The sequence below is a fragment of the Shewanella sp. genome, from assembly GCF_047975355.1.
GTDB lineage: Bacteria > Pseudomonadota > Gammaproteobacteria > Enterobacterales > Shewanellaceae > Shewanella.
In genome coordinates, this window is record NZ_JBKEDJ010000064.1 from 1 (window position 1) to 57,671 (window position 57,671).

Below are 57,671 nucleotides of genomic sequence, written 5' to 3' on the forward strand. Positions count from 1 at the left end.
AAAGGCGAGTGTTATGCGTATTACCACAGCTTATTATCCCTATCTGTAGCCGCAATGGCATAGATAGGCACACTCGCCTGACCTTCCATTGTGGCCATATCCCCAACGATCCGCAGATTGCGCCACGATCACAATACAGGTACATCACGTACCCTTTAATTCCCAATATCACGCGCCACTCTGCACAGCTCCTCAATAAAGCACTCATCTGACACAGTTGAGCCATTAATAAAGACGTTTGAGCGTAAAGTTATGACACAAAATAAATTTTTCGGCAGTTTGCTACTGATTGCAGGCACCACCATCGGCGCGGGCATGCTCGCACTTCCTATCGCCTCAGCAGGACTCGGTTTTGGTGTATCGAGCCTGATTATGTTGCTCCTCTGGGCGCTGATGGCCTACACCGCCCTGCTGATGGTTGAAATCCACCAATTTGCCCCGAGCGATGCGAGCCTGAACCACTTAGCCCGCACACTTTTGGGCGCTAAGGGCCAAGTGATTGCCAGTGTTGCCCTGATGTTTTTACTCTACGCCCTGTGCGCCGCCTATATCGCGGGTGGCGGCGAGCAAGTCAATCAAAAGCTCAATGCTTGGTTAGGATTAAATCTGCCGCCACAGGCGGGCGCCGTGTTATTTACCCTGTTAATCGGCACCATAGTCGGCTTAGGCACCCATTGTGTCGATTTGATCAATCGCGTGCTCTTTAGTTTGAAAATCATTGCGTTAATCCTAATGCTGGCCCTATTACTGCCACAGGTTGAAGGTACACATTTACTCGAGTTGCCACTGGAACAAGGGCTTATCGTGTCGGCCATTCCAGTGATTTTTACCTCCTTTGGTTTTCATGGCTCGATTCCGTCCGTGGTGCGCTACTTAGGCGTTGAGGTAAAAAGCCTGCGTAAAATCATGCTGCTCGGCTCGGCATTACCGCTACTGATTTACCTGCTGTGGCAACTGGGCAGTCAAGGCGTACTCAGTCAAAGCCAACAGATGACGAATCAGAGTCTTTCAGGCTTTATCAATCAGTTAGCCAGTGTACTGCACAGCCAATACTTAAGATCTGCCATCAGTGTGTTTGCCGATCTGGCGCTGGCAACCTCCTTTTTAGGGGTGAGCCTAGGCCTGTTTGACTTTATAGCGGCGAATTTAAGGCAGCAGGATAATGCCGCGGGTCGCAGTGTTACCGCCGCCATTACCTTCGTGCCACCTCTGGGTTTTGCCCTCTTCTACCCGCAGGGATTTATTACCGCCCTCGGCTATGCGGCGATCGCCCTCGTGATCCTCGCAATTTTTTTACCCGTGGCCATGGTGTGGGTACAAAGACAAACGCGCGATAAGGCAAACCTGCCTCAGGGTTACCGCGTCGCGGGGGGGAAGTTTGGTTTACTTTTGGCTATGCTCTGCGGAGTGGCCGTGATTGGCGCTCAGCTCTTAGGATAAGCAGCGCGGATAAACAATCGCGATAACGCTATTTTACCTTAAGCCGTATAAGTGCCTGTAAAATCAAGATGAATAATGACAGGCACTGAGTCTTACTTCGCGCAAGGTTGCCAAGTTCTTTATTAGTCAGCCAGCGGCTTGAGTGTTAAACTGCCGCTAATCCCACTTGCCGTTCAGCATAGGCAGGCCCAAATCGCCTCACGCTCCCACGGGGAACAATAGCCAGGCGCTGATGATAAGGATGACAGTAGAACCCCATGGTTAACACGCCGACATCGCCAAATCAGGAGACTGCCGAGCACGCGCATCAGGCGATGCCTCAAGAGGCGACTGCGGCCGCAGCGCCATATTCGTCGGCGCCTCGCCGCGGTTCTACACTCAAAAAGCGCTTAAAACAAAGTCTGATTGCCACCACTGTGGCCGGCCTGTTAGCTGGCGCGGCGCTAACCATTTGGATCGTCAACAGCCAAACCGAAGCCCTGATCCTGCGTGTCGCAAATTATGCATTAAGTGGCATGGACGGTGAGCTTAGCGATATTCGTTTAGGTCCCATGGGTTTAGAACGTTGGCAAATTCGCTCTGCGAGTCTACGCGTACATGACTCGCATTTAGTAATAAATAATCTTGATATTCAGCTTGAACTCAACTGGCCCAAGAGCCTTGAAGAACTGAAGCAACTTGTCCAAGTAGAGAGTTTGACTCAAAAAATCAAGCGCATTAGCACGGGCGAGATAGACGTTGAACTCGGTGCATCACTGCTGGAGCGAAGCCCCACCATCGCCGACGAACAAACACCGGCGCTGGCGTTAAATATCAAATCCTTACCCTTAATTGATATAGGTAAAACCACGCTCAGATTAGCGCCGCAAGCTGAGCTTCCCCCCTATCAACTGGTGATGGATAAACTCAGCCTTAACCGTCAAAGTGAATTAACCACGGCATTTAGTAGCCCCGTGGGTGAGCCGTTAGCCCAGTTTGCCGCGACGCTTGGCAACGAACAATGGCGCTTGAAGAGCGAGCTTAATATCGCACCGCTACTGGAAAACCTGCATCAAATTTGCCTGCGCCAAACCCAAGGGAGCATCCTCAGCCAATTAACCCTGTGGGATCTACAATGGCAGCAACTTGGAATAGGATTAACTGGGCAGCTGAGTTCTGAGAGTGCAATGACTCTCGCCACAGGCGAAATCACAAGCCGCCACAGCATTCAGCAGTCCAGCATCAGCTTAAGCCATTTTGCCGACTTAACGCTCGCGCCGCAGCCGGCTTTGGGATTTGAGCTTAGTGGATCACTTGCCTCACTCAATCTCACCCTTGAGCCCTTTAGCCTTGCGCTTACGCCAAATGCAGCACAGCACACGCAGCTATTAGCAGCACTTAATCAGTCTCTGCAATTGAGCGATGAAAACTCTCAAGCGCTCCTTACCCTGCTCTCGGGGCTGAAAAGCACCGAGGCGCCCGTGGGCCTTGCCTTTTCAATGACAACGCCGCTGCACTATCCGCTGACATCTCAAGCGAGCACCCATAAACCAATAGCGCTGCCCGCATTCGAGTTAACCACCCTAGGCAGTAAACTTGAGACACGTATTCACTTACAAGAGACCCAGTTAACGCCCACGCCAGATGCTTGGAATGTCGAGAGCCGCTGGCAGCTCGCGCTTGAACAAACGACCCAGCTGTCGCTGCGGGACCTCTGGCACGCAGCCCCGCAGGATCTCAGTTGGGGCGCGGGAATGCTACAAACGGCGGGTCAGGTTAGCGTTGCTCAGTCGGCTCAAGGACTGAATTGGCAAGTCAGCACAGCGCCAGTGACGAGTATTCCAAGTGACTCAAGCGACACTCTGCAATTTGCGCTGGAAGACGTGCAGCTACAACAAACAGCGCAAGCCGCCGAGCATCAAACGAAACAGACGCAGTTAAGCCTTAGCAGTATTCAGCTCAACGCCAAGGCCCCCATGACCGCAAGTGCAACCCTGTTAGCGACTAAGGATACGACTGGCGCGCAATCGAGCGAGTTTGCCTTCAAACTGCCGCCGCTCTCACTCGCCTTGTCGCAGCTGCGCGTGAGCCAAGCGGTAGACAATTTTGCGAACAACAGCGCGGCGACTACAATACAGAGCAGTCGCAACGATATTAGCCTCAAGGCGTTCTCACTTGAGACATCAAAGCCGATGACGCTCGATTACTCCTCGCTGCAATCCATTGAAAATACTATCCAATCGAGTCAGTTGAGTAATCAAGTGAACTGGCAAGCGCAGCAACTCTTGATTGAAAAACAGCTCAGCGCCAAAGGCCGAACACGAAAGCAGACTGTCCTTAAACTGGATAATTTAACGCTCGCGCAGACATTAAACTGGCAAAACCAACGCCTTCACGGCCATGAACAGTGGCAAGTCGGCACGGTTGCGCTACAAAGTGACCATCAATTACAGTTCGCCGCGCCTCACAAGCCTCTGCTGTTAACGGGCCAGTGGGTTGTCGATACCAGCATGACAGAGGCTTTGTCTTTGCTGAATCAAACCCAGCCCTTGCCCGCTGAGTTAAATGTGACCGGTCATAACCAATTACAGGCACAATTTAAGCTGACACATGAGCCAGAGCAGACCCAATTTGCGATGCAAATTACCCAGTCGATGACAGAGATGGAAGGTTTTTATCAAGACACGACCTTTGAAGGCGGGAAATTACAGGCCCAATGCGAGTTCACCTGGGGGCAATCCTATAAGTCGCCGCAAGCACCAGGCTATTTCAGCAGTTTAAGCCGACTGAACTGCCCGCAGACCGTGATGACTTTTAACTTGTTCGATCCCGGCTTCCCCTTGACCGATATCGAAGTGGAGGCCGATATTGTCCTCGCCAAGGATGCAGAGAAGCTGCCCGACAATTGGCTGCAACAACTCACGGGCTTAAGTGATACCGACGTGTCGATGACCGCCAAGGGCAAAGTATTGAGCGGCCAGTTTTTATTGCCTGACTTTAATTTAAAATTGCAGGATAAATCCCACGCCTATCTATTATTGCAGGGCATGAACCTTGAGGAAGTGCTGCGCATTCAGCCGCAAATTGGTATCTATGCCGATGGTATTTTCGATGGTGTGTTACCCGTGGATTTGGTCGATGGCAAAGTCTCGATCAGCGGTGGCCAACTGGCTGCCCGTGCGCCCGGCGGCCTCATCGCCATTTCAGGTAATCCGGCGGTCGATCAAATGCGCCAATCGCAACCTTATCTCGATTTTGTATTTTCGGCGCTAGAACATTTAGAATACAGCCAATTATCCAGTAGCTTCGATATGAATCAAACTGGCGATGCCAACTTATTAGTGGAAGTCAAAGGCCGCAGCCGAGGGATTGAACGCCCCATCCACTTGAATTACTCTCATGAAGAGAACATGCTGCAATTATTCAGGAGTCTTCAGATTGGTAACGATCTGCAGGACAGAATCGAAAAATCCGTGAAGTAACAAGGAAACCTCAGTGAAGATCATTCAATTACAGCAAGTGAGTTTAGGTACATTGCTGCTACTGGCGGCATTGCAAGGCTGTGCGCCAACGGTAAAGATTGAGCCACCTGATAAACCGATTGTGATTAATCTCAATGTGAAAATTGAACACGAGATAAAAATCAAAGTAGATAAGGAGCTAGATCAGCTTCTATCAGATGATAAGTTGTTCTAATCACGAAGAATTGAGGAATATACAATGAAATCAATGCCACTCAAAACCCTGCTACAAAAGCCAACATTACTGCTGTTGCTCGGCCTGAGTTTATTCAGCTTAAATGCCTTTGCCATGTCATTGCAGGAAGCCAAATCCCAAGGTTACTTAGGTGAGCAGCTCAATGGCTATTTGGGTCTAGTGCAAAATAATAGCGAGGCCAAGGCCGTGATGGACGATGTGAACAACAAACGCCGCGCCCATTACGAAACCATCGCTAAAAAGAACAATATCTCCGCCGCCGATGTGGCCAAACTTGCCGGTGAAAAAGCCATCGCCGCCACAGATAAAGGCAACTATGTGCAAAACGCCCAAGGAAAATGGGTTAAAAAGTAGAGATTTAGCACAGCTAAGCGACTAAGCACTGACAAAAACGCCTGCAATTGCAGGCGTTATTGTCTCTATCATTGATTACGGAATGAAAAACGTACCTGTTTTATGCTGAAGCTGTACGCCCATATCGCATCCATTGCAGCATTAGGCATTGTTAGCTATCAGAGCAGCCAGCAAGCACAGTCTTTGATGCCTGTAATAAGGTTTGCTCAATCCAATCCCGAAAGTATGAAATACGTGAGTAATGTTCAATCACGCCATACTTGCCCTCTTCCCAATTAGTTGACTCGGCATTTTGCCATGAGCTGACACCGATAAGACAAACTGAATCGGCCGAGACGAGATACGCGGGGCCACCCGAATCTCCTGGGCCACTTATCCCCTCCAATGGTAAGGCATTCGTGTCGCGGTCAAAGATAAATTGCAGCCATTGCTCCTGCACCCCGACCACGGCATTGTGTGCCGCGCGTAATTGTTTGTCGGCCCCCACAACGCCCACCAGCCCATTACCATAATCGCCACGTCCGACGAAGATGGCGATTTTGCCCGTCTCGGTTGAGGCATGATTTAATTTAGCGAGTGTTGCGTCTTCAATGGGAGAAGCCAATTGAACCAAGGCAATATCGTAGGGAAAGTGCCTTTCTTTCCAAAGAGGATGTTTTATCACCTCTTTAATCAGGTAAAAATGCGTTTTAAATTGCACTTTACTGCCTGTCCTTAGCTCATTGGCCACGTGCGCCGCCGTCACAATCCATTGCTTACCGATAAGGCTACCAGTGCCAAGCACGATTTCATCGCCTTTATAAAGCCCTAAAAAGGTGACCGTCGAATTATCGCTTTGCGCCGCCGCTTGATATTCAGTGTCAGCCACATCATGCCGAATAATCATGGCATTGGCGGTGCTGGATATAGCCAGTAACAGTACAAACATCCATTTCATGTTGAACTCCCTATTCTTTTGTAGATTAATTCGCCACTATTAAGTTAACAGCATATTAAGCCGTGACATTAGTTAATATTAAGTAGAATTAGCTGCGGCTAAACCTATCGCATTAAATAGATGGTTTTAACCCTATATCAGCACAGACTTCGGCTAACATTTTCGCCGTCAGTCCTGCGGGGCTAATTGCCGCTGCAGAGTGATACGCATTATGTCCCTATGCCATTTAGATGGTGTTCGTGAGCGTATTACTTCAATCAACATGCCCACGCTAAGCGATGACTGCTGAGTTATTACGGCAAAGCTTTTATTTCTGAGCGATTACGACCTCTTTATTCCAACTCAGCTATTGCACAGCGCTATTCCAATTGGCGAGAACTTACCAGCTTTTTCTCGTTTGATATATAGCCGCAAGATTCAAATAATTCAGGCGCAATAGATCAACACTGAATATTGCTCTACATAGTAATTTATCCGTAGAGAATAAAAAGAGCAGTGAACTTGATGTTCACCGCGCTTTTTAATGCTTAACTATGGGGTTTAATTCTGGGGGGTTAACGCTAGGTTGTGTTATTTAAAATACAAGCTATGGAATTTAAGGTGTTCTTCAATAAAGCTCGCAATAAAATAATAGCTATGGTCGTACCCCGCCTGCATACGCAAATCTAAGGGATAGCCTTTCGCTTTGGCGATATCAGTGAGCGTTTGCGGCATCAGTTGCGCCTCTAAAAAGCTGTCGGCGTCACCTTGGTCGACTAATACGGGCACTTCGTTAATCGCCAGTTTTAGCAACTCACAGGCATCGTATTGGCGCCAGTGCTCGCGATTCTCGCCCAAATACTCGGTAAAAGCTTTAATCCCCCAAGGCGCGTTGCTTGGATTACTGATAGGACTAAAGGCCGAGATTGAACTGTATCTGTGGGGATTGGTTAACCCTATCACTAATGCGCCGTGCCCGCCCATCGAATGGCCAGAGATAGCGCGCTGCCCTGTTACGGGGAAATTGGCTTCAATCAGCGCAGGCAGTTCATGCACTATATAGTCGTACATTTTATAGTGACGATTCCAAGGCGCTCTGGTCGCGTTTAAATAAAACCCCGCGCCAAGACCTAAGTCATAGGCTTTATCCGGCGCATCGGCAACATCATCGCCACGAGGACTCGTATCGGGGGCGACGATAGCCATTCCCAACTGAGCCGCAATACGCTGCGCGCCCGCCTTCTGCATAAAGTTTTCGTCGGTACAGGTGAGACCCGATAGCCAATACAACACAGGCACAGGTTTGTTGGCCGCCTCGGGTGGCAGGTAAATCGCAAAGCGCATCTCGCAATTCAGCGCCTGAGATTGATGGCGATACTGTTTGTGCCAACCACCAAAACTCTTGTTACAGCTGATATTTTCTATGGTCATTTCAATCCCTTTCCTGTTCACTTTCAGCGTTTAGCTTGCCGTTCAAGACCCTATCACAAGCTTAAAACGCACAAGCAGCAGATAAGCCGTTAGCGGTTATCTGCTGCTGTGATGGCAAACTGAGCGCTTATTTATCGAAATGGATCACGCTGCGAATGCTCTTGCCTTCATGCATCAAGTCGAAGGCTTCGTTGACTTGCTCAAGTCCCATAGTGTGGGTGATAAAGTCATCGAGCTTAAACTCACCTGCTAGGTATTGTTCAACGATTTTAGGTAATTGCGAGCGTCCTTTCACACCACCGAAGGCAGAACCGCGCCATACGCGGCCCGTCACCAGTTGGAATGGACGGGTAGAAATCTCCTGCCCTGCGCCCGCAACACCAATGATCACTGACTCGCCCCAGCCCTTGTGGCAACACTCGAGCGCGCTGCGCATCACATTGACATTACCGATACATTCGAAGGAGTAATCCACGCCGCCATCGGTCATTTCGACAATCACTTCTTGAATAGGTTTGTCGAAATGTTTCGGATTAATACAATCGGTTGCCCCTAATTTACGGGCAAGTTCGAATTTGGATTCATTGATATCGATGGCAATGATCCGGCTAGCTTTGGCCATGGTCGCACCAATAATGGCCGAAAGACCGATACCGCCAAGGCCAAAAATCGCCACGGTCGCGCCTTCTTCCACTTTAGCAGTGTTCATCACGGCACCCATACCTGTCGTCACACCACAACCTAGCAGACAGATCTCTTCTAATGGCGCAGTTTTATTGACCTTAGCCAATGAAATTTCAGGTAATACAGTGTATTCAGAGAAGGTAGAACAGCCCATGTAATGGAAAATTGGCTGGCCGTCTTTATAGAAACGCGTGGTGCCATCTGGCATTAAACCTTTGCCTTGAGTTGCACGGATCTTCTGGCACAGGTTTGTTTTACCCGATAAACAGAATTTACATTCGCCACACTCAGGCGTGTAGAGAGGGATCACATGGTCACCCACCTGCACGCTGGTCACGCCTTCGCCCACTTGCTCGACAATACCACCGCCCTCATGGCCGAGGATCGCAGGGAACACGCCTTCTGGATCGTCACCACTTAAGGTAAACGCATCGGTATGGCATACCCCAGTCGCCACGATGCGAACTAACACTTCGCCGGCTTTAGGTAACATCACATCGACTTCTTCAATCTTGAGCGGCTGTCCCGGCCCCCAGGCCACGGCGGCCTTTGACTTGATAAACTGTGGTTTTTCGTTCGACATGCTTGCCTTTCCTTCTCTTAATCAATGGGCTTATCGATTTACGGCTTATCCTAGCCCGACTCGCTTGTAAGCATAGATTGGGGCGAACGGATAAGCTTAAAATAGTGTGCAGTAATGCAGTCACTAGATTGTATTTATTTCCTGAGGATTGATAATCTAGCATCTTGGCAATTCATTTTTACCAAGGAGTAACAATGTACCTTTGGGATGGCATATCAGAATTTGTGGCTGTGGCCGAAGCCGAGAACTTTACCTTGGCGGCGCAGCGCCTCAATGTGTCCACCGCCCACGTGAGTCGGCAAATCGGCGCGCTGGAAAATCGCCTCGGCACTAAGCTGTTTTACCGTACGACTCGCAAGGTATCCCTCACCGAAGAAGGCACTATTTATTATCGCCATTGCCGCCAATTACAGACAGGACTCGAGGAGGCCGAACGGGCTATTACCGATCTAAAGGGCTCGCCCCAAGGATTGGTGAAACTCACCGCGCCAGTGGCCTACGGCGAAAAATTTATCATGCCGTTACTCAATGATTTTATGGTGCAGTATCCCAGTGTGGAATTTAATGTTGACTTGACCAATAGAACCTTAGACTTGATTGAAGGCGGCTATGATTTGGCCATTCGCCTTGGCAAACTCGCCGACTCCAGCCTGATGGCCAAACCCTTGAGTAGCCGCACCCATTATGTGGCCGCCTCACCCTGCTACGTTGAAAAATACGGTGAACCCCATACGCTTTCGGAGTTAAATCAACATAATTGCCTGATCGGGAATCACAATTACTGGCGCTTTATCGAAAATGGCCGCGAGCGCAATATCAAGGTACGCGGCAACCTTATCTGCAACAGCGGTTACGCCCTGCGCGATGCAGCGTTAAAGGGCATTGGGATAGTGCAACTCCCTGATTATTATATTGAGGAAGATATTCATGCAGGTCAACTCATCTCCTTCCTCGACGCCCACCGCGAAGCTAAAGAAGGCATTTGGGCACTCTACCCCCAGAATCGTCACCTGAGCGCCAAAGTGCGGGTATTCGTGGATTATCTGGCGGAAAAACTGGCGACGGTGAATGAATAGCGACTAATCCATTGCAGAGACCCCGAGTCACAAATCACCATTTGGGTACTAATAACGTAGCTAGAGCTTGACGGGTTACTCGCTATTTAGCGCCAGTTTTCCCTCAGGGTGTAATACAACATCCCTAACGCAAGGGCCTGATTACCAAACCATTCATTCAATGGGATCCGGATATGACGCATCGCGGCGAAGAGATCGAACTCTCGCATTTGACCATCGATCGCCTGCCCCATGATCTCGGCCATAATATGGGACGTCGCCACCCCATGGCCCGAATATCCCTGACAATAGAAGATATTCGGCGCTATCTTGCCCAGTTGGGGAATACGGTTAATCACGATCCCCGCCATGCCTGCCCAAGCAAATTCAATGTCGACGCCCTTTAATTGGGGGAAAGTGCGTTCAATCGCCGGACGCAGCTCGGCGGCAACGTTTTTAGGATCGCGACCGCTGTAATTGGTGCCACCGCCAAACATCAAACGGTTATCAGCGGTTAAGCGATAATAATCCAGCACAAAGCGGCAATCATACACGGCTAAATCCTGCGGATTGAGTTGCTTAGCCAGCTCTGGCGACAATTTGGCCGTCGCGCAATTACCAAGGGAGGCGGGAAATAACATGCCCCGCAACTGAGGTCGGCCCAATTTATGGTAGGCATTACCGGCGATAAGCACACTGTTTGCCTTCACCCTACCCTTTGGCGTGACTACAGTTGCCAGCTCTCCTTGCTGAATATCCAGCACCTGTGAATGTTCAAAAATTTTAGCGCCCAAGGAGGCCGCAGCTCGCGCTTCACCAAGACATAAATTCACCGAATGCAGATGCATATTACGCCGATTAACCAACCCGCCGTGATACAAGGGCGAAGCTAAATAGGCGGGCATCTCCTGCGCAGGCACTAAGGTCATAAACTCACCCATGCCACGACGATTGGCTTCATCGAACATTTGCTGTAACTCGCCCAGATGTGCGGGGCGATACGCCGTCTGGATATGGCCAAATTTTAAATCACAATCAATGCCATACTTCGCCACTCTGTTTTTGATAATATCGTGGCCGCGCCAGCGCAGATCCCACACATAATCCTCGGCCTCCTGACCAAGCTGACGCCGCAATTGCTTGGTCATGGCGGCATCGCCAGATAGGCTTCCGGTTACTTGGCCACCATTGCGGCCTGTCGCGCCCCAGGCAATTTTATTTGCCTCTAATAATGCGACCTTGTAGCCTTTTTCAGACAATTCCACAGCAGTCGCCACACCGGTAAATCCGCAGCCAATAATGGCCACATCGACCCGAACATCGCCTTCAAGTTCTGGATAATCAGACTCTTGCTTGATGGTGGCATTGTAATATGAGGCGCAGCGTTTGGCAGACATAGGGCTCCTTTGAACAGATCTGAGTTTTTTGTTTTATATTTTTTACATTTGTTCAGAATTTTTGAGTATATCGAAGCTAATATCTGGGTCAACATAAGATTGTGGGAACGGAATGAAACTCAACCCGTGCGGCCATCCAGAATCGTGCTTATCAATAGAATTCACCGCCGCATTGGCTTAAGCTACAGACCATTACAACCACGAGGGCTGACTGATACAACGCAATATCTGTAGAACAAACATTTTGCCTGCCCCTCGCAAGGACAAATTTAGGACATACCATGTTTCAGGATTTCCAAACACCGCCTAGCTTGCTGCCTTTTTCTCAAGCCTGTGAAAATAACAAAGCGCCCATACTCGCCGTGCTACAAACCGCCTTTGCCAACGCCAAACAGGTGCTTGAAATTGGCAGCGGCACCGGACAACACGCGGTCTACTTTGCCGAAAATCTGCCTCAGCTTTTTTGGCAAACCAGCGATCAAACCGATTACCTTGAAGGCATTAGCGCAAGATGCTGCCAACAAGGGCATCAAAAAGGCATCAACAACCTCGGCTTGCCCTTCGCACTCGATGTCACACAACCTTGGCCCATCAATGACCCCCGTATCGACGCCGTGTTTAGCGCCAATACCCTGCATATTATGAGTCAAACCATGGTTGAAGCCTTCTTTACTGGCTTGGGCCAATATTTGCCACAACTCAAGACCCTCTGTATTTACGGTCCTTTTAACTACCAAGGTCAGTTTACTAGCGACAGCAATCGTCAATTCGATCAGTATTTAAAACAAAGAGATAGTGAGAGTGGTATTCGGGACATAGAATGGATTATTCAGCTCGCCCAAGCGCAAGGCATCACACTGATTGCAGATACCGCCATGCCCGCCAATAATCGGCTACTGCATTTTTCAAAACACGCCACTGACTGATACTAAGTAAAACGCTAACTTAATCATGTAGTTAACCTGTGCTGACTGACTAGCAAGCCAATTTAACACTCAGTCCCATTTGCGAATAGAACAATGCTCGCTATAATTACTGTATTTATATACAGTAATTATATTGCTATGCGTGTTTACCCTATTATTCCTTGGCCCGCTCACGCGGGAATTAGCGGCTTTGAAAGCCCAGCAGCAGAATATACTCAGCTTGGATTGTGTCTTGATGATTTACTCGTATTGCACCCCAGTGCAACACGGCTTTGCATCGCTCAAGGCGACTCGATGAAAGGTGTCGGCATATTCGATGGCGATCTGCTGATCATCGATCGCCATATCAAGCCTCACACAGGGTGTGTGATTTATGGCCAACTCAATGGTGAGTTCATCTGCAAAATCTATGATGAAAAACAGAGAATGCTGCTCTCTTCCCATGAAAACTGCCAAGCCATAGTGATACACGATTACGATGATTTTTGCGTTGAAGGGGTCGTGATCCGAACCTTGAGGCAGCATTTCTATCTCAATGATTTTATTAATATTGCTTCAGACTATTCTGAACTTAGGACAAACCTGGATGATCTATTGGTGTTACACCCTTGCGCAACCTGGTTTGGTGTCGCCCAAGGGAACTCCATGCAAGATGAAGGGATATATGATGGAGATGTATTAATTATTGACCGACAAGTTAACGCATTACAGGGAGCCGTTATCGTTGCCCAGCTCAATGGCGAGTTTATCTGCAAAATTTTTGATAAAAAACACAGGATGTTACTGTCTGCTAATCCGCAATACCATGCCGTGCCGATACGAGATTGCGACACTTTTAGCGTTGAAGGAATTGTTATTCGCTCGATTAGAATGCATTTTAAATCTTCATTACAGGGCTTATGGTCATGTACGCCTTAGTCGATGCCAACTCGTTTTATTGCTCCGCTGAGCAAGTGTTCCGCCCCGATTGGCGCGGCAAACCGATTATCGTTCTAAGCAATAACGATGGCTGTATCGTGGCAGCCAACCGTCAGGCCAGAGAACTCGGCATCCCCAAATTTGCGCCGTATTTTCATGTCAAAGAACAATGCGCCAAACTGGGGGTAATTGTGTGTTCTAGCAACTACGAGCTCTATGCCGATTTGTCGGCAAAAATGATGGGAATCATCGGCCGCTTCGCTCCCGACCAACATATTTACTCCATTGATGAATCATTTTTATCCTTCAAGCACTGCCACACCAGCATCCCCTGCTTAAAAACACACGGCCTGCGCATCCGCCAAACCGTTTGGAAAGAAGCTCGCATACCCGTTTGCGTTGGCATAGGTGCAACACTCACATTGGCTAAAATCGCTAATCATGCCGCTAAAAAATTACCCGGCTATCATGGTGTTTGCCTGATAGATAATGAACCTCAACGAATTGAAATTCTAAAACAACTCTTAGTCAGTGATGTATGGGGAATTGGGCGCCGCCTGAGCAAAAAACTGGTGAGTATGGGGATTCACACCGCTTACGATCTGGCACAAATGCCAACAGGCCTTGCTCGCAAGCAATTCAGCATAGAGATAGAGCGAACCGTCCGAGAACTTAATGGCACAGCCTGTAAACAATGGGATCACACGCGGGCAGATAAACAACAGATATTTTCCACTCGCTCCGTGGGTGAGCGCATCATGGATTTTGAGGCGTTACTACAAGCATTGAGCAAACACGTTGGGATTGCAGCGGCAAAAGCCAGAGCACAGGGCTCATGTTGCAAATCGATGCTAATTTTTGCCAATAACTCCCCTTACAATGAACAACCCGTTGGTTTTAAATCCCTTATCCATTTCCCCACTGCAACCAATTGCACCATTGAGATGACGCAAGCAGCGTCTTTAGCAGCACCAAGATTATTTCGACCAGGAGTTAAGTACTACAAGATAGGAGTAGGTCTGATAAATCTTGAACAAAATAAATATCAACAACTCGATTTGTTCAATTTATCTAAAACTAAACCCACACTAATGCAGGCATTTGATGGAATAAATGCCCGTTATGGGCGAGATACCTTATTTTTAGCCGCACAAGGCATAGAACAGAAATGGGCAATGCGCCGTGCATTACTCACACCACAATACACCACGCTGTGGGGTGGCATACCTAGAGTAAAATGCTAGTCATCAAGGCAAAAATTGCATTTTCCCAAATTCGTCCCAAAGCAAAAACGGGAATCAGTAACTTACTGATTCCCGTTCTTTAAATTTGGCGAGAGAGGGAGTCGAACCCTCGAATCACATCCTTTTCTAACAAACCCTAAAAAATCATAGTGTTGTGCACCTTGATTTTTCAGATTGTACTACGTTTTTGTACCACTTGAAACACTATAGGAGCACGACTGACAAGTCGACTCCTTCAAAAATATCACATCTCTGAACTCTGAACTCGATTTGACAGATGAAACAACTTAGACACAGCCCAACAAGACAGTCTACCGCTGACCACTAAAACAGACATTGTTATTCTCTACAAAGCTAAGCTGAATGCTCTGCTTTAGATGGTTTCTGAATACTATCGAGCTATTCAGTCCTTCATCAAATAAGACACTTTGAACTTGTTTTGACACTGCTGACCAACATCATTTTTGTTTTTGCATTCAACAATATACTCATCGCCAAGCTTTCTTCCTGCGTCAAATATTCTTTTGTTCACCGTGCCACATACACCACACATTACACTGGCAGAGTAATCAGGATTAATTATTTCTGAGTGCACCACTTCCTTTGGATATATTTCTGTCACTTTTAGTACTGTATTTGACATTGTCTTTCCTAATTATGAATAGACCCGGTTCTACATGCCCCTGCAACTCAACAGAGATAAAAAAACTACCATAACGGTAGTTTTTACTAAACGATTTCTTTATTTTTTCGAGGATTTACTGGGCTTGAGATCCGGAGTATTACCTGGAGTAGTTTTGTTATCACGTCTACGTTGATCTGGCTTCCCTGTTGACTCAGCGATTGGTTTTGGACCTGGTTTTAGAGCCATGATAATTATCCTTAAATGTTTAAGAGGAAATCCCTCGAAAGTGAATATAACTTTAACATGCGGACAAAACAATATATGCATTTATATTACTGAGAATGCGATTTAACTTCTATCCCACATGGGATTTTTCATTGAAAATCATGCAATAATGACCTTAACAATTCTCACCTTCTGTCTACGGATAGTTGGTAACAGGTAAATTAACAATCAACAGAGGATTAATTTAGTGAAAGCTTATAGAAAATTATCCAATATTATTGAACATCACCCTATCGTATCTATTCTTACCTTATTACTACTTTTAATTGTTAGTAGCGCTATTTACCTGTCTCTTAAGGGGATTAGATTCAAAATCCCCGATGAGACAGTACAGATATCGATGACATTTAATGATAGTCAAGAACTTGTAGAATCAGAAATTATTCCTGAAGAAACGGATAAAACACGAGTTTTAACATTCACCGAGGCCTTCTACTTCTGTCTGGTAACCTTCTCTTCTGTTGGTTATGGTGACATAGTTCCTGTTGATGAGGCAGGCCGTACATTTTGTTCATGGCTAATACTAATGAGTCAATTCTTTATTTATGCTCTACTCCCAATCGTGACAGCAGGCATAATCGACTTAAATAGAAAAAAACGTCAGCATCTGTTAGATACAACCACATCATAAGATACACACTAGGGATACTGCCCCGTTAACACATAGACAGCAGATCTATAAGACGGATCTGCTGAAATTTCTTTTTGGACAATATCTCTATCTCTGCTGTCACATAGTGCTTTACTAATTAAATGCTCAGCTAATACCTCACTGCTACTATGAAGAGAAGCAAATATTCCCTTAATTTGCGGTAAGGTTTTTCCTGCGTATTGCAGTTGACGGATTGCTTTGCTTCCCCAGTACCCCCCCTGATATTTCAAAATACCCTCAATAAGCACCCAATCTTCCTGCAACTCATTAGGTGCTTTACTCTTACAGAATGTGGCAACTTGCTCCCACATATAAATCTGTTGGTATCGCTCTACGATATCATCAATTGAAGCCAAGACTTGTGCTGATAATGTCGTCCCTGCAAAGACAAAAAGTAAAGCTAAGATACTGGGTTTACGCATGTTTGCTCCTAAAAAAAGCCATCAATAGAATCTGATGGCCTTGTCGATTAGTTACTTAGAGTGTTGTTATCTGATTGTTCGGCTTTCCCCTGCTCTTCTGCCATCCACTCTAACCTTAGCTGAAGCTGCCAAATTGCTATCCCTGAAAGAAGGCAGAGTAAGAACCCAACCAACCCCGCTCCTGAAGTGGCTATCTTGAAGATATTTCCATCGTGATAACTGAGGATTGAGAACATCAAAATGACACCATAAATCAACAGATATGCGGCTCCACCAATCCCTGTTTTGAGGAGCAGTTTTTTCTCACGATAGTTAGCTTCATTATCTGATGGTGCTTTTTGAGCATCCTCCTTCAACCAATCCAATCTTTCCGAGAGATACCACATCCCTATATAGCCCACACCCATCACCACAACGGAGATAGTCCCTTGGAGTGTTAGTGACATCTTGAGGATGAAATAGTCCAAAGAGCCGCCAATCGAATCCTCAAGAGCAACCAGTGATAAGGCACTCAAGATTGTTAGGGCTATCAATATCACAAAGTACATCTCTAAGCGGTTTTTCTGTTTCTTATTCATAACTAATCCTTAGATGTTAATTGTTTTGCTATCCGTTGAACGCTGGACAAGCTGATATTCAACCTCTTAGCCACTTCTGGCTTAGGCAAACCTTCCGCAAGCAATGGGGCAGCTTCTTTCGCCTTAGTGATTGCAGTGGGTTTACGTCCTTTATATTTTCCCCGCTGTTTTGCGAGAGCTATCCCTTCCGCTTGCCGCTCTAGCATCAGCTCTCGCTCAAATGTTGCGATGGCACCAACCATAGTCAGCATGAGCTTGCCTGTTGGGGTTGCTGTATCTATGCCTAGATTCTGGATTTGTAGTGAAACCTGTTTCTTAGCTAAGAACTCAGCTATCTCCAACAAGTGACGAGTGTTACGAGCAAGCCTGTCTAGCTTAGTGACAATCACAATGTCACCCTCTCTGACAAACTCGAGCATGAGTTGCAGTTGCGGACGGTCATCCTTTGCACCACTTACCTTTTCTTGGAACACTTTGTCGCAGCTCATCAATGCCTTTAGCTGGGCATCAAGGCTTTGTCCCGTGGTCGAGACTCGGGCATATCCTATCTCTGCCATGTATGACTCCTGTTCAATAGAGCAAGGTATACTGACCAAGCCCTTCAAAAGGTCGAAAACAACCCATGTGACATGGTTTATGAGTCAATCCTCAACGTGTCACATGGGCTTGGTTTATTGGTTATTAATACAAGGAGTTACTCAGCTTCTTGATCTGAGTCACTTCCCTTGTTTTCCCATTGTTCTTCGTCTGCTAAATACCGCTCGACAAAGGCTTGAATGAGGATTGGCACTATGGTCAGTAGTGCGGCTTTAGCGACCTTCTTGAGTAACTCGCTAATGTTGTTTCTCCTGTAGGGTTGGCATTCAGGCAGCCGAAAGCTCACCACATGAACCCATGTAGTGATTTTCTAGTTAGTGCTGAATGGTGTGGTGGGATCAGTCCCAACTGATGGTTATCTGATAGAGATCATCAACCACATAACTTCTGAAGTTGGCTTCCCATAACCGATAAAGACCACTGAAATGGCTTAGCGGGTGATATCCAACATAAGCCTGATACCCTGAACCCTCTGAGAAGTTGAAGTCGATATCCTTTTCGAGTTCAGGGAAGTAGCGTCCTTGGTAGGCAAAGTCCGTGATATAGCAAACTTGCCACATGCTGGTGGCCTGTGAGTATTCCAAGCGGATTTCGACTGGGTGAAAGCCACCAGCATCGGCAGAGTAACTAGGGTCACGAAAGTTAATCGTCACACCGTTACTCACAATAGGCGGTAAATTCTTGAGGAGTAACCGCCGAATGATTTGCGTCAAACTTAGCGTCATCGGCAATAAACTTCTGGCGGCCTTGAGATCGATTTGAATTGTTGTGGTCATATCCAGCCTCTCTTAGCAAAAGACACCACTTCATGATGGCCAATCACTAGATGATCTAAGGCTGGTACATCAATAGTTGCTAAAGCTGACTTTAAACGCTCTGTAATGCGTTTATCGGCCTGTGATGGTTCAGGTATGCCAGAGGGATGGTTATGGGCAAATATCGCAGCAGCAGCGTTTCTATGAAGGACCAATTTTACCACCTCTCGTGGATAAACTGAGGCGGCATCAATGGTGCCAAAGAACAGCTCTTCATAGGCTATCAAACGGTGCTGACTATCAAGCAATAGTACTGCAAAGACCTCCCGTTCATAGGCAACCATCCTTAGCCTAAGATAGTCCTTAACAATTTGTGGCGAAGTAAATACCTCATGATTAACTCCGAGGCTATAGCGAGTTTCCAAGATAGCTATCGCCTCCCGGATAACAGAGTCTTGCTCATTATCATGAAGGGGATTGTTGAGTGTTCGAATAGACATATTCTCTCCTGTGTATTTGATTTACATCAGGTTTCTTATGCCTTAGTTCATGGTGAAAAATGACGGTATAAGGGAATTGAAACGGTTACCCACCGATTAAAATAGAAATATGGGGGTGACATATTATGCCCCACTTAACTTCCATAGGAGAAAAACATGAACAGCGAAAAAGTACTATCGTACCCAGTATTACTTGTTGAAGGCCGCTTTACCCCCGAAACCAGAGAGCATCAGATTCGAGAAGCCATCAAGAATAACGGCACCTTCTTTTCAGTCGAGATAGTTCCTGATAAACGTGGCACCAATCAGAAGATGATGCACCTTCAAGGAGAAGTGGCAATGGGAAACGGTGTCTTTAGGGAACCAGAGGCGATCAGGGCGTTTCTAATTGCGCAAGGTTTTATCCCCGAGTCTATCTCAATCACTAAGGGCGGCAATCTCTATGCGACTCATCCTAGAGAACATCTGCCGTATATGCACTGGATTGTCAGGCTGTTAGTCCATTTTCAGACTTTTGGGGAGTGGCTTGCGGTTAAGTACTGGTATGGCGATTACCCTGACAAATAAGCAGACATCACCCAGTAGACTCACCTATTTAACCATTAGGTGAGTCTGTCAAACTCAATCAGACCATTAGCTATTTTTCAAAGATAACCATTCAAGTCCCTGCCCCGCAAAGACAAATAATCTGTCACTATAGCCTTGAGAGATCACACTGCGGATTATTTCAGGGTCAATATTCAGGTAATCATGTACTAATGCATTACGAAGACCGATCACTTTACGCCAGCCACCCAACTCATCGGCTGGTTGTGCTCCTCGTTGACACAGGATCTCAAATGCTTGGTAAGCATCCTGCGGACTATGCCCTGCAAGAGCCTTAGCCCAATGTTTCGCAATGCCAATACAGGCTTCAATAGATACTTGTAGCGTCCGCTCTGCTGCACGATATTCAAGATTCGATAAGGGACGCTGAGTGAGTAATTGACGCAATTCCTCAAGCTCGGCTTGATACCGGCTAAGGCTTACACGCAATGATGTGATATAGGCATTATCAGACATAGGACAGCAGTTCCCTTATAGGCTCTGAGCAAAGTAATCGAGTTCCATTTGCGACATAATGCGAGACTCTTCTTGCATTCTTCGACCTTCATCTCGACTAAAGATAAGTTTGTTGGCGTTAATGATACCAAAGGCCAGAGGGATAGGTGCAAGATTGATATCGACAACGGACAACTTTCCTTCGGGTAACCCCAATGCCCTTTGCCAATCCATAGCAAGTAGCTCAGCTCTAATACGTGTATCAAGCACACTCTCAGCCTTTACGGGATCAAATGCGACAGCCAAATCCCAATCGCTATGCTCGCTAGCATTACCTTTAGCCTGCGAACCATACAGCCACAATACCTCCACCTCAGGATGGCTTGCTGCTAAAGCTCTTAGTTGATGCAAATGCTGGCTCTGTTCGATCGTCATGAGGTTGGCTGCTAGATAGTCCTGTTGTAAGTGTACCAATCCTGAGTCGGAGTGAACAGGTCAGATTTAGTAACACTCTCCCCTAACCTTTTGTCCATGTTCAATAATCTCCCCGCCGATTTCGCTGCCGATTTTCCTCAACACCCATTCCCACAAAACAAAGCAATCTTGCCCCATATGATTGATTTATAGAATTATTATGCTGATTTCTATTTGATTTCATAAAAAATACTAAAGGAAAAGTAAGCAGAAATACTTTAGCCAGTCTGCTGATTTATTGGCAGAGGATGGAGCTTAGGGGAATCGATGGTGTGAACGATGGTGATAACGAGAAAAAACTAAAAATTTCATAAAGATAACAATTAATTCCAAATTGAAATTTACTAATAGTTAATCATGAAAATATATCATGCAAATGATTGTCCGCAATAATTCGCCACTATCTCGAATTTGTCATTTTCTTGGGAAATCTAGGTGATTAGCTCACCAAAAGAAACACTAAATTATAGATATGGGTGTGACACATTATGTCATCCAGAGGAGATCCAAGTGCGAAACCAAGATATCAGCGAAGACAACATTATCCATTCCACTAGCAGTCATCAGGTTCAATATCGACTGCCCTTTGAACTGTTCAATGATCAGTTTGGGCAAACCGTTTATGAGATCAGCAGAATGCCGATTATCGATGGCTACTTGTTAGGCGGAGAAGTGAGTCTTGCGAGTGCTTTGGTAAGACGTTGCGGTTACTCATTGAGAACGGCAAGAAGACATATTCGACGCTTGGAACAATCGGGACTGATTACAAGCACACCTCAAAGAACACTTGCAGGTTTGCAAGCTGCTCATCTTTATAGGCGGATATTTAGCTAAAGATGAGGGAATGCTTTGACAGGGCGTAACAAAAGAAAACCCTGCCAAAGCTGAGCTTTACCAATAACCATGTGGCCAAGCAATAGACTAACTCAATTTCATATATATTTTAGTCTGCGGCGGTCACTCTTTAACAGGAGATATGCTATGCATATGCCGAATATTTACGCAACACAAAATCAAGCCGCAACATCTAAACGTATCGACTTTGCGGAAGTAAAGAGCCAATTCTTTCTACCAGAGGTAATTTCAGCCGCTCTTGGCACCAGCTACAAGTCATGCGGGGGGATAGACCGCTATCAGCTTGATCCTGACGAATGCCCATTCTGTGGGCATAAAGGATGCTTTAAGCTACATTGCGAAGAAAGCGAAAATGAACATTACTTCTGTTATTCATGTGGTGTTCGTGGTGATATTTTTAATTTTCTGGTTCATTTCGATCAGGCAAAGCATTCTAGAGATGCTGCTATAAAGCTCATTAATGGTGAGCTCGATGGAGTCACTATTTTACCAGCTCCAAGGGCAAATAGGACCAAAGTTGAAGCAGAGAGAATAGAACTCACTGCTGAGCAATTTGCTCGTCGTCAAGCACTGTACCTTGCAGCTTGGGAGTATTACTTTGAGCAAATGATAGATGGTGAGAGTACACCACTCCAGTCACTTATGGATAAGCGAAAACTAAGCCAAAACGTGCTAATTGACTATGAAGTGGGTTACTCACGGGGAGCTCTTTGGCGTTATTTAATTGATAGTGAATTCACCCTTGAGGAAATGTACGCATCAGGGCTCGTTAAGGAAAGTCCACAATCTCCATATGATTTCTTTCCTAAAGGCGTCTATATCTTCCCTCATTATGATGAAACGGGAGCGATTTGCCGCTTCACCTTTAAAGACCCTGAGAAAAAAGTAGCTTACCAGCTCTCGAAGCTATTTTGGCTTAACAATATCCAGTTTTATGGACAGCATACGATGAATCGCCAAGGTACAGTTGCTGTTGTTGAGGGTGAATTTGACTTACTTGCTCTTATGGATCATGGATGGCAAGGTCCGGCAATCGCAACAAACGGACAAATTAGCCAAGCACAATTGGCGTGGATTAAGGAAAATCTACATGACAGAAATGTAGTGACCTTCTTCGACAGTGACCCTGCGGGTGATAAGTATCGGGAGAAGCTCGTTCAACTGGGTTTACCTGCACTTGTCCAAGTCACCTTACCAGAAGGTCAAGGTAAGGATATTGATGATTATTTACGGCAAGACAACGCCCTTTCTATTGAGGTATTGGTAGAACAATACGGTGTTGTAGCCGCACAAGCGTCGATAGAGACAACTTCAGAACCGATGCAGGATGAAAGCCTTGCTAGCCACCAGCAAACTGACGAGTCAGAGCAGCTCAATTCATCCTATTATGATGTATTTGATGAAGATACGCTAAATGACGTTGGTAACGCAGATAGGCTGGCAGAAGTAGCTGACGGAAAATTAGTCTATGTGCCAGAACTCAACTGTCTGTACATGTTTGATGAGCAGTGTTGGAGGCCTATAGGTGATAAAGAATTGGCACTGGCTCGATGTATTGGAGAGGGAATTATTGCTCAAGCGAATCGTATGCTAGAAGATCCCGCGACGCTTAAGGACAAAACGAAGCGGCAACAAGCAGATAAGTTATTAGCGTTTGGTAGACAGTCACTCAATCGCAAAAAACTTGCCGATATGTTGGAGATCTTCAAGTCTAGCAACTTGATTTCGGCAAAAGCCTTCGATGCAGACAAAATGCTAATGGGGATTAACAACGGTGTGCTCGACCTCGCAACCGGAAAACTGCTTGCTGCAAATAAGGAGATGTATATCAGCCGTTGTAGTGATATCAACTACAAGCCTGATGTCAATTGCCCACGTTGGCTTCAGTTTATCGATGAGATCACCTGTGGTGATGTCGAATACGCTAAGTTTTTGCAGCGAATGGTAGGCTATATCCTAACCGGACGGACTGATGAGCAAGTTTTATTCTTCCTCTACGGTCATGGCTGTAATGGTAAGAGTACCTTTATGAATATCATTCAGCGGATAATGGGAAGCTATTACCATCAGATAAGCAGCGATGTCTTACTTCAATCGAATAACAGTGGTAAAGGCCCTAACCCATCCCTAGCCAAGTTAAATGGTAGCCGTCTAGTGGTGGCCAATGAGTTGCCTGAGGGTTCTCGAATGGACGAGAACTTAGTAAAGTCGATGACAGGTAGTGATGTGATTGTTGCCCGTCAGTTGTATGCCAAGGTAGAGCTTGAATATATACCCATGTTTAAGCTCATCATGGTCGGCAACCATAAGCCCGTCATTCGCGATACCAGCCCCGGCATGTGGCGACGGATGATTTTACTGCCCTTTAACGCTAGTTTCAGCCAGCAGCAAATGGACCCGCAATTAATGGATAAGCTGTATGCGGAGCTATCAGGTATCCTCAATTGGGCACTTGAAGGTGTTCAGATGTGGCTAAAGGATGGCATTAAGGCATCTATCCCTAACTCAATTAAGTCTGGGATTGCGGAATATCGCCATGAGTCAGACTTACTTGCGATGTTCTTAGAGGAATGTACGAGCAAAGGTGATTTTGTGTATACCGATGAGCTTTACGATGCCTTTAGGAAGTGGGCTGAACGGGATGGCGACTGGAAAATGACTCGCAATATCATGACCAAACGGCTGGTGGAGAAAGGCTTTGAGAAAGGCCGTCACAATAGCAAAGCCATGATTAAGGGGATTAAGTTGAAGTCTGCGTTTGATGATATCCCAGAGCAAATACCACAAGCTAGCATGGGGATGAGGCATGCCACACCTACAAACCCAAACTCCGAGTATAGCGTTTAGGTATCGGATAACAAAAAACGTAAAGAGAGGCTTTAAGCCTCTCTTTTGCTATCAATCACATCATAAAACTGGCTAAGTATTTACGCGAGATAAACCGTATTAGGGCAACATAACAGAGTGCAATAGATTACATGTCTGCCAACTTTTGGAATGTTTTAGGGTGAGTCCTTAGTACTAATTTTGTTTCTGAATTAATGATTTGTCGCCCAAGATCACCTGACAAATCAAGTTGCTTGGTCGCCTTGATCTTAGGCCTTGTTACCAGCTGAACACCGTAATCCTTTAATTTTTCATTCATAATCAAATTGTTACAAAATTAACCTATCGTGCAGGACAATCAAATAACAGTTGATGCATTCTAGCACTTACTTTTTAAGAAAATTAGCACGTTTACGCATTGCGCCATTTTTACGATATGTGTATTATTACGTAAACATATAACTTTACGTAAGGTGAAATTATGGAATTCAGATACCCTACTGCTGTAGCAGAAACAAATGCACGTGCACTAACCTACTTAACAAAACACTTAACCGACCGTCACAAAGGTGAAGAAACATTTTACAACTTGATTCAACAGTTAGGTAATGCGGTTGATACATACCCTAAATGGCATCCGATTTTAGCGATCCCATTAGGCCAGTCTACTAATCCTGACTTATATTTATCTGAGTTATATAAAGGGATTGATCATACCGTACAATTTGTTAAGGGCTTTGTAACATGCCCATACTCTGAAGCCAAGGCTGATGAGCTTGTAGAGTTCGCAAATAGCTTAACAGGTCTTAATGCATATCGCTTACAAGAACGACTGTACAGTGACGATGCCTATCCTGTAGTGATCACTGCATCTAATGTTGAGCTTGAAGCAGATGGCACAATACGAAGTCGTGATAGTCTAAAATGGAGTTTACAATACTTAGCCAAAAACGCTCTCAACTCAGAAGTAGCAGAAACATGGTGGAACATGAGGATGTCTCTGCTTGGTGACCCACATGGTTCTCGTTCATCAGTCTTGGTCAATCAACACACTGGAGGACACATTAGGAAGATTTTAGAAGTACTGAATGATAGTGGGGTTTATGGACCAATTAAAGAGTGGTCCTTAGAAATGCTATCGTCTAAAAAAAGAAAACTATTGAGTGAAACCCTCATAAAAGCAGCTTTGAATAGTTTCAATAAAACTGATATGTCCTTCGAATTTGAACTTAGAGGTGAAACCTGTAAGGCGAATATTAACGATACTTGGAACGATGGTTCAGAGTTTTCGATTCAAATTATGATTGGCGAATATGATTTATGTGTAAGTGGTTTCTATTATCCAGAGAAAGATCTCATTCAATCTACAGATCCGAATGGTAAACGTGCATTGGCAGAGAAGTTCATATAAATTCAATAAAGTACTAGCTGAATTAGTCTGAGCTACTACAACGAAGTTGTACTGGCTCTTTCCTGCTCAATAATTTTTCGTATTGTGATCACGAGATCATGCTCAACTGTGTTTGAGTCATATTCTGGCGTTATCCTGTATAGGGGAATATTGTACTTATTAAAGATGTCATTTTTTAATTGGTCACGCATTCTATCTTCTGCACTCATGTGATACTCTCGGCTATCGCATTCAAAAAAGTACTTAGGACGAAGAGTTATCGGGTCATAAATCACAAAATCAATTAGACCTGTCATCCAAAGATTACGATGATTATTTTGCATGTTTTCAAGAACTGACTCGGGGAAAACGTTCTTAATTGAGGCATTAATAAACACATAGTCCATCGGAAAAACTTTCTTCAGGGCCCCATAAAACACATATTCGAGTTCACTTCGCACAGCAGTTAATAGAAGATCCCAGCGTGGGATTTTGCTTTTCTTCTTGCTAATTTTTTGCTCCCGCCTAACATCTGGTGGAACATCATCAATTTTAGAAATATCACTACCCTTTGTACCAACCTTCTTCTCCATCCTTAATGTTCTGATTTTATTCATAAAGTCTTTACCAGCATCAGTTACCATTGCCGCATTAACACATTTTATTGTCTCAATATCAGAGTCTTCACTGACTGATTTGAAAAGTATAGATTCGGCGAACTCACATGCCTCGCTTGAGATTGTCATATGAGGATGTTTTGCTAGTGCCAAGAACTGTAAAGCATAATTGTGATTGTTTACCTGATTATCACCATAAATAGACTTATATTCGAAATTTATGGCCTGACATACAAGCAACCAACGGTTAGCGTCCTTTGACCATATTTCCTTTCGAAACATCACATCGATTAACTTGAAAATATCTTTCGCTCGGCTATGGTTCAAATTTCTAATTGTTTGTAGAAACAACTGTATAGTATCTTGCTCAGTAGGGTTAGACATTAAAATGACCTTATGAAATTTTAATATCAAAATCCTAGTGCCAAGCCGAAGTTTATTCAACACCCCAAAATGTAATTAAATACATAATTTCAGGAATTCCACTTAGGTATCACTATAACAGGCATCTTATCTATCTCCTGATGTAACTCTGTGTATCTACCATAGTTACGCCCCGTATTCCCCGCATTTGAGTGCCCTGTTATCGCATTTTGGACATCCTCACGCATGACCTTTCTGGCTTCGGTGATAAAGCGATGGCGGAATGCATGTAGCGGTTTTAGGGCGTCAAAATGCTCAATATCGAGTGTCATAAAGGCGTCTTTCAGATAACGTGCGACTGCGAGGTGATACTTAGCCTTTTTGTTGGCCTTGAGTATTGGGAATAATCGCCCATCTGCTGGCAAGGTATTCAGGTAATCCAGTAACCCTAACTGAATGAGAGCCTGACAAATTGGCACTCTTCTAGACTCCCCCGTTTTAACGGATTGGTCATCGCGTAGCTCCTGAATATGGAAATACCATCGCTCGCTATTATCGCTATCTTGCTTGATATCTTTCACGTAAAGCTGAGCAATCTCCTCTGCCCTTGCTCCTGTATAGGCCAGAATAACAGGCAACCAGTAAAGGGCTTCACCATATCTTGCCTTTTGAGCATTGGTACGTTGCCTAAAGAGTGGCAGGGAGAAAATCTTTGTCAGTTCAGCATTTGAGTAGCCCGGATCTCTAATCACCCTCACCGTTTCTTTACCGGGCGACACTTGATGGCAAGGATTCTTCGGCAAAATGTCTAACTTGACAGCCTGTTGGAAATACCCCGAAACCAGCTTAAGTTCCTTATCAGCAGTATTGATGCTCACACGAGCCAAGCCTCGTTTATCCGCGATATCGATTTGCTTGCTGAAGGGTAATGCTCGTATCTCTTGGCTTGGTTTACTCGGACAGCGAATAATCCAATTGAAGAATTTACGCATATCTAGCTTTTGGATTTCACCAATAGGCTTATCGGCAAAAAACTCTATCAGTCGCTCACAAGGGCGATTGCGGTCACCTTGCCATGATCTGAAGGCAACTTCTGAACTCAGAGCCTTCTTCTGATTATTCACCCAGTCAATCAACTGCGAAACGCTAGAAGATACGGATAATTCAGCTTCCTTTTGTTTGCTTGGAGCTGTACTGCTGGTGGTCATAGCCGTAACTATTAAACCTAAATCCTTAAGCTGCTGTAACGCACCACTGCTCGGATCTGTAGGTTCGATATTCGTATCAGGTAAGGTCGGCTCAAAGCCTCGGTTTAGCTCTCGCCGAATGAGTTCTTGTTTACGCCTATCGAGTTGCTCATGATCGATAGCGGAATTACAGAGCTTGATACAAGCTTTTGCTAATTGTATTGCGAGATATAGTCTTAATGAATGGTCATAGAGTGAGTATTGAGAAAGCTCAAGGGCTTCATCAACGAATGCACTCATATGCCGCACAAAGCGTTGTTCTTCTGTTTGTTGGCGGCTTGTTCCATTAGCCTCATGGAGCACTTCTAGCGGCTCGCTGAACCACTCAGTCATGCCTGAAAGTCCTTCGGGAGTCTCGAGCAAATATCTTGCTTGAATGTCTGCTTGAGTTAGCCGTCCATGTTCATGAGCCACCCAATAACTGACAATAGCATCTAATTGAGCGGAAGATATTTTCTGCTCGTTCTCTTGATTGTCGAAACGAGACTGAGCACGAGCAATCGCAGACTCGAACTCCGCAATCACACCAGCAGCCCTTGTTTTGGCTTCATAGGCATTCTTAGTCTCTAGGCTTCGCTTAAGCTCAACTTTACCATCAAGAAAAGGGCGTAAATGCTTAGGAATAACCTTGCGGATTTTCCAGATTCCAGACTTTGGATCACTGTATGGTTGAATCATAAATGCCATCGTTTTGTACCACCCTTTTGTACCACCTTAAGGTGCCAAAGGTTGGTAAGCCATTGGATGAAGCAACTATAATTCAATAGGTTATTGTTAGAAAAGAAAAAACCCGACCATGTGATCGGGTTCTTAGAATGTGGCGGTGAGAGAGGGAGTCGAACCCTCGATACGTTTCCGTATACACACTTTCCAGGCGTGCTCCTTAGGCCACTCGGACATCTCACCAGATTGTTGTGATTAGTTTTACGTGTTAATCATTCACGCTCTAACGATTTAATCAGCTTTACTCGTAAGCTTTCATCGTTAACGGAGCGGTACTGTACGCAAAAGCCTGTAGGTGGTCAAGTAAAAAAGAGTTGATTTCAGGCGGTTGAACAATTGCTAAACAAACCGCCTGATAAATTGGGATTTATATCCGACTTTCGCCGTTAATTGACGTGAAACTTGTTCACTTCCTTGGACATAAGATCCGCATCGTAGGTCAGTGCTTTGGTCAATTCCCTTAATTCATCGGAGATCCTTTGGGTATTGAGATAGATTTCACTGATCTTTAATGCATTGCGATTCACATCCTCAGACACAGCGGATTGTTCATGGGTTGCAGTGGCAATTTGCTCATTCATGCGGTCGATAATATCCACTTGCTCCACAATGCGTTTAAGCTCGATCCCCGCCTGTTCGGCTTCGCGCACACTGTTATTCGCCTGCGCCAGCCCACGCTCCATCGCTTTAACGGCTATGCTGGCCCCTGATTTGAGTCTGTCTGTCATATTCTTAATATCAGACGTCGAGGTTTGTGAACGCTGTGCGAGACTTCTCACCTCATCGGCCACCACGGCAAAACCTCGTCCCATCTCGCCAGCCCTTGCGGCTTCAATCGCCGCATTCAGGGCGAGTAAATTGGTTTGTTCGGCAATACCGCTGATCACATCGAGCACTACGACGATACCGTGGATTTCGCGGTCAAGCTCATTGATGGCTTTGGAGGCTCCATCAATATCATCGGCCAACGCCTTAATCGCGGCGCTAGTTCGACCCACTTCGATATTACCAGCTTTAGCTTCGTGATTAGCTGTGGTTGAGGCTTCCGATGCATTAACGGCATTGCTGGCGATTTCTGCCACCGTGGCACTCATTTCTGTCATCGCCGAAGCCACCTGCTCGGCCTCGCTGTGCCCTGCCATCACGTCTTGCTCCATGGCATGGGTGCACACATCCATTTGTTCTACCGCTTGCTGTAACTTGCTAGCACTGGCACGAACTTGAAGGATCACATTCTCGAAATCATTCATCATGTCATTGAAAGCAAAGGCTAGTTCGCCAAATTCATCCGAACTGTTTTGGGTTAAACGCACACTGAGATCGTAATGTTTTCTGGCCTGTGTCACTGTTGAATACACATGATGAACACTGTCGTGCAAGTAACGGATCACCGATAGGCTTAGTAACAACACTACGACTAACACCACTGTTAAGGTCACAAGCACAAAGAACATATGCTCGTTGGCTGTATAGAGTCTGTCTGTCGTGGTTTTGACAAGATCGGTAGAAACCTGTTGCTCAAAATCCCGTAAGCGATCGATTCGCGCCGTGGATTTTGCAAACCAGTCTTCTGGATTTTGTTGTTGAATTTTTTGATTATCTTGGTCAATAGCTATTTGTCTTAGCGCTTCAACCTCTTTGACTTCATTGCCATTTTGCAGTTGATGAATGCCATCCACTAAATTGGGCGTTGCCAAGGCCAGAAAACGTTCAAGATAAGTATTTTGCTCTGAGACTAAAGTAATAAACTTGGCATAGACCTTAGGTTTGAAACCTGTTTGGCCAAAGGTAGAACTGAGTACAGCACGTTCAATCCCCGCGCGCTCCTTCATTTGTAAATACGAACTGAATGCCGCGGCCTTGATGGCAATTTCTTGGTTGGCACCCGCCTTTGCCGTTTCATCGACTATGGCTAATAACTCTTTATTAAGGTTGGTATAATAGGCCACTTCTTCGGCCACACTGATGGATAAACTATCGATTTGTGAACGGATCCCCAAAAGGCGGCCAAGCTGAGCGTTGATCTCCCGTAACTTGGGCGCGAACACCTCGGGTAACTCGTTGTTTGAAATAAAATCTTGGAATTGTTTTAACTGTGAATCAGTCAATTGTCTTTGACTGGGAATTTTTCCGGCAAAAGCTTTACCCGCAGAGCCGATAAAGCCGGCGCTCATGCCGCGCTCTTTTTGTAACTCATGTACCAAATTACTGTTTGTCACCGCCAATTCACTCAGCTGTACGATAAGCTTCAGTTCTTGTCGATATTCATATTTTTCAATGAGAAACAAAGCTCCGTACAGAAAGCACGCAAATAACGGAGGTAACACAACCATAAGTAACTTTTGTTTGAGGCTAAGGTTACCAATCCATTGCCATTTCATAGCGATATCCTTATTAGATGGAGTTAGAAGGTAAGACAAATAAGGTATAGCATAGGATTAAGACGATAACGACCATTTTGCGTTAATTTTGTGAACGCTAAACACCTAAAAAACAGATGCTTGCATTCGTTCACTGGGCAAAACAGCCTGCAATATCGGATGAGAAGATACTTAAGGGAAACAAAAAGAAATAATGCCTTGAGTGGAATGATAATAAAGCATAACAAGGGAGGAGCTAACTCCTCCCAAAATTGAAAAATTAGCTAAAGAGTTGTGGGAATAACCCTTTAATCCCAGCGGCAATCACCTCGATTCCGATTGAGAGCATTAATAGTCCCATAAGACGGGTAATAACGTTAATACCTGTTTTACCGAGAATTTTATAGATGATTGATGCCATTCTAAACAAGGCAAAACTCACCAAGCCAAAAATAATCACGGTAATAAACATCGCCACAAAATTGGAGAAGGAATTATGCTCAGCGGCAAACACGATGACCGAGCTAATCGCACCAGGGCCTGCCATTAACGGCAAGGCTAACGGCACCACAGCCACTGATTCCATAGCCGAAGATTCACGGTCTTCCTCTTGGTTGCGTTTTACTTCACCCAATTTCCCCTGCAACATCGACATCGCAATAATCGCGATCAGCGTGCCGCCAGCAATCCTAAAGGCCGAGAGTGATATGCTGAACATATTCAAAATATGTTGTCCCGCCACTATGGTCACAAGCAGGATCACCACCACCGCAAAGTTAGCCACTTTACCCGTATGGTTACGCTCGGCTTCGGTTTGATGACTGGTTAAGCTCACAAACACTGGCAACAAACCAATGGGGTTGATAATGGCAACCAGGCCAAGAAAAAATTTAACGTAAAGTGTTAACTCCAAGTTGCAGTCCTTATTGAGCGTGTCACGCCAATTTCATCAAACTAACCGTAAGGGCAAGTATAGTAGCTTAACCGCAGATGACTGAAAAATGAGATTTTTGAGGTTAAATCACAAGTTTGAGTAATAACTGCTGGCAATCCTTGGCGGATTTTAAGCCAAAGAGGGTAAAACAGATCATAGTTATTGTATTTTTATTACATAAGAGCGCCAAACTGATTGGACGATCACACTTTCACCTCGGCTTTAGGTGTAATTTTTCACCATAAAGAAGATTTAGCGAATCGCGCATTCCCTAAATCTTTTAGGAGTCTTAATCATGACAGTAACCAATGCTCAAGAACTGGATCTCATGGTCGAGCGCGTCGCCAAAGCGCAAGCCGAATATGCCAGTTTTAGCCAAGCCCAAGTCGATGCGATTTTTCGCGCCGCCGCACTGGCCGCCGCCGATGCGCGCATATCGCTTGCGAAAATGGCCGCCGCCGAAACCCGGATGGGGGTCATTGAAGACAAAGTAATTAAAAACCACTTTGCCTCCGAGTACATTTACAACAAGTACAAAGATGAAAAGACCTGCGGAATTTTATCCGAGGACCCCACCTTCGGTACTATCACTATCGCCGAGCCCGTGGGCATTATCTGTGGGATTGTCCCCACCACAAATCCCACCTCTACCGCCATCTTCAAAGCATTAATCAGTCTTAAAACCCGCAATGCAATTATTTTCTCCCCTCACCCAAGGGCAAAAGTGTCAACCACCACAGCGGCCAAACTGGTGCTAGATGCCGCCATTGCCGCCGGTGCGCCCAAGGACATTATCGGTTGGATTGATGAGCCCAGTGTGGCACTTTCCAACCAATTGATGACCCACCCTAAAGTGAACCTTATCCTCGCCACTGGTGGCCCTAGTATGGTGAAAGCCGCCTACTCTTCGGGTAAACCCGCGATTGGTGTGGGCGCGGGTAACACACCGATTGTTATCGATGAAACCGCCGACATAAAACGCGCGGTCAGCTCGATTCTGATGTCCAAAACCTTTGATAACGGGGTGGTGTGCGCATCCGAACAAGCGGTGATTGTAGTCGATAGCATTTACGAGCAAGTGAAAGAACGCTTTGCGACCCACGGCGGTTATTTCTTAAATGCAGCACAAACCGCTGCGATGCAACAAGTCATCCTTAAAAATGGCGGCTTAAATGCCGATATCGTCGGCCAAAGCGCCGCGACCATAGCGCAAATGGCGGGAATTGAAGTCCACCACACGACTAAGGTCTTGGTTGGTGAAGTCACCGATATCACTGAGGCAGAAGCTTTTGCCCACGAAAAACTCTCGCCTTTACTCGGCATGTACCGCGCCGCAGATTTCAATGACGCTGTCGATAAGGCCGAAGCCTTGGTTGCCTTAGGCGGGATTGGCCACACATCAGGCTTATATACAGACCAAGATACCCAAACCGAACGGGTCAAAACCTTTGGTTTTAGAATGAAAACCGCGCGTATTTTAATCAACACTCCTGCATCACAAGGCGGGATTGGCGATCTGTATAACTTTAAACTCGCTCCCTCACTCACCTTAGGTTGTGGCTCTTGGGGTGGAAATTCGATTTCCGAAAACGTCGGCCCAAGTCATTTAATCAATAAGAAAACCGTCGCTAAGAGGGCTGAAAACATGCTGTGGCACAAGCTTCCTTCATCTATCTACTTCCGCCGCGGCAGCTTACCTATTGCGCTTGAAGAACTGAGTGATAAAAAACGTGCCCTCGTTGTAACCGACAGATTCCTGTTTAACCAAGGTTATTGCGACGAAACCTTAAAGATTTTAAAAGCCCAGGGCTTAGAGACCGAAGTGTTTTACGAGGTAGAAGCCGATCCCACACTGGCCACCGTGCGCCAAGGCGCCAAAGTCGCTAATAGCTTTAAACCCGATGTGATTATTGCCTTAGGCGGTGGCTCACCCATGGATGCGGCCAAGATTATTTGGGTGATGTACGAGCATCCCGATGTCGACTTTGCCGATTTAGCCCTACGTTTTATGGATATCCGTAAACGTATTTATAAATTCCCTAAAATGGGCGTCAAAGCCACAATGGTGGCGATCCCCACAACATCCGGTACCGGCTCTGAGGTTACCCCGTTTGCCGTGGTGACCGATGAGCAAACCGGTAAAAAATATCCTATTGCCGACTATCAACTCACCCCGAACATGGCGATTGTTGACCCGAATCTGGTGATGGATATGCCCAAATCTTTAACCGCCTTCGGCGGAATCGATGCGATAACCCACGCGCTTGAAGCCTATGTCAGCGTGATGGCAAATGAGTACAGCGATGGTCAAGCCCTGCAAGCACTCGACCTATTATGCAAATATTTACCCGATGCCTATCAGCTTGGAGCAGCATCCCCCATCGCCCGTGAAAAAGTGCACAATGGCGCCACTATAGCCGGTATCGCCTTTGCCAACGCCTTCCTAGGGATCTGTCACTCCATGGCCCATAAACTGGGCGCCGAGTTCCACTTAGCCCATGGACTGGCCAATGCGCTACTCATTAGTAACGTGATCCGCTTTAATGCGACCGACTTACCCACTAAGCAAGCCGCATTCAGCCAATACGACAGGCCTAAAGCACTGTGTCGTTACGCGGCCATTGCCGATCATTTAGCCTTAGGTGGAAATTCAGATGCGGAAAAAGTCGAGAAATTGCTGGAAAAAATCGAGCAACTCAAGAAGACGCTGGGCATTCCAGCATCTATCCAAGAAGCAGGAGTTAACGAAGCCGACTTCCTCACCAAATTAGATGAGCTTGCCGAGGACGCCTTCGATGACCAATGTACAGGGGCGAACCCTCGCTATCCATTGATTAGCGAGCTAAAACAGCTACTGCTAGACAGCTTCTATGGCCGCCCTTTTACCGAGCAATAATGTTTCGAGTAGGAAGTGAACTTAACTGAACTGGGCTTTGTTTACTCAATGAAATAAGTAAACAAAGCCCTTTAATCAGCAAAACATCAACAAGCAGATAACTTTGTTGTCATATTCGGCTAGATTAACTTATTCCAGGTTTTAGAATCGAATAAGCTTTCTATATACCTCCTATTTTAATCCCTAAAACCTAGCCTTAAATTAGTTCCTTAGCTGCTCTCTAATGTACTGTGATTATGCTAGCCATAAGAGCTGTTGCACTTTTATTGAACCCATACAAATCTCCTCCTAAACATCGAGACGACCGAGTATGGATTAATCTACTATTTGGGTTTAAAACGAAGTCTGGCCGTGTTAACGCTGTTAATGGAAATTAACTCAATGATGTCAGTTTGAAAGGATGAGTTCGACTCATTAAAGTACTAAGGACAGTTTGGGTTAGAATATTGTGGGTAAACAAAAGAAAATAACTGTTGACTACTTTTAGCAAATAGCTCGGTATACAAATTGTGACGGTCGAGTATTCGCTAGACCATCACCTATGCAGCGACAACATGACGTTGTACCCTTAATGGGTGTAAACGATTATGCATCACCTTAATGGTTTCGAATTGCGTCATTGTTTTAGCACCGGATAAAACGCATTCTGGCGATAATAACATCACCAAAGCGGACTGCAGGGTGTTTTCAACCACTAAGACCAATGAGCGTTGTTTTTGACATTTAAGCTCAAAGACTTTACCCACATCGCTATATACGCATACATCGCTACAATCAAAAAACCAAGATTTTGGCATTTGTGGTGTCAGCATAAAATGCGCTGCAGTTGCATTAAGGGCAATTTGCACTATAGCTGCATCGGTAAGTGTTAAGGTTTTAGGCAACTTGTCGAGTAAGCTCATATAGAATTTGGCGTGCGAAATATTAAATTCCATGCTCGATAAGGCATCAGGAATTAATGATTTTGCTTTATAAGCCGTCAGAAATTCTATCTCGGAACCTAACGAAACGCCTAATACACCATACGTATCGTTATATTTCCAGTGCCAATCCTTTTGTGGCAATAATAACATAACGTTTACCTACTATTTGAACACTCGCACATCATAGTAGATATTTTATTCAATATCAAAATAAAAATAATAAAATACAAATTAGTTAACAATTACTTAGTGGATCTATTTAAAGATCTTAACTGCGATCCTATGATCGTTTTAGATCGCAGTTAAGATAAATGATCGTGCTTTAGATCCCTATAGAGATCTAATGATCATTATTTTAAGCGGTAAGCTTCAACAATTTCTTTAATTAACTTTGGACCTTGGTAAATAAAACCTGAGTAAATCTGCACCATAGTCGAACCCGCATCAAATTTCGCCAAGGCATCTTCAGCGCTATTAATACCACCAACCCCAATAATTGGGATCTGGCCATTTAAACAAGCTGCTAATTGTTTAATCACTTTGGTTGAAAGTTCAGTTAATGGTTTACCACTTAAACCGCCACTTTCATTAGCATTGGCAAGTCCGCTCACGCCGTCTCGGGTTAAGGTAGTGTTGGTAGCAATAGCGCCATCAAACTTGTTTTTAATCAAAGCTTGAGCAATATTTTCAATTTCTTCAATGGTTAAATCGGGCGCAATTTTAAGGGCAATTGGCACATATTTTTTATGTTTCTCGGCTAGCTCAAGTTGCTTGGTTTTTAATGCGCTTAATAATTCGTCTAATAGATCGCCATATTGCAGCGATCGTAATCCTGGCGTATTAGGTGATGAAATATTCACCGCAATATAAGCTGCATAGGGATACACTTTATCCATACAGATCAAATAATCGTCTTTGCCCTGCTCTACCGGCGTGTCTTTATTTTTACCAATATTGACCCCAACCATGATATCGGTTTTCTTGGCGATCAAATTTTTGACTAGATTATCGACGCCTTTGTTATTAAAGCCCATGCGATTAATGATCGCCTTCGCGGGTTTTAATCTAAACAAGCGCGGTAAATCATTACCGGGTTGTGGCCTTGGGGTCACAGTACCCACTTCCACATGACCAAATCCCATCGCATGAAAGGCATCGATCGATTCGCCATCCTTATCCATCCCCGCAGCAAGACCCACTGGGTTTGGAAAAGTCAGTCCCATGCAGCTGACGGGCGCCGGCGCAATATTCTGGGCATAAAACGCATTCAGAGGACTATTACCTGTCATTCTCAGGCTGCCAATGGCTAAATTATGCGCTCGCTCAGGATCCATCTGAAACATGACTTTCTGTGCGATTTTATAAAACATGTATTTTCCTCGACCTAAAAAAAGCCCCGGCGATCGCCAGGGCTTCTGATTGTTATAAAAGTTTACTTTTGGCCTTCGCAATGAAGGATCAGAAGGTTAAGTTCACGTAGGGCGACAGAGAACTTAGCAAACTCATGGCTTTGCGATGATTTGAAATCAGCGAGCATATGGAACCATCTTTCTAGTAGGGCTTGATTGGTATCAATCCACTGAGAAATAACGCTCTGAGCGTCACAGGTTGCACTACAGGTTCTTAAGACCACTGACGTCAACGCACGTTGTTGCCAATCCAACTCTTCCCTAAAGGCGGCACGAGCCAGTGCTTGCCAATGGTTTGCCACAGGCTGTGCACTGATCTGCTCTAGGAACCAGTGCAGCTCAACGCGGGCACCGAGTTTGAAATACGTCTCGGCAACGAGCTCAACTGTTTTCTCTTCGGCCTGCGCAATCTGCGCGATATCTAGGGCCGAGAACAGTGTGCTCATGTTTGCAACGACGGTAGCCACATCATGAGGAACATTCTCTTTAACAAGAGCGTTGATCTCAGCTTGGATTCCCGCCGCTTCTTCTTCTACCAAGTAGGAATGAACATTGGCTTTGATTTGTTCAAATACAGGTTTAAAGAAGGCAACTGTTTGCTCGATGCTCCAAGTACGGTTGCGGTGACGCAGGAACCAGCGGCAGGCACGGCGCATGTTGCGACGTAACTGATGCAGCATTTCGCCCTGAACCACAGCAGGTACAATACCGTTTAAGTCAGTGATCGCTTTAGTTAATTCAGCTAAACCAAACACTTCGCGAGCCATAGTGTAACAAATTGCCGCATCGGCAACTGAGGCACCAGTCTCATCTTGCATACGTTGAACAAAGTTCAGCCCCATATCATTGACCAATTCGTTGGCCAGTGACGTGGCAATGATCTCACCGCGCAGTGGATGCGTCACCATTCTGTGGCTGTACAGTTCCTGAAGCTTTTTCGGGAAGTATGCAATAAGCAGTTGGCTCAGCAATGTATCTTCGGTGATTTCTTGAGTCAGTAACTGCTCTTTCAACACCATCTTAGCGTATGCCACCAGTACCGATAGCTCAGGACGCGTTAATGCGCGGCCATTGGCTAAACGTTCTGCCAGCTCTTCTTCCGATGGTAAGAATTCTAAGGCGCGATCTAACTTGCCTTCTTTTTCCAGATACTGGATAAAGCGAATTTGCTCTTTTAACTGCTCAGCACCACGGACTTGGGTTACTGAAATCGTACGAGTTTGGTCTTTACAATCCTGCAGTACGATTTGACCAACTTCTTCGGTCATCTCTTCTAGTAAACGGTTACGTTGCTTGAGTGTCAGTTCACCCTCAGCCACTAACGCGTTTAATAGGATCTTGATGTTAACTTCGTTGTCAGAACAGTCCACACCACCCACGTTATCGACGAAGTCAGTGTTAATACGGCCGCCGTTGGCCGCGTATTCGATACGACCTAACTGAGTACAACCTAAGTTACCACCCTCGCCCACGATCTTGGCGCGCAGTTCGCGACCATTGACACGCAGTGCATCGTTAGCGCGGTCACCAACTTCGGCGTGAGTCTCGCGTGATGACTTAACGTAAGTCCCGATACCACCATTCCAAATCAGATCCACTGGCATTTTCAGCAGTTCTTTCATTAGCTCAGTCGGTGTCATCGACGTCTTTTCCGTTTCCAGCATTTGCTTCATTTCAGCAGACAATGGAATCGACTTAGATGAACGCAGGAAGATACCACCGCCCTTAGAAATCAGCTTGCTGTTGTAGTCTTCCCAGGTTGAACGTGGCAGCGCGAATAAACGGGCACGTTCTTCATAGCTGGCAGCTGTATCTGGATTCGGGTCGATAAAGATATGCATGTGGTTGAACGCAGCTACAAGTTTTGTGTGCTTAGACAACAACATACCGTTACCGAATACGTCACCCGCCATGTCACCAATACCTAAACAGGTAAAGTCAGTGGTTTGACAATCGATACCCACTTCGCGGAAGTGACGCTTAACCGATTCCCAGCCACCTCTGGCCGTGATACCCATTTTCTTATGGTCGTAACCGTTACTACCACCCGATGCGAACGCATCGCCTAACCAGAAGTTGTATTCTTGAGAAATGGCGTTAGCGATATCCGAGAAAGTAGCAGTACCTTTGTCCGCCGCGACCACTAAATATGGATCATCTTCATCGTGACGGACCACATCAACAGGGTGAACGATTTCGCCATTCACGATGTTATCGGTAATATCGAGCAGTGCACGGATAAAGATGCGGTAACATTCTTGACCTTCGGTGAAGAAAGCTTCACGACCGCCTTCAGTTGGCAGTTGTTTACAAACGAAACCACCTTTCGCGCCCACAGGCACAATTACGGTGTTTTTCACTTGTTGTGCTTTTACCAGGCCAAGTACTTCGGTACGGAAGTCTTCACGACGGTCAGACCAACGCAGGCCACCACGAGCCACTTTACCGTAGCGTAAATGCACGCCTTCAACACGTGGCGAGTAAACGAAAATTTCGAATTTCGGCAGCGGACGCGGCATTTCAGGAATTAACGAAGGCATGAATTTAAACGAGATATAACTCTTAGATTCGCCTTTGGCATCCAATTGGTAGAAGTTGGTTCGCAGCGTTGCATTAATCAGATCGAGGTAACGACGGATAATACGGTCATCATCTAGGCTCGATACTTCGTCTAAACGTAGGTTGATCTGCTCCATAAACTTGCCCAGAGTACGGGTCTTCAGTTTTGGATTGAACTTACGGATAAACATTTTCACCAACAAATCAGCGATTTGTGGGTAACGGCCGAAGGTTTCTTCGATGTAAGCTTGGCTGAATGTCGCATCGATTTGACGCATGTACTTAGCGTAAGCACGCAGTACTGACACTTCACGGCCAGTTAAACCTGACGCCAGAATGATGCGGTTAAAACCGTCATCTTCTAATTTCTTTTGCCACACTTGAGAGAGTGCAGTTTGGAATCTGTCTTGGCTGTCGGCGATATTGTCGGTATTAGTGACTTTAACCGTCATTAAGAAGTCTAAGATCCAGAAGGTAGAACCGTCTGAGGTCGTCACTTCATAGGGACGCTCGTTGATCACGCGCAGACCAAAGTTTTCCAACATCGGCAGTACGTCAGAAAGATGGATGGGCTCATCTTTATGGAACAGTTTTAAACGCACTTTGTTATCGTTCAACGCAGCTTCCTGCGGTTGATAGAACAACATGCCTAACTTGTGATCGTCATCCAAGGCTTCAAGCTGTTGCATATCCACAACCGCAGAGCTTGGTAATACGTCTTCTTTATAGCTTTGTTCGAAGGCGTTAGCGTAACGCTTCAGCAGATGAGTACCGGCTTCTTCACCTAAGGCAGTGTTTAGTGCGGTGCTTAACTTATCTTCCCAAGAACGTGCCGCTTCAATTAAATTGTTTTCAATGGCAGCCACATCTACATCCATATTATTGTTATCAACTTTGACAATGTAGTGAGTACGGGCCAGGGTTGACTCGGAGAAATACGTCGTAAACTCTACATCTTCTTTGCTGTTGAAATGCTGAGCCAGAATACGCTGGGTATCTTGGCGAAGTTTAGTGTTGTAACGATCTTTTGAAACGTACACTAAACAGGATAAGAAACGACCGAAACCATCTTTGCGAACAAAGAGTTTCAGTTTGTCCCTGTCTTGCATCTCGAGCACGCCGTGCGCCGTGTGGGCTAAATCTTCCACATTGGCTTGGATTAGCTCATCGCGCGGCAGGTTTTCGAGAATGTTCAGCAGGGCTTTATAGTCGTGAGAACGTGGCGTTAAACCTGAACGGTCTAACACGCGCTGGACTTTTTCGTTCAGTAGTGGAATTTCACGTGGGCTGCGGTTATACACGTTTGAGGCGTATAAACCGATGAATCTGTCTTCACCAACCACATTGCCTTTCTTGTCGAAGCGTTTGATACCGATATAGTCAACATAGGCAGGACGGTGCACACGGCTCTTGGCGCTGCTCTTTGTTAGGATCAGTAAACTGTCGTCTAAGGCTTCTTTACGAGCACTGTCAGAGAAGCTTGATAATAACAAACCTTGCTCTGGCTGAGTCTTATGGTGTTTGTTCATTAAGCCTAAGCTAGAAGCCATATTCGGCACTAGCTCAACGTCACCTTCAACACGTTTTAAATCGTATTGACGGTAACCCAGTAAGGTAAAGTGATGATTATTAAGATAAGTTAAGAAGTTAATCGCTTCTTCTAACTCTTGCTTCTCACCGGGGAATGGACGCTTAGGTAATTCTTTAATTGTCTCACTCAGCTTAGCTGACATCGCGCTCCAGTCGTTGACTGACGCGGCCACATCACCCAGCACAGATTGGATTTCGCGCTCAAGGGCTTTGATATCCACACTGCTGCTTTGACGGTCGATTTCAATCAGGAAAACGGCAACGTGTTCGGTGCTATCAGGGCTTTGATTCAGATAAGTCACTTTGGTGACGTCCTGCGCTGAGCGCTCAATCGCCAGCGGAGTGTGTAACATCATGTGAGCCGTAATACCCATACGATTCAATGCCATACCAACTGAATCTACCAGGAATGGCATGTCAGGTTGGATAACTTCGATGATCGAATGGGTAGATTGCCAGCCGTGTTTAGACTGACTAGGATTGAATACTCTGAGGTGAGTCTCCCCTTTCGGGGTTTTGTTTAGTGCATTCCATAAACTGAGAACCGCACCATACAGGTCGCTGTCGTTACGCGCATTGAGGTCGTCTTTCGACATGTGGGCATAAAGGCAGGTCGCGAACTGTTCAACTTGCTTGGCTTGTGAATTAGGGACTTTAGCGTGAATTAAACTGACTACATTTTCAAGTAGTACTGAAGGCATTGCATCTTTCAAGGCCATGTTGCTGTTTCCTTAAGCGTCTATGGCAGCGCTTTTTTTCATTATTTGGATGCTTCGGCTTAACGATCTCAGAAAATTAGTGTGATCCAGATCGTCGCGCGAAGTTTATTACTAAATCCTCTGTATTTCGAGGAAAATTTTAGTGGTACATCCTCTGTAAATCCAGCCACAGCGTAAAGATGCGATAACAGGTGAGCAAAAAATCAAAAAAACAGCGTTTATATTCAAAGACAATGGGGAGTCAAAAACTCCCCATTGTTTGTAACTACTTAGTCTGCCGCCAGAATACTGCTGCCAGCGCTGGCAGGATAATTATGGCGCCCAACATATTTACCACAAACATGAAGGTGAGCAGAATTCCCATGTCCATTTGGAACTTGAGCGCCGAGAAAAACCAAGTGCTCACCCCAATCGCCAACGTCAGGCCAGTGAATATCACCGCACTGCCCCGCTCGACTAATGCCTCATAGTAAGCTTGTTGTACTGGCATACCGTTTGAGAGCTTAGTCGACATAGTCGATAGGATATAAATACCGTAGTCAACACCGATACCTACCCCGAGAGCGATAACGGGTAAGGTACTAACAGCTAAGCCAATATTGAGCTGAGTCATCAGAGCCTGTGCTAGAGTTGATACTACGTAGAGTGGAATAATCACCGCCACGGTCGCCTTAAATGACTTAAAGCTGATAAGGCAAAGCACAAATACCGCGCCATACACATAGATCATCATAGGTAATTGGGCTTCAGCTACCGCTTCGTTGGTCGCAGCCATCACCCCCACAGGGCCTGATGCCAGCTTAAATTGCAGCTTGTCATTGTCCATTTTGGCCGCGACCGCTTTCACCTTAGCGACCACTGTCTCTATGGTTTCCGCTTTATGATCCTGCATAAATAAATACACAGGCATCACCGAACAATCACCATTTAGCAGACCTGAAGTCGTTGGGATCTGACCAATCGCCTGCACTAAACTGGCGGTGGTACGGGGCAGTACTTCCCATCTTGGGTTGCCTTCGTTAAAGCCTGCATTCACTTTTTTTGCCACAGAAGCCAAGCTGACTGTCGATTCAACGCCAGGGGTATTACGTACTAACCATTCAAACTCATCAATTTGCGTCAGCACATCGTGATAAGTACAAGCCTCGGGACTCGCTTCAACGATCACTGTCATCACATCCGTGGTGATAGAGAAGTGATCCGTAATGAAAAAAGTGTCCAAGTTATAGCGTGAATCTTGGTGTAATGCCGGTGCGCCACCCTGCAGATCGCCAATTTTCATCTTGTTAGCTTGTTGCAGACCCGCAAAATACAAGATGACTGTTGCAGCAATCACCACTATTGCGTATTTGGGCGTGGCAAATTTGGCAAGGTAACGCCAAATCGCCTCGGCACGTACTTCATCCGAGGTCGGTTCACCCTGCGGCGCCACTTTAAGTTCGGTATAGGAAATCACTAAGGGCAAGAGGATAAGGTTAGTGAAGATAATTACGCCCACCCCGAGGGATGCTGAAATCGCCAGCTCACGAATAATACCGATATCAATGGATAACAGCGTGATAAAACCGACCGTATCGGAGAGCAGCGCCACACCACCTGGCACCAGTAAGCTGCGAAACGCAGAAGCCGATGCCGCCTTAGTGGTTTGTCCGTCCATCACCCGGCGTCTGACCGCGTTTATCATCTGCACCCCGTGACTCACCCCGATAGCAAAGACGAGGAATGGCACCAAAATTGACATGGGATCTAAGCCAAAACCGATGACCGTCAGTAAACCGAGCTGCCAGATAACCGCCGTTAAGCTACAAACTAATGGCAATAGGGTCAGGATAAGTGACTTTGAAAACAGATAGACCATCACTGCCGTGATCAAAATAGCAATAACAAAGAACAGTAATACACCTTTGGCGCCGTCTGCCACGTCACCCGCCATTTTAGCAAAACCTATGATATGGATTTTCACCTTATCGGTTTCATACTTACCGCGTAATTCCTTCTCTAGCTGAGCGGCAAAGGCAATAGTATCTAAGGGTTTGCCCGTTTGTGGATCAAAGTCCATCAGCTGGGCCGACACCATAGCGGCACTATAATCGTTGGCGATCAAACGCCCCACAATGCCCGCTTTTTCGATGTTATCGCGTACCGTATTTAAGCCTGTTGCAGTGGTCGTAAAATCGGCGGGGATCACAGGACCACCCGCGAAACCATCTTCCACGACTTCGGTAAAACGGGTCGAAGGTGAAAATAAGGATTTCACCTGCGAGCGGTCAACACCGGGAATAAAAAACAGCTGATCGTGAACATTTTTAAGGGTATCGAAAAAGTTAGGGTTAAAAATATTGCCGCTGGTGTCTTCCACCGCCACCATAATGCTATTCGCGCCACCAAAATCTTTTTGATGTTTGAGGTAGGTTTTCATATAGCTATGATTAAGCGGAATATTTTTAATGAATGCCGCATCCATTTTTAATTGGCTGGCTTGGTATCCCAAAAAAAACGTCAGCAAAATAAAAATGCTCACCACCCAAGCACGGTTGCGGAATAAAAATGACTCAAATCCGTTGACCAGTTTTTCTAACATCTTATCGGCCCTGTTATTGTAGTTTTATAATTTATGGCTTCAGTGTGAGTAGCCCTTGGCTACCCGATAACCACACATTCCCTTGGTTATCTTTGGCAATCGAAACTAAGTTCTCCCCCTGGCGACGCGTGACAATACTCGCACTATCATCCTGATTTAGCTGAATAACAACGCCAGCATTCCCCACAAGGTACAGGCTAGTGTCTGAGCTCGCCAAGGCGCCATTGATGGATGATTGCACGGGCATCTCGATCTCATCCCATTGGCCAAGGCTCAAATCTGCCTTAAATACGTGTCCCCTTAGTCCCATCACATAGACCGCATCCTGTAATTGAATCGCATTGAACATAGAGCCGTCATAATCAAACCCAGTTCGGGTGAAGGTTTGGCCCTTATCGGCCGACACCGCCACAAGACCCAGCTCCCCCACCAGTAACAAGCGACCATCCTCAAGCACTATCATCCGATTGAAATGCGGCAATAACGAAGCGCGCTCGGCCAGATAGGCGGCTTGATCGCTGTTTTTTAATTCAGCCAGATAGGATACGTCTTCTTCAGCCAGCAACTCCTCGTGGAATTCTTCTGTCCAGGTCGCGCCGCCATCATGGGTACGATAAAATAACCCGTAAGCCCCTATCGCCATGCCTTCTTGATCATTAAGAAACAACACATCGAGGAACGGCTTTTCAATTTCACTCGACTGCATTTGTAATGACCACGTTTGACCTCCATCTTGGGTATGTAAGATAGTGGCATCGTGGCCTACTGCCCAACCGAGTTTTTCATTTAAAAAGAACACTTTTGTCAGTTGTGCCGAGGTCGGTGTTGGCACTTGTTGCCATTTGTCGTTCAGCACTAACACGTGGCCACGCTCACCCACTGCGACCAGATGCTGGCCCGCATGGGCAATATCTAACACTAAAGAAGACGCCGCTAAGGGCTGGATTTGCGGAAAAGTCTCAGACACCGCAGAAAACGAAGGGGAAGAAAATAAACAACCAACACTAATTGCAGCGGCGCATTGAAGGATGCGAAACGACATACAAACTTCCTTAAACTAATGAGGGGCGCTTAGCGCCCCTTTATACCGTGGCGGATTAACGAATACCTTCACGACGCAGCGCATCTGGGGTGAAATTAGCTTCACTCAGTTTGGCATCGAAGTTATACATACCGCTCTGGTTGTCTAACCCCATGGCTAAATAACGACGGGACTGCAGATCGTGGAATACTTCTAAGGTGTCCCACTGTGTTGGGACTTCGTAGTAGTTCAAGCCATGGGCAACCGCCACACGGTAGAGTTCATCACGGTTGTCATACAGATCGGCAATCGACACTTGCCATGAGTCTTCGTCAAGATACATCACACGCGTTTTATAGATGTGTCGCATACCGTCTTTCAAGGTCGCCTTCACTTCCCATACGCGGTGTTTTTCCCAACGAACAAACTCAGGATTGATATGACCGGGTTTTAAAATCTGGTCATATTTCAGCTTATCTGAGTGCAACTTGTAGTCGTTGTAAGGAATATAGATTTCTTTCTTGCCTACAAGCTCCCAGTTATAACGCACGGGTGAACCGTTAAACATGTCGAAATCGTCCGTAGTACGCAGACCATCGGATACTGTACCCGGTGTATCGAACGCGACGTTTGGCGCTTTACGAACGCGGCGCTGACCCGTGTTATAGGTCCATGCCTGGCGTGGCAGCGCCTCTTGGTCCATGGTTTCTTTAACCAGCAGCGCAGTACCCGCTAAACGGGCTGGCTGAGTCACCACTTGCTTAAAGTAGAACAACGTGTTGCTCGCCTTTAACTGATCAAGGGTGATTTCAGGGCGAGAATATTCGAAACGAATTTCTTCAGCGGTTTCCACTAAGCTGTAGCTGCCATCAGCCGTAGGTGCCGCTTGGCTACGGGAGGTTTCCACATCCACTCCACGGAAGCGCAGGATATGGTTCCAAATAGCTTCTAACCCATTGGCAGGAATGGGGAATGGGATACCAATCGAGGCACCAGAAATACCATTACCCTGCGCAACCAATTCAGCGCGAGTCGCGTTGGCTTTAGTCGCATCGTAGACAAATTGTGGCACTGATGCGCTACGACGCGTTTTGTACACATTCATCTTGTATGTGTCAGGGTAAAGCTCAAACAGTTTCATCTGGCCTGGGGTCAAGAAATCCTTGTATTGGGCTTTGTTCGCATTGGTAATGGTGAATTCAATTTTATCCTCTGGGAAAGGATCGGGGTGATGCATCCCCTTAGTATACCCAGCAACAGGCTTAGTAATACCGCCATCCCAAGCGGGAATAGAGCCATCGGCATTGCCGGCTTTTTCTGCGCCTAATGGCGTTAATTCGTTACCCAATTTAGCGGCGTCGGCTTCAGATACCTTTGCCATAGCTACGGGTGCTACAAGGGCCATCATCACGGCGCTTGCCAATATCGACAGTTTCTTCATTGTTATAATCCTTTAGATCGAATACTTGATATTGAAAGAAATATAATCACGATCTGACATCGCGTTGGTTGTTCCTACTCCGCCAAAGAAGTTGTTGTAGGATAAGTCTGCGCCCCAACGGTTTTGGTATTCAAAATTAACACCCATGGCAACTGACTTACGTCCTTCGGTAAAGAGGAACATAGGATCCGGCGTAATACCGTCAACATCGTGTGAGAAAATCAACCGTGGCGACATGTTCACGCCCGCAAACAAGTTGTTAAAATCCGCTTTGGCCACCAGACGGTATCCCCACGCGAAATCCGTTGGGAATGGATTGGTTTCTGGACCATTGTGCAACGCTTGGATGATGCCAGGCATATCTGGATTACCGCCAGAACGTGCGGTACCTGGGCCATTGAGGCGCAGTTCATCAAAACCAGGCATATCGTGGATCCATACCCCACCGACTTCAGCCAACATCGTCAGGTTATCCAATCCCAAGGTAGGGCCGAATAAATGGGTGAAGGTGACTTGCGCCTGGGTAGTATCGAGGCGGATAAAACCGTCAACGGTTTCGCCAGGCTTTACGCCATCAATTTGTGAAATACCATCAAAATCAGGGCGAATACCCGCGTTGGCTAACTGCTGTGGCATACCCGCAAACAGCAGTTCTACGTCATCGATTTGCAATGGTTCATCTTGACGGTGAGCAATTTCGGCGCCGACAGAGGTATCACCCAGTGAAGTGTTAAAACTGAAGCCATAGAGTTTAATATCTTCAGGATAAACAATTTGCGCCTTAGAGAAGCTCTTTAAGCTGAGCAGCAATTCACGGTTAATATCACCCGCGTTTTGGCCGAGTACCGCAAGGTCCGACAACAGTGCACCGGTGCTAAAGTCTGCGGCTGTACCGCTTATCAACGGACGGCGGCTGTGATAGTTCATAAAGTAGAAACCAAACTCGGTATCGCCTAACTCAGGGGCGTAATAACCTAGCTTGATACCATATTGGCCATCATTGCTTGGTGCCTGCTCATCTTGCACTAAGGTCACTTTAGTTGGATAAGCCAGTGCCATGGCGACCAGTTGCTGCGTTGGAATAGTTTGACCACTGGCGATCATGCCAGCAAGCTTCTGATATTCCTGCGTCAAGAAGTCTAAATTAATGTCAGGGTTGGCGTTAAAGCCTAATTGCGCATTCTGGTTATAACCACCGTAACCGGCGAAATCGTTGGTCGCAAAAATGGAGCCGGGAGTTGGGATCCAAACAGGTTCCCAATCATATTGATAGAAACCTTCTACCGATAAGTTTTCAGTGATCCCCAATGAGGCCCACACCATACCCTGAGGACGGAAGGCTTCTTTGAGTTCTGCACCAGGTGCGTTCAGAATGTTCAAATCGACGGGGTTGATTTCACCAATACCGTGGGCGATCAGCGTACTTTCCCCCCAAGAAACGACTTGATTACCAACACGGATAGAAAGCGGATTAGCACCATCGTTTAAATCAAAATTGGCGTATACGAAGGCATCCAACAGGCGGATGTCCTTACATTGCACTTCAGAAGCCTTATTGTCGCGGCAAGGATCGTATTCTTTCCCAGTTAGCGGGTCATTGTAGTCGTAGTTACCATCGTTTAGCTTACGATCGTAAAAATACATGCCACGAACGAACAGGCCATAGTTCTCATACTTTAGGGATAACTCGTGCAAACCTTTAACGATTTCGGATGTAGTATCACCTTGAGAATAAAGCAAATTACTTAAATCGTTGTTGCTAGAATAAGAACCTGGTTGCGCCCAAATCTCAGCAGAAGTATATTTGGTATTGCCAAATGCAGTGTAATTTGACCAATCAAATTGTGGCTGGTTTACCTTACCAATTTGTCCATCCCAATCGCGCTCACCCACACGCCAACTGGCACCAGCAGTCCAAGTCGAGTCAAAAGTCCCTTCTATCTCCCCCCAATCGAACGCAACCGCATTAGCATTCGACACCATCAATAAACTCAATGCCGACGCCACCCCCAAAGCAAGCGCCGACTTGTTAAAACTTTTTTTAACAATTTTCATTTTAGCTCTCCGTACCCTGCTGGATTCTTTGTTCTTGGAATTACAACCAACATCTTGTTAGCTCACAGGTAACATCATTGTTACAGCAATTAATCCCCATGAGCAAGGCACAGTTAGAGAAAATTTTCCAAAGAATTAAGCACGTAGACACATTTATGTCATCCGGTACGGGAATAGGATTTAAATTAGAAAAGCAGAAGATTGAAAAACGAAAGAAAAACCTGATAAAAAACTTTATATTTCATTAACATAATTACAAAGAAAATATCATATTTTCAAAATTGTAATTAGTCGACCGTTTAAAGTAATTACTCTAAGTGAAAATCAACAATTTATTGCGACAATTGCTCTAACGACACAAATTGCCCTTTATCATCGAGCACCAATTTAAACTGTCCATGGATACCGTTATCGGTTAAAAAACGCCTAAAATGTCGGCCATTAATCCAGAGGATCCGCCCCTGCCGTTCACGTACTTCAACCTTATCGGCAAGCCCTTGATAGTAAGGAAGAAACTCTCGATAAGTTAGGTTTAACTTAAAATATAATTCCATATTGATACTCAAAAAACCGGTATACGCGGGACCTAGTAGCTTTCAAGATAAGCAATGCATCGTCGACATGCTCTTCTATTATGTGAGCAAAAAGCAAACCTTAGGGAGTTGAGGTTGTGCAGTTTTGCAAGTGCTGAACGAGATACCGACACGACATACAAGCTAAACATTATAAATTGCCATCCCTTAGGCCTAACTAAACGGCAAAAACTGCACAGCTAAGAAACGCTGCAGCCGTCTTGTATTCCTCCAAGATGATGTATTTTCGAATGGATAGTTTGAATTAGATCCCAAGACATCGAGTCCTAAAGCACCCAACCTCAAGCAGCCTGAAACTCATCGCTTCAAACGACTTGGGAGGATCGGGCAGCAAAGCGCTGCCCTCCTTACAATTATTGCGCTAAGGCTTTAGATACTTTCTCGAATAAATCCTTCGAAAGCCCTGGTAACGCCAGTAATCGCGTTAAACAGGCCTTGATCTTACCCTGACGCGCCTCGTCAAATTTACTGAATTGAATAAGCGGCGTCACCATACGCGCCGCAACCTGTGGGTTAAGCTGGTTTAAGCTGATAAGGCATTCAGTTAAAAACTCATAACCTTTGCCATCGGCGCGGTGGAATTGATAAATATTGCCCGCAGCAAAACTACCAATAAGTGAACGCACACGGTTTGGATTGCTCATGCTAAAGCTCGCGTGTTGTTGTAATTGACGTAGGCTATCGATGACCTCTTCCACATCGTGGGTAGCTTGCAGCATAAACCATTTGTCCATCACCAGTGGCGTATCGCGCCAGCGCGCTTCAAACATAGCCATCAAATGATCGCGGCAAGGTAACGTGCCCACATTCGCGGCACTTAATGCGCCGAGTGAGTCCGTCATATTGTTGGCCTTATCAAACTGCTCAACGACAAAGCTTTCGGCATCGCTGCTGACTCGGCTTAGCCAGTTGAGGCATTGGTTTTTAAGCGCACGCGCCTTAGTGCAATCGAGGTTAACCAGTGAACGATACAGCGCGGTTAACTCGTCTTCACAATAGGCGGCAAGCTCGGTGAGCACAAATTCACGGGCTAAGGCTAATGCATCTAGATCGACTGTATCGGTTTGCTCAATCAAGGCAGAGGCCGATGGAATGGCTAAGATTTCCGCCATCAGCGCCTGATCGAGTTTTTCATCGAGTAAGGCACCTTTGAAACTGTCCTTCACTCTCTCATCTAAAGTCATGGTGTGATGTTGCTGTAAATGCGCCACATTTTGCCAAATCGCTTGGCTCACCAGTGTGACCGACGCCTCCCAACGCGCCACTTCACTCGAGGCAAAGCGCATCAGATGGACGAGTTGATCGATTTCAAAGGAATAGTGCAATTTAACTGGTGCAGAGAAATCCTGTAGTAAGGAGGCAACGGGTTTATGCTGCATACCTTCAAAGCTAAACACTTGCTCTGCCTGAGTAAAATCAAGCACTTGATTTACCAGTGATTGCCCTTTCTCATCTAACACCTCTAGGCTAAAGGGAATATGCAAAGGTGAAGCACAGCCAGCTAAGGTTTGCTTGAGTGTTAACTGGTAAGTCCCTGTGTCGACATCAAAACTGTCACTTGCGGTCACAATTGGCGTGCCTGCTTGGCTATACCAGAGGCGGAATTGGGTTAAATCGATGCCGCTGGCATCTTGCATTGCCGCGACAAAATCATCGCAAGTCACGGCTTGCCCATCGTGACGCTTAAAATATAACTTCATCCCTGCTTGGAAATGCTCTTCACCTAACAATGTGTGCATCATGCGAATGACTTCGGCGCCCTTGTTATACACAGTGACGGTATAAAAGTTATTCATCTCAATAACAGACTCGGGACGAATTGGGTGCGCCATCGGGCCTGAGTCTTCAGCAAACTGCTGGTTTTTGATGACTTTAATGGCGTGAATTCGATTCACGGCGCGCGAGCCTAAATCCGAGCTAAATTCCTGATCGCGGAACACGGTTAAGCCTTCCTTGAGGCTTAATTGGAACCAGTCACGGCAAGTCACGCGGTTACCCGTCCAGTTGTGGAAATACTCATGGCCGACCACAGACTCAATTCCGTGGTAATCCTCGTCGGTCGCGGTCAAAGTATCGGCCAACACATACTTGGTATTGAAGATGTTTAAACCTTTGTTTTCCATCGCGCCCATATTGAAAAAGTCGACGGCGACAATCATGTAAATATCTAAGTCGTACTCAAGGCCAAAACGGGATTCATCCCAGGCCATAGACTTTTTCAGAGAGGCCATCGCATGGTGCGCTTTATGTAAATTGCCTTTATCGACAAACACCTGCAGTACTACTTTGCGATGGCTGCGGGTGATGAATTCATCCTCCAACAGATCAAAATCGCCGGCGACTAAGGCAAACAGATAGGCGGGTTTTGGGAAGGGATCTTGCCAGCGCACATAATGGCGCCCCCCATCGAGTTCCCCTTTTTCAATCAAGTTACCGTTGCTTAAGAGAAATGGAAACGCCAGCTTGTCGGCTTCAATACGCACAGTGTATTTGGCTAACACATCGGGGCGGTCGAGGAAGTAAGTGATACGTCTAAAGCCTTCGGCTTCGCACTGAGTACAATAGGCACCGTCAGACATATACAGCCCTTCGAGGCTTGAGTTGGCTTCAGGATCAAGCTGAGTGATGATGGTCAACTCAAATTCATTCAGGGTTGTCTCGATTGACAACTGCCCTTCACTTGCGTGGTACGTCACCGCCTGTCCATCAATGGCCACACTCACTAAGGTCAAACTTTCTCCATCGAGCACTAAGGGATTGGTGTGAGATGAAGTGCGTTTGACTTTGCTAACGGCTTTAACCAGAGTGTTTTTACCATCGAGATTAAAATCTAAATCTATGGTTTCAATCGTGAATTGGGGAGCTTGATAATCTTTAAGGTATTTTGCTTGAGCTTGTGTCATGTCGTTCCCTTTAACACTGTTCTAAATAAGAAAAACGCGCCATAAGCGCGTTTTAAGATAAGGTAAACAAGCGCGATAACCGCCTATTTAGTGCCAGCGTTAGCCAGCTTTTTTGCATCTGCCATATCTAAAGTGATATAAGCCGTTTCGTCTAAGAAAGCATCTGGTGCTTCAACATCATCTTTGTCTTTGATGTCTTCCATCGATTTAACCGCAACTAAACCATGGGCGACGCGACGCTCGTTAGTTCTATCGAGCACTTTCTTCTCATCAGATTCACGTGAGGCAATACGCTCACTCTCAACTAAGGAGACAGTTTTCTCTTTATGATGCTTTTTAAAGTCAGCAATATCTTGATTGATATAGTTAAATTCAACATCGTCCTGAATACGGGCAAGGTGTTTCTTCTCTAAACTCGCCACCAATTCTGGGGTGATGTCGTTTAGCGTGCCATATTGCGCCATCGGCACTTTGTCCCAAGGTAAAGCGTTCTTCTCTTCGGCTTCACCATATTCACCGGGCTCTAACGCACTTGGGTAAGCAATGTTGGGCGTAACGCCTTTAAGCTGAGTGCTTCCACCGTTAATACGGTAAAACTTCTGGATTGTGTACTGCACATGGCCAATCGGCTTCTCGTACATATCGTAAATACGACCTAGGCTCTTATGCTGCTGCACTGTGCCTTTACCAAAGCTAGACTCACCAACAATCAAGGCACGATCATAGTCTTGCAATGCTGCGGCAAAAATCTCGGAGGCAGAGGCACTGTAACGATCGACCATCACAGTCAACGGACCCGCATAGGTGGTCTTGCCATCGTTATCACGGTGGGCAGATACCCGGCCATCGGCGTCACGTACTTGCACCACAGGGCCCATATCGATAAAGAGACCGGTCAGTAACACAGCTTCGGTTAAGGCTCCGCCACCGTTACCACGTAAATCGATGACCACGCCTTCAACCTTGGCTTCATTTAACTTCACCAATTCTTTTTCGACGTCCTGGGATAAATTCATATAGAAACCAGGAATTTGGATCACACCCACTTTACGGTTGGCGTATTCACCATCTTTCGGCTCGATGATCTTTGAGGTCGCAGCACGGTCTTCTAAACGGATTTTGTCGCGTACTAAGGTCAAATTAAACGGTTTGGCATTGGAGCCGCCTTTCTTCGGCAAAATCTGTAATACGACTTTACTGCCCTTGGGGCCTTTAATTAGGTCGACTACATCGTCTAATCGCCAGCCAATTACATCGACAATCTCACCACCTTCTTGGCCGACACCGACGATCTTATCTTCCGGCGACAGTTTTTCACTGCTGGCCGCAGGACCGCCTGCAATCAAACTCTTGATGACGGTATAATCATCTTCGAGCTGTAACTGGGCACCGATCCCCTCGAGGCTTAAGTTCATTTCCATTTGGAAACGCTCAGCATTACGAGGAGATAAATAGCTAGTGTGAGGCTCGATGCTACGGGAAAACGCATTCATCACTGCTTGGAACACATCTTCGCTATTGGTCTGGGTCAAACGCTTAATGGCGTTGTTATAACGCTTTTGTAGAATATCGACGATCTCAGGCCATTTTTTGCCCGTGAGTTTCAGATTCAGCGCATCGTATTTAACACGTTGACGCCACAACTCATTGATATCAGCCTGATCTTTTGGCCATGCCGCATCTTCTCTATCATACTCATAGGCATCACCTGGTACGGTGAAATCCATCTCTTTATCGAGTAAAGAAAGCGCGTAAACAAAACCTTCATAGCGACGCTTTTGTACCAGATCAAACATCTTGTAGGCAGGTTCTAGATCGCCCGAACTCAACATATCATCGAATTGATTGGTATAAGGCTTAAAACTGTCAACATCGGCTTGTGTCAGCACATTACGACGGTAGTCCAGTTGCTGCAGGTAGCGGTCAAAAATCTGCGCAGAAAACGCATCATCTAATGCAAATCTATGATAGTGGGAACGAGTGTATAAATCAGTCACTCGCTTACTCGCCACTTTATGCTGCGCTTCCTGCTTGAGAGTGGGTAACTCGCTGATTTGAATCGTAGGGGGGACAGCCCAAGCCGAGAATCCGACAAAAACAGCGGCAATGGATGTAGCCAAAGTGAGTTTTCGCATCAACAAGTTACTCCGTTTGATTAAATGATTACAGCAGGATATGTTCCGCTTTCACTTTTACCGTTAAGCCGCTATCTAGCTGAACATGAATGTCCTCTTTGTTAATGTCGGTGATTACGCCGGCTACTGGCGTCATCCCTAACTTAACATTAACACGCTGCTTCTTCGCTAAATCAGTCAATTGCGCTTGAACTAAATTAACAGCAGGCTCTGCCTTAGGTGCTGCTTTCGCTGGGCGCTCGGTCTTACGCGCTGGCACGGCAACTTTCTTCGGGGCTTTCTTCGCAGGAGCTTTGCCTGCAGGAGCCGCTTTTGGCGCTTGAGCTGCACGCTTAGCTTTCGCTTTATCTTGGCTTTCTTTCAACATGGCTTGAGCATGATCGATATGCTCTTGCTCTAATTCACCACATGGTTGACCATCAAGATCCACACGCTGTGCACCGGCTTTTACCGACTTCAGGTAACGCCAGCTGCTGGTGTAACGTCTTAAGGCTACTCGCAGTTGAGTTTTACTGACTTTAGAATCATCAGCCAACCTTTCAGCCAAATCTTGAAACAATCCGATTTTTAATGGCTTAGTTTCACCTTCAGCAATAAAGCACAAAGGAAATGTTTCATACAAATACGCCAAAATTGCGTTGGTGTCGGTCAACTTATCTGTTGATTCCATCATTACTTCCACAGTTAAAAAGGGACATCGAATTCGAGGTGATAAAAATCAGCTTCTTACGAGTCGTTTATCTTGGTTAAGCTCACATATGAGCCAAAGTACAAATTAGCATTCTCGCCGAGTTAACTAAAGTTAAAAAATATCAGTTAACAATTTTTCACGGCTGAACCTATCAGGCTTATTTAGGCTGCGCTCGAAATAAGCCTTATCAGTGCATGCGCTATTATAAGGCGCACGCCACCGATTGCGACTATGAATTATGCGTTATTGTACGCAAATTAAGCAAATAGGCAGTTTTCGAAGCTTTTTACCAATAATTCCAAGCCCTTTTGGTCTTCTTCGTCGAAGCGATCAAAAATAGGACTATCGATATCCAGCACCGCCACGACCTTACCATCGGCGCGGACTGGGATAACAATTTCAGAATTACTGGCCGAATCGCAGGCAATGTGGCCATCAAATTGATGTACATCGGCGACCCGCTGAGTCTGATTGGTCTGCGCGGCCGTACCACACACGCCCTTCCCCATTGGAATGCGGGTACAAGCCACTTTACCTTGGAAAGGACCAAGCACAAGCTGTTCGCCACGCATCACGTAAAACCCCACCCAGTTCAGCTCGGTCAGGTTATCGTTTAGCAAAGCAGAAAAATTAGCCATAGCAGCCACTAAATCATCCTCGCCCTCAAGTAAGGCCAGCGCTTGACGATTCAGTGACTCATAAAATTGCGGTTTCATAGACTTCCTAAAATGTTATTACGCAGCGTCATCCTTCTTAGGCGCTTTCTTCGCTGCATTTTGTTTTGATGGCGTACTATTAACTTGAACCACGCCTTTAAGCAAGTTTGTCAGCTCATCTTTATTGTTAGCAAAATAGAATGCGAGCTGTTCGCTCACGGTTTCATCAATTCCGAGCTGCGCTTTTTGAATAAATGGAATGAGGTTGTCGGCGATGTCGAGCATCTTATCGTAGGCATCAGCCTCCTTTTTCGATGTGAATGTCATCTTTTCCACCCCTTCTCTTACCACGACAAACTGTGTAATAACTGCCATGACTGCCCTCGCACTGTTTTTATATACAGTAATCAGAATGACATAAAGTGAACTAGTGATGCAAGTGTTCTGATTATTCTGGTATTATGGGTTCGCTTTTCGTTGTCGAGATGGGTCAAGCAATGTGCTATCTCACCCTATAATTTGGTTTTATTGCGGATTATTTGCTCTCTCTATGGCTTTGGGGCTAATTTAATATCTTTATATGCATGAAAATACAGTAGAAAACTCTGTAATCCTCTGTCGTTCCTGCGACTTGGCCATTCGAAAGCGCGCCCTTCCTACGGGTGTTAGGGCCTTATGCCCGCGCTGCAGTACCGCACTTTATGACACTCCATACTGCTCAGTAAACGGCATGTTGGCGCTGTGCATTACTGCGATGGTGTTCTATTTCCCCGCTAATTTCTTCCCTGTACTCGAAATTCACTTTTTAGGTAGCATTCGCACCACTACAGTGTTTCAGGGTGCCTTTGCGGTGTTCGACCAAGGTTATTGGGTCGTTGGATTAGCCGTGCTCGCGGCCGCCGTAATCGGCCCAGGTTTATTGATCCTGTCAATTCTTAGCCAAATCTTAATTATTAAATGGGGGCTTGGAAGTCCATTTTGGCGCCACAGTCTCAAACAGTTATTAAAGCTCCAAGGGCTGTTATCCCAGCTGACTATGCTTGAGATTTATGTGATTAGCTTTCTGGTTTCCTCATTTCAATTATCTGACTTTTCGGATATTTACTTCGGTATGGGTACCTTTTGCTTTACCATGCTGTTTTTAGTCACCCTGTTCCTGCAGCGTGAATACGATATTGAGCATATGTGGAGTCTTCTAATGCAGGAGCGTCACTAAGATGAAGCAACAGGGCAAAGATTTAGGCCTGTGCCTGTGCCGGGTTTGCAGGCAGCTCAATAGCAGCGAAAATAGCCACTGCAGTCGCTGCGAAGCCGAACTACAAGTTCGTGACCACAGCAGTTTGCAAAAAAGTTGGGCGCTGCTCATCACCGCCGCCATCTTGTTGGTTCCAGCCAACCTCTATCCTATTACAATGCTCACCAATCAGGGGCAAGTGCGCCACGATACTATCTTCTCTGGGATTATCCATTTAGTGCATTCGGACATGTTACCCATTGCTATTATCGTGTTTATTGCCAGTATTTTAGTACCTTGGGTGAAGATAATCGGCCTAGCCACTTACCTATGCGCCATCAGCTTTAATCTGCCAGTTTCAAAAAAGAAACTCATGG

The 57,671-nt window shown here is 45.8% G+C and carries 46 protein-coding genes, 1 tRNA gene and 2 pseudogenes (1 of these 49 running past the window's edge); 17 read left to right on the top strand and 32 right to left on the bottom strand.

Annotated elements, in window-relative coordinates:
• The first annotated feature begins 252 nt into the window (after positions 1 to 252).
• The 4 genes from ACK5NH_RS16195 (at position 253) to ACK5NH_RS16210 (ending at position 5,490) form a co-directional block, all read left to right on the top strand.
• Positions 253 to 1,440, top strand: coding sequence for an aromatic amino acid transport family protein (locus ACK5NH_RS16195; RefSeq protein WP_416921740.1), 1,188 nt, complete (start codon positions 253 to 255; stop codon positions 1,438 to 1,440).
• Positions 1,441 to 1,697: 257 nt separating this feature from the next.
• Positions 1,698 to 4,901 carry a YdbH domain-containing protein gene (locus tag ACK5NH_RS16200; protein WP_416921742.1) on the top strand — a complete coding sequence of 1,068 codons (3,204 nt, stop codon included), beginning with the start codon at positions 1,698 to 1,700 and terminating at the stop codon, positions 4,899 to 4,901.
• Positions 4,902 to 4,914: 13 nt separating this feature from the next.
• Positions 4,915 to 5,115, top strand: coding sequence for a YnbE family lipoprotein (locus ACK5NH_RS16205; protein WP_011716849.1), 201 nt, complete (start codon positions 4,915 to 4,917; stop codon positions 5,113 to 5,115).
• 24 nt (positions 5,116 to 5,139) lie between these two features.
• The gene (locus ACK5NH_RS16210; protein WP_011626323.1) at positions 5,140 to 5,490 is read left to right on the top strand and encodes a YdbL family protein; all 351 of its coding nucleotides are present in this window, start codon (positions 5,140 to 5,142) and stop codon (positions 5,488 to 5,490) included.
• Between the two features lie 151 nt (positions 5,491 to 5,641).
• Here ACK5NH_RS16210 and ACK5NH_RS16215 read toward each other — a convergent pair whose 3' ends face one another.
• The 3 genes from ACK5NH_RS16215 to ACK5NH_RS16225 form a co-directional block, all read right to left on the bottom strand.
• Positions 5,642 to 6,427, bottom strand: a complete 786-nt coding sequence (locus ACK5NH_RS16215) for a S1 family peptidase (protein ID WP_416921744.1) — start codon at positions 6,425 to 6,427, stop codon at positions 5,642 to 5,644.
• A 570-nt stretch (positions 6,428 to 6,997) separates the two neighbouring features.
• Positions 6,998 to 7,837 carry an S-formylglutathione hydrolase gene (gene fghA, locus ACK5NH_RS16220; RefSeq protein WP_416921746.1) on the bottom strand — a complete coding sequence of 280 codons (840 nt, stop codon included), beginning with the start codon at positions 7,835 to 7,837 and terminating at the stop codon, positions 6,998 to 7,000.
• A gap of 127 nt (positions 7,838 to 7,964) precedes the next feature.
• On the bottom strand, positions 7,965 to 9,104 hold the full coding sequence (locus ACK5NH_RS16225) for an S-(hydroxymethyl)glutathione dehydrogenase/class III alcohol dehydrogenase (protein ID WP_011622557.1): 1,140 nt from the start codon (positions 9,102 to 9,104) through the stop codon (positions 7,965 to 7,967).
• 194 nt (positions 9,105 to 9,298) lie between these two features.
• Here ACK5NH_RS16225 and ACK5NH_RS16230 point away from each other — a divergent pair, with 194 nt between their 5' ends.
• The gene (locus ACK5NH_RS16230; protein WP_416921749.1) at positions 9,299 to 10,180 is read left to right on the top strand and encodes a LysR substrate-binding domain-containing protein; all 882 of its coding nucleotides are present in this window, start codon (positions 9,299 to 9,301) and stop codon (positions 10,178 to 10,180) included.
• An 86-nt stretch (positions 10,181 to 10,266) separates the two neighbouring features.
• Here the strand turns inward: ACK5NH_RS16230 and ACK5NH_RS16235 are convergent, their stop codons facing one another.
• The gene (locus tag ACK5NH_RS16235) at positions 10,267 to 11,556 is read right to left on the bottom strand and encodes an NAD(P)/FAD-dependent oxidoreductase (protein WP_416921751.1); all 1,290 of its coding nucleotides are present in this window, start codon (positions 11,554 to 11,556) and stop codon (positions 10,267 to 10,269) included.
• Positions 11,557 to 11,837: 281 nt separating this feature from the next.
• Here ACK5NH_RS16235 and ACK5NH_RS16240 point away from each other — a divergent pair, with 281 nt between their 5' ends.
• The 4 genes and pseudogenes from ACK5NH_RS16240 to ACK5NH_RS16255 all read left to right on the top strand — a co-directional run bounded on the left by ACK5NH_RS16240 (position 11,838) and on the right by ACK5NH_RS16255 (position 14,644).
• Entirely contained in the window at positions 11,838 to 12,482 is a 645-nt protein-coding gene (locus tag ACK5NH_RS16240) for a DUF938 domain-containing protein (protein ID WP_416921753.1), read from the top strand.
• Positions 12,483 to 12,620: 138 nt separating this feature from the next.
• Positions 12,621 to 13,007: pseudogene (locus tag ACK5NH_RS16245) on the top strand (LexA family protein); the annotation flags it as partial.
• Positions 12,984 to 13,400, top strand: coding sequence for a LexA family protein (locus ACK5NH_RS16250; protein ID WP_416921837.1), 417 nt, complete (start codon positions 12,984 to 12,986; stop codon positions 13,398 to 13,400). The pseudogene ACK5NH_RS16245 and the gene ACK5NH_RS16250, both read left to right, overlap by 24 nt.
• Entirely contained in the window at positions 13,388 to 14,644 is a 1,257-nt protein-coding gene (locus tag ACK5NH_RS16255) for a Y-family DNA polymerase (protein WP_416921755.1), read from the top strand. Before ACK5NH_RS16250 ends, ACK5NH_RS16255 begins: the two co-directional genes overlap by 13 nt.
• Before the next feature lie 86 nt (positions 14,645 to 14,730).
• On the opposite strand, the pseudogene ACK5NH_RS16260 reads toward ACK5NH_RS16255, so the two are convergent.
• Positions 14,731 to 14,852: pseudogene (locus tag ACK5NH_RS16260) on the bottom strand.
• 195 nt (positions 14,853 to 15,047) lie between these two features.
• Positions 15,048 to 15,287 carry a hypothetical protein gene (locus ACK5NH_RS16265; protein WP_416921757.1) on the bottom strand — a complete coding sequence of 80 codons (240 nt, stop codon included), beginning with the start codon at positions 15,285 to 15,287 and terminating at the stop codon, positions 15,048 to 15,050.
• 454 nt (positions 15,288 to 15,741) lie between these two features.
• Between ACK5NH_RS16265 and ACK5NH_RS16270 the strand changes: the two genes are divergently transcribed.
• The gene (locus ACK5NH_RS16270; RefSeq protein ID WP_416921759.1) at positions 15,742 to 16,185 is read left to right on the top strand and encodes a potassium channel family protein; all 444 of its coding nucleotides are present in this window, start codon (positions 15,742 to 15,744) and stop codon (positions 16,183 to 16,185) included.
• Between the two features lie 8 nt (positions 16,186 to 16,193).
• Here the strand turns inward: ACK5NH_RS16270 and ACK5NH_RS16275 are convergent, their stop codons facing one another.
• From ACK5NH_RS16275 to radC, 6 genes are all read right to left on the bottom strand, one after another.
• Positions 16,194 to 16,628: a hypothetical protein gene (locus ACK5NH_RS16275; protein ID WP_416921761.1), complete on the bottom strand. Its 435-nt coding sequence runs from the start codon at positions 16,626 to 16,628 to the stop codon at positions 16,194 to 16,196.
• 47 nt (positions 16,629 to 16,675) lie between these two features.
• Positions 16,676 to 17,206, bottom strand: a complete 531-nt coding sequence (locus ACK5NH_RS16280) for a hypothetical protein (RefSeq protein ID WP_416921763.1) — start codon at positions 17,204 to 17,206, stop codon at positions 16,676 to 16,678.
• 2 nt (positions 17,207 to 17,208) lie between these two features.
• On the bottom strand, positions 17,209 to 17,763 hold the full coding sequence (locus ACK5NH_RS16285) for a recombinase family protein (RefSeq protein ID WP_007647788.1): 555 nt from the start codon (positions 17,761 to 17,763) through the stop codon (positions 17,209 to 17,211).
• A 137-nt stretch (positions 17,764 to 17,900) separates the two neighbouring features.
• Entirely contained in the window at positions 17,901 to 18,089 is a 189-nt protein-coding gene (locus ACK5NH_RS16290) for a hypothetical protein (protein WP_416921765.1), read from the bottom strand.
• A 52-nt stretch (positions 18,090 to 18,141) separates the two neighbouring features.
• Entirely contained in the window at positions 18,142 to 18,579 is a 438-nt protein-coding gene (locus ACK5NH_RS16295) for a DUF2787 domain-containing protein (RefSeq protein ID WP_416921767.1), read from the bottom strand.
• Entirely contained in the window at positions 18,576 to 19,058 is a 483-nt protein-coding gene (radC, locus tag ACK5NH_RS16300; protein ID WP_416921769.1) for a RadC family protein, read from the bottom strand. Before radC ends, ACK5NH_RS16295 begins: the two co-directional genes overlap by 4 nt.
• Positions 19,059 to 19,214: 156 nt before the next feature.
• Between radC and ACK5NH_RS16305 the strand changes: the two genes are divergently transcribed.
• Positions 19,215 to 19,625 carry a hypothetical protein gene (locus ACK5NH_RS16305; RefSeq protein WP_025008593.1) on the top strand — a complete coding sequence of 137 codons (411 nt, stop codon included), beginning with the start codon at positions 19,215 to 19,217 and terminating at the stop codon, positions 19,623 to 19,625.
• Between the two features lie 66 nt (positions 19,626 to 19,691).
• Here ACK5NH_RS16305 and hepT read toward each other — a convergent pair whose 3' ends face one another.
• A complete protein-coding gene (gene hepT / locus ACK5NH_RS16310) occupies positions 19,692 to 20,120 on the bottom strand; it encodes a type VII toxin-antitoxin system HepT family RNase toxin (RefSeq protein ID WP_374921836.1) in 429 nt (142 codons plus the stop codon).
• A gap of 15 nt (positions 20,121 to 20,135) precedes the next feature.
• A complete protein-coding gene (gene mntA, locus ACK5NH_RS16315; RefSeq protein ID WP_049824074.1) occupies positions 20,136 to 20,534 on the bottom strand; it encodes a type VII toxin-antitoxin system MntA family adenylyltransferase antitoxin in 399 nt (132 codons plus the stop codon).
• A gap of 549 nt (positions 20,535 to 21,083) precedes the next feature.
• On the opposite strand from mntA, the gene ACK5NH_RS16320 reads away from it, so the two are divergent.
• From ACK5NH_RS16320 to ACK5NH_RS16330, 3 genes are all read left to right on the top strand, one after another.
• Entirely contained in the window at positions 21,084 to 21,407 is a 324-nt protein-coding gene (locus ACK5NH_RS16320; RefSeq protein ID WP_157037390.1) for a winged helix-turn-helix domain-containing protein, read from the top strand.
• A 147-nt stretch (positions 21,408 to 21,554) separates the two neighbouring features.
• A complete protein-coding gene (locus ACK5NH_RS16325) occupies positions 21,555 to 24,275 on the top strand; it encodes a phage/plasmid primase, P4 family (protein ID WP_416921773.1) in 2,721 nt (906 codons plus the stop codon).
• A 460-nt stretch (positions 24,276 to 24,735) separates the two neighbouring features.
• Complete coding sequence (locus tag ACK5NH_RS16330) at positions 24,736 to 25,665, top strand: hypothetical protein (protein ID WP_416921775.1); 930 nt, start codon at positions 24,736 to 24,738, stop codon at positions 25,663 to 25,665.
• Between the two features lie 35 nt (positions 25,666 to 25,700).
• On the opposite strand, the gene ACK5NH_RS16335 is transcribed toward ACK5NH_RS16330, so the two are convergent.
• The 5 genes from ACK5NH_RS16335 to ACK5NH_RS16355 form a co-directional block, all read right to left on the bottom strand.
• Complete coding sequence (locus ACK5NH_RS16335) at positions 25,701 to 26,645, bottom strand: DUF2726 domain-containing protein (protein WP_416921777.1); 945 nt, start codon at positions 26,643 to 26,645, stop codon at positions 25,701 to 25,703.
• Positions 26,646 to 26,734: 89 nt separating this feature from the next.
• Positions 26,735 to 28,558 carry a DUF6538 domain-containing protein gene (locus tag ACK5NH_RS16340; RefSeq protein WP_416921779.1) on the bottom strand — a complete coding sequence of 608 codons (1,824 nt, stop codon included), beginning with the start codon at positions 28,556 to 28,558 and terminating at the stop codon, positions 26,735 to 26,737.
• A 131-nt stretch (positions 28,559 to 28,689) separates the two neighbouring features.
• Positions 28,690 to 28,777 (bottom strand) — tRNA-Ser (locus tag ACK5NH_RS16345).
• A 203-nt stretch (positions 28,778 to 28,980) separates the two neighbouring features.
• Complete coding sequence (locus ACK5NH_RS16350; protein ID WP_416921781.1) at positions 28,981 to 30,975, bottom strand: methyl-accepting chemotaxis protein; 1,995 nt, start codon at positions 30,973 to 30,975, stop codon at positions 28,981 to 28,983.
• Between the two features lie 259 nt (positions 30,976 to 31,234).
• Positions 31,235 to 31,867 carry a YchE family NAAT transporter gene (locus tag ACK5NH_RS16355; RefSeq protein ID WP_011622460.1) on the bottom strand — a complete coding sequence of 211 codons (633 nt, stop codon included), beginning with the start codon at positions 31,865 to 31,867 and terminating at the stop codon, positions 31,235 to 31,237.
• Between the two features lie 316 nt (positions 31,868 to 32,183).
• Here ACK5NH_RS16355 and adhE point away from each other — a divergent pair, with 316 nt between their 5' ends.
• Positions 32,184 to 34,784: a bifunctional acetaldehyde-CoA/alcohol dehydrogenase gene (gene adhE, locus ACK5NH_RS16360; RefSeq protein WP_416921783.1), complete on the top strand. Its 2,601-nt coding sequence runs from the start codon at positions 32,184 to 32,186 to the stop codon at positions 34,782 to 34,784.
• A gap of 539 nt (positions 34,785 to 35,323) precedes the next feature.
• On the opposite strand, the gene ACK5NH_RS16365 is transcribed toward adhE, so the two are convergent.
• The 13 genes from ACK5NH_RS16365 to ACK5NH_RS16425 form a co-directional block, all read right to left on the bottom strand.
• On the bottom strand, positions 35,324 to 35,857 hold the full coding sequence (locus ACK5NH_RS16365) for a cell division protein ZapC (protein ID WP_416921785.1): 534 nt from the start codon (positions 35,855 to 35,857) through the stop codon (positions 35,324 to 35,326).
• 200 nt (positions 35,858 to 36,057) lie between these two features.
• A complete protein-coding gene (gene pyrD / locus ACK5NH_RS16370; RefSeq protein WP_416921787.1) occupies positions 36,058 to 37,077 on the bottom strand; it encodes a quinone-dependent dihydroorotate dehydrogenase in 1,020 nt (339 codons plus the stop codon).
• Positions 37,078 to 37,139: 62 nt separating this feature from the next.
• Positions 37,140 to 41,984, bottom strand: a complete 4,845-nt coding sequence (locus ACK5NH_RS16375; RefSeq protein ID WP_416921789.1) for an NAD-glutamate dehydrogenase — start codon at positions 41,982 to 41,984, stop codon at positions 37,140 to 37,142.
• 265 nt (positions 41,985 to 42,249) lie between these two features.
• On the bottom strand, positions 42,250 to 44,565 hold the full coding sequence (locus tag ACK5NH_RS16380) for an efflux RND transporter permease subunit (RefSeq protein ID WP_416921791.1): 2,316 nt from the start codon (positions 44,563 to 44,565) through the stop codon (positions 42,250 to 42,252).
• A 31-nt stretch (positions 44,566 to 44,596) separates the two neighbouring features.
• Positions 44,597 to 45,607, bottom strand: coding sequence for a WD40/YVTN/BNR-like repeat-containing protein (locus ACK5NH_RS16385; protein WP_416921793.1), 1,011 nt, complete (start codon positions 45,605 to 45,607; stop codon positions 44,597 to 44,599).
• Positions 45,608 to 45,662: 55 nt separating this feature from the next.
• Positions 45,663 to 47,027, bottom strand: coding sequence for a DUF1329 domain-containing protein (locus ACK5NH_RS16390; protein WP_416921795.1), 1,365 nt, complete (start codon positions 47,025 to 47,027; stop codon positions 45,663 to 45,665).
• A 12-nt stretch (positions 47,028 to 47,039) separates the two neighbouring features.
• Positions 47,040 to 49,082, bottom strand: coding sequence for a DUF1302 domain-containing protein (locus ACK5NH_RS16395; protein WP_416921797.1), 2,043 nt, complete (start codon positions 49,080 to 49,082; stop codon positions 47,040 to 47,042).
• Positions 49,083 to 49,414: 332 nt separating this feature from the next.
• The gene (locus tag ACK5NH_RS16400) at positions 49,415 to 49,636 is read right to left on the bottom strand and encodes a DUF2835 domain-containing protein (RefSeq protein ID WP_416921799.1); all 222 of its coding nucleotides are present in this window, start codon (positions 49,634 to 49,636) and stop codon (positions 49,415 to 49,417) included.
• A 392-nt stretch (positions 49,637 to 50,028) separates the two neighbouring features.
• Positions 50,029 to 52,578 carry an aminopeptidase N gene (gene pepN / locus ACK5NH_RS16405; protein WP_416921801.1) on the bottom strand — a complete coding sequence of 850 codons (2,550 nt, stop codon included), beginning with the start codon at positions 52,576 to 52,578 and terminating at the stop codon, positions 50,029 to 50,031.
• Positions 52,579 to 52,661: 83 nt separating this feature from the next.
• Positions 52,662 to 54,713 (bottom strand): carboxy terminal-processing peptidase, encoded by a 2,052-nt coding sequence (gene prc / locus ACK5NH_RS16410; protein WP_416921803.1) that lies wholly within the window; start codon positions 54,711 to 54,713, stop codon positions 52,662 to 52,664.
• Positions 54,714 to 54,741: 28 nt separating this feature from the next.
• On the bottom strand, positions 54,742 to 55,383 hold the full coding sequence (proQ, locus tag ACK5NH_RS16415; RefSeq protein ID WP_083757891.1) for an RNA chaperone ProQ: 642 nt from the start codon (positions 55,381 to 55,383) through the stop codon (positions 54,742 to 54,744).
• A 278-nt stretch (positions 55,384 to 55,661) separates the two neighbouring features.
• Positions 55,662 to 56,120: a GAF domain-containing protein gene (locus tag ACK5NH_RS16420; RefSeq protein WP_011625985.1), complete on the bottom strand. Its 459-nt coding sequence runs from the start codon at positions 56,118 to 56,120 to the stop codon at positions 55,662 to 55,664.
• Between the two features lie 18 nt (positions 56,121 to 56,138).
• Positions 56,139 to 56,435: a YebG family protein gene (locus ACK5NH_RS16425; RefSeq protein WP_416921806.1), complete on the bottom strand. Its 297-nt coding sequence runs from the start codon at positions 56,433 to 56,435 to the stop codon at positions 56,139 to 56,141.
• A 205-nt stretch (positions 56,436 to 56,640) separates the two neighbouring features.
• On the opposite strand from ACK5NH_RS16425, the gene ACK5NH_RS16430 reads away from it, so the two are divergent.
• Both ACK5NH_RS16430 and ACK5NH_RS16435 read left to right on the top strand, forming a co-directional pair.
• Positions 56,641 to 57,276 carry a paraquat-inducible protein A gene (locus ACK5NH_RS16430; protein ID WP_416921808.1) on the top strand — a complete coding sequence of 212 codons (636 nt, stop codon included), beginning with the start codon at positions 56,641 to 56,643 and terminating at the stop codon, positions 57,274 to 57,276.
• A 1-nt stretch (position 57,277) separates the two neighbouring features.
• Positions 57,278 to 57,671: the 5' portion of a paraquat-inducible protein A gene (locus ACK5NH_RS16435; RefSeq protein WP_416921810.1), read on the top strand. The gene runs 224 nt beyond the window's last position; the window shows 394 of its 618 coding nt (coding positions 1-394); it begins with the start codon at positions 57,278 to 57,280; its stop codon lies beyond the right edge, outside the window.

What these genes read in the sequence shown, in the direction of transcription:
- ACK5NH_RS16195 (WP_416921740.1), top strand. Translation starts at nt 253, where the DNA reads ATGACACAAAATAAATTTTTCGGCAGTTTGCTACTGATTGCAGGCACC.
- ACK5NH_RS16200 (WP_416921742.1), top strand. Translation starts at nt 1,698, where the DNA reads ATGGTTAACACGCCGACATCGCCAAATCAGGAGACTGCCGAGCACGCG.
- ACK5NH_RS16210 (WP_011626323.1), top strand. Translation starts at nt 5,140, where the DNA reads ATGAAATCAATGCCACTCAAAACCCTGCTACAAAAGCCAACATTACTG.
- ACK5NH_RS16215 (WP_416921744.1), bottom strand. Translation starts at nt 6,427, where the DNA reads ATGAAATGGATGTTTGTACTGTTACTGGCTATATCCAGCACCGCCAAT.
- fghA (WP_416921746.1), bottom strand. Translation starts at nt 7,837, where the DNA reads ATGACCATAGAAAATATCAGCTGTAACAAGAGTTTTGGTGGTTGGCAC.
- ACK5NH_RS16225 (WP_011622557.1), bottom strand. Translation starts at nt 9,104, where the DNA reads ATGTCGAACGAAAAACCACAGTTTATCAAGTCAAAGGCCGCCGTGGCC.
- ACK5NH_RS16230 (WP_416921749.1), top strand. Translation starts at nt 9,299, where the DNA reads ATGTACCTTTGGGATGGCATATCAGAATTTGTGGCTGTGGCCGAAGCC.
- ACK5NH_RS16235 (WP_416921751.1), bottom strand. Translation starts at nt 11,556, where the DNA reads ATGTCTGCCAAACGCTGCGCCTCATATTACAATGCCACCATCAAGCAA.
- ACK5NH_RS16240 (WP_416921753.1), top strand. Translation starts at nt 11,838, where the DNA reads ATGTTTCAGGATTTCCAAACACCGCCTAGCTTGCTGCCTTTTTCTCAA.
- ACK5NH_RS16255 (WP_416921755.1), top strand. Translation starts at nt 13,388, where the DNA reads ATGTACGCCTTAGTCGATGCCAACTCGTTTTATTGCTCCGCTGAGCAA.
- ACK5NH_RS16265 (WP_416921757.1), bottom strand. Translation starts at nt 15,287, where the DNA reads ATGTCAAATACAGTACTAAAAGTGACAGAAATATATCCAAAGGAAGTG.
- ACK5NH_RS16275 (WP_416921761.1), bottom strand. Translation starts at nt 16,628, where the DNA reads ATGCGTAAACCCAGTATCTTAGCTTTACTTTTTGTCTTTGCAGGGACG.
- ACK5NH_RS16280 (WP_416921763.1), bottom strand. Translation starts at nt 17,206, where the DNA reads ATGAATAAGAAACAGAAAAACCGCTTAGAGATGTACTTTGTGATATTG.
- ACK5NH_RS16285 (WP_007647788.1), bottom strand. Translation starts at nt 17,763, where the DNA reads ATGGCAGAGATAGGATATGCCCGAGTCTCGACCACGGGACAAAGCCTT.
- ACK5NH_RS16295 (WP_416921767.1), bottom strand. Translation starts at nt 18,579, where the DNA reads ATGACCACAACAATTCAAATCGATCTCAAGGCCGCCAGAAGTTTATTG.
- radC (WP_416921769.1), bottom strand. Translation starts at nt 19,058, where the DNA reads ATGTCTATTCGAACACTCAACAATCCCCTTCATGATAATGAGCAAGAC.
- ACK5NH_RS16305 (WP_025008593.1), top strand. Translation starts at nt 19,215, where the DNA reads ATGAACAGCGAAAAAGTACTATCGTACCCAGTATTACTTGTTGAAGGC.
- hepT (WP_374921836.1), bottom strand. Translation starts at nt 20,120, where the DNA reads ATGTCTGATAATGCCTATATCACATCATTGCGTGTAAGCCTTAGCCGG.
- mntA (WP_049824074.1), bottom strand. Translation starts at nt 20,534, where the DNA reads ATGACGATCGAACAGAGCCAGCATTTGCATCAACTAAGAGCTTTAGCA.
- ACK5NH_RS16325 (WP_416921773.1), top strand. Translation starts at nt 21,555, where the DNA reads ATGCATATGCCGAATATTTACGCAACACAAAATCAAGCCGCAACATCT.
- ACK5NH_RS16330 (WP_416921775.1), top strand. Translation starts at nt 24,736, where the DNA reads ATGGAATTCAGATACCCTACTGCTGTAGCAGAAACAAATGCACGTGCA.
- ACK5NH_RS16335 (WP_416921777.1), bottom strand. Translation starts at nt 26,645, where the DNA reads ATGTCTAACCCTACTGAGCAAGATACTATACAGTTGTTTCTACAAACA.
- ACK5NH_RS16340 (WP_416921779.1), bottom strand. Translation starts at nt 28,558, where the DNA reads ATGGCATTTATGATTCAACCATACAGTGATCCAAAGTCTGGAATCTGG.
- ACK5NH_RS16350 (WP_416921781.1), bottom strand. Translation starts at nt 30,975, where the DNA reads ATGAAATGGCAATGGATTGGTAACCTTAGCCTCAAACAAAAGTTACTT.
- adhE (WP_416921783.1), top strand. Translation starts at nt 32,184, where the DNA reads ATGACAGTAACCAATGCTCAAGAACTGGATCTCATGGTCGAGCGCGTC.
- ACK5NH_RS16365 (WP_416921785.1), bottom strand. Translation starts at nt 35,857, where the DNA reads ATGTTATTATTGCCACAAAAGGATTGGCACTGGAAATATAACGATACG.
- pyrD (WP_416921787.1), bottom strand. Translation starts at nt 37,077, where the DNA reads ATGTTTTATAAAATCGCACAGAAAGTCATGTTTCAGATGGATCCTGAG.
- ACK5NH_RS16375 (WP_416921789.1), bottom strand. Translation starts at nt 41,984, where the DNA reads ATGGCCTTGAAAGATGCAATGCCTTCAGTACTACTTGAAAATGTAGTC.
- ACK5NH_RS16380 (WP_416921791.1), bottom strand. Translation starts at nt 44,565, where the DNA reads ATGTTAGAAAAACTGGTCAACGGATTTGAGTCATTTTTATTCCGCAAC.
- ACK5NH_RS16385 (WP_416921793.1), bottom strand. Translation starts at nt 45,607, where the DNA reads ATGTCGTTTCGCATCCTTCAATGCGCCGCTGCAATTAGTGTTGGTTGT.
- ACK5NH_RS16390 (WP_416921795.1), bottom strand. Translation starts at nt 47,027, where the DNA reads ATGAAGAAACTGTCGATATTGGCAAGCGCCGTGATGATGGCCCTTGTA.
- ACK5NH_RS16395 (WP_416921797.1), bottom strand. Translation starts at nt 49,082, where the DNA reads ATGAAAATTGTTAAAAAAAGTTTTAACAAGTCGGCGCTTGCTTTGGGG.
- ACK5NH_RS16400 (WP_416921799.1), bottom strand. Translation starts at nt 49,636, where the DNA reads ATGGAATTATATTTTAAGTTAAACCTAACTTATCGAGAGTTTCTTCCT.
- pepN (WP_416921801.1), bottom strand. Translation starts at nt 52,578, where the DNA reads ATGACACAAGCTCAAGCAAAATACCTTAAAGATTATCAAGCTCCCCAA.
- prc (WP_416921803.1), bottom strand. Translation starts at nt 54,713, where the DNA reads ATGCGAAAACTCACTTTGGCTACATCCATTGCCGCTGTTTTTGTCGGA.
- proQ (WP_083757891.1), bottom strand. Translation starts at nt 55,383, where the DNA reads ATGGAATCAACAGATAAGTTGACCGACACCAACGCAATTTTGGCGTAT.
- ACK5NH_RS16420 (WP_011625985.1), bottom strand. Translation starts at nt 56,120, where the DNA reads ATGAAACCGCAATTTTATGAGTCACTGAATCGTCAAGCGCTGGCCTTA.
- ACK5NH_RS16425 (WP_416921806.1), bottom strand. Translation starts at nt 56,435, where the DNA reads ATGGCAGTTATTACACAGTTTGTCGTGGTAAGAGAAGGGGTGGAAAAG.
- ACK5NH_RS16430 (WP_416921808.1), top strand. Translation starts at nt 56,641, where the DNA reads ATGCATGAAAATACAGTAGAAAACTCTGTAATCCTCTGTCGTTCCTGC.